45 protein-coding genes (1 of these 45 running past the window's edge) are annotated in these 57671 nt (G+C 51.3%); 26 read left to right on the forward strand and 19 right to left on the reverse strand.

The features are described from left to right. Positions 1 to 136: 136 nt before the first annotated feature. Positions 137 to 514 (reverse strand): VOC family protein, encoded by a 378-nt coding sequence (locus AC0QH1_RS23485; protein WP_324633847.1) that lies wholly within the window; start codon positions 512 to 514, stop codon positions 137 to 139. A 100-nt stretch (positions 515 to 614) separates the two neighbouring features. Here AC0QH1_RS23485 and AC0QH1_RS23490 point away from each other — a divergent pair, with 100 nt between their 5' ends. Both AC0QH1_RS23490 and AC0QH1_RS23495 read left to right on the forward strand, forming a co-directional pair. After that, entirely contained in the window at positions 615 to 1277 is a 663-nt protein-coding gene (locus AC0QH1_RS23490) for a DUF1449 domain-containing protein (RefSeq protein WP_324633802.1), read from the forward strand. A gap of 105 nt (positions 1278 to 1382) precedes the next feature. Then, positions 1383 to 3557: an SPFH domain-containing protein gene (locus AC0QH1_RS23495; RefSeq protein ID WP_324633803.1), complete on the forward strand. Its 2175-nt coding sequence runs from the start codon at positions 1383 to 1385 to the stop codon at positions 3555 to 3557. 183 nt (positions 3558 to 3740) lie between these two features. Here AC0QH1_RS23495 and AC0QH1_RS23500 read toward each other — a convergent pair whose 3' ends face one another. From AC0QH1_RS23500 to AC0QH1_RS23515, 4 genes are all read right to left on the reverse strand, one after another. Beyond that, positions 3741 to 5171: a sodium/glutamate symporter gene (locus tag AC0QH1_RS23500; protein WP_324633804.1), complete on the reverse strand. Its 1431-nt coding sequence runs from the start codon at positions 5169 to 5171 to the stop codon at positions 3741 to 3743. Between the two features lie 200 nt (positions 5172 to 5371). Next, positions 5372 to 8026: a DNA mismatch repair protein MutS gene (mutS, locus tag AC0QH1_RS23505; RefSeq protein WP_324633805.1), complete on the reverse strand. Its 2655-nt coding sequence runs from the start codon at positions 8024 to 8026 to the stop codon at positions 5372 to 5374. Positions 8027 to 8322: 296 nt separating this feature from the next. Then, positions 8323 to 9345, reverse strand: coding sequence for a histone deacetylase family protein (locus AC0QH1_RS23510; RefSeq protein ID WP_324633806.1), 1023 nt, complete (start codon positions 9343 to 9345; stop codon positions 8323 to 8325). Positions 9346 to 9696: 351 nt separating this feature from the next. Beyond that, positions 9697 to 10137 (reverse strand): NUDIX hydrolase, encoded by a 441-nt coding sequence (locus AC0QH1_RS23515; RefSeq protein WP_324633849.1) that lies wholly within the window; start codon positions 10135 to 10137, stop codon positions 9697 to 9699. A gap of 1382 nt (positions 10138 to 11519) precedes the next feature. Between AC0QH1_RS23515 and AC0QH1_RS23520 the strand changes: the two genes are divergently transcribed. The 6 genes from AC0QH1_RS23520 to AC0QH1_RS23545 all read left to right on the forward strand — a co-directional run bounded on the left by AC0QH1_RS23520 (position 11520) and on the right by AC0QH1_RS23545 (position 20673). Further along, positions 11520 to 13340, forward strand: coding sequence for an N-acetylmuramoyl-L-alanine amidase (locus AC0QH1_RS23520; protein WP_324633807.1), 1821 nt, complete (start codon positions 11520 to 11522; stop codon positions 13338 to 13340). Between the two features lie 272 nt (positions 13341 to 13612). Continuing rightward, complete coding sequence (locus tag AC0QH1_RS23525; RefSeq protein ID WP_324633808.1) at positions 13613 to 15463, forward strand: N-acetylmuramoyl-L-alanine amidase; 1851 nt, start codon at positions 13613 to 13615, stop codon at positions 15461 to 15463. Between the two features lie 504 nt (positions 15464 to 15967). Beyond that, positions 15968 to 16660, forward strand: coding sequence for a deoxyribose-phosphate aldolase (deoC, locus tag AC0QH1_RS23530; protein WP_324633809.1), 693 nt, complete (start codon positions 15968 to 15970; stop codon positions 16658 to 16660). Positions 16661 to 16778: 118 nt separating this feature from the next. Continuing rightward, a complete protein-coding gene (gene recO, locus AC0QH1_RS23535) occupies positions 16779 to 17699 on the forward strand; it encodes a DNA repair protein RecO (protein ID WP_324633811.1) in 921 nt (306 codons plus the stop codon). Positions 17700 to 17734: 35 nt separating this feature from the next. Beyond that, entirely contained in the window at positions 17735 to 19318 is a 1584-nt protein-coding gene (locus tag AC0QH1_RS23540) for an MFS transporter (protein WP_324633812.1), read from the forward strand. 146 nt (positions 19319 to 19464) lie between these two features. Further along, the gene (locus AC0QH1_RS23545) at positions 19465 to 20673 is read left to right on the forward strand and encodes a glycosyltransferase family 4 protein (RefSeq protein ID WP_324633813.1); all 1209 of its coding nucleotides are present in this window, start codon (positions 19465 to 19467) and stop codon (positions 20671 to 20673) included. A gap of 185 nt (positions 20674 to 20858) precedes the next feature. Here AC0QH1_RS23545 and AC0QH1_RS23550 read toward each other — a convergent pair whose 3' ends face one another. Together AC0QH1_RS23550 and AC0QH1_RS23555 are read right to left on the reverse strand one after the other, a co-directional pair. Then, on the reverse strand, positions 20859 to 21794 hold the full coding sequence (locus tag AC0QH1_RS23550; RefSeq protein ID WP_324633814.1) for an isoaspartyl peptidase/L-asparaginase: 936 nt from the start codon (positions 21792 to 21794) through the stop codon (positions 20859 to 20861). Positions 21795 to 21872: 78 nt separating this feature from the next. Next, entirely contained in the window at positions 21873 to 22061 is a 189-nt protein-coding gene (locus tag AC0QH1_RS23555; protein ID WP_442957360.1) for a DUF2256 domain-containing protein, read from the reverse strand. Between the two features lie 78 nt (positions 22062 to 22139). Between AC0QH1_RS23555 and AC0QH1_RS23560 the strand changes: the two genes are divergently transcribed. Both AC0QH1_RS23560 and AC0QH1_RS23565 read left to right on the forward strand, forming a co-directional pair. Then, positions 22140 to 22925: an RNA methyltransferase gene (locus AC0QH1_RS23560; protein WP_324633816.1), complete on the forward strand. Its 786-nt coding sequence runs from the start codon at positions 22140 to 22142 to the stop codon at positions 22923 to 22925. 13 nt (positions 22926 to 22938) lie between these two features. Further along, positions 22939 to 23136 carry a hypothetical protein gene (locus tag AC0QH1_RS23565; RefSeq protein WP_324633817.1) on the forward strand — a complete coding sequence of 66 codons (198 nt, stop codon included), beginning with the start codon at positions 22939 to 22941 and terminating at the stop codon, positions 23134 to 23136. A gap of 50 nt (positions 23137 to 23186) precedes the next feature. On the opposite strand, the gene AC0QH1_RS23570 is transcribed toward AC0QH1_RS23565, so the two are convergent. Further along, entirely contained in the window at positions 23187 to 23804 is a 618-nt protein-coding gene (locus tag AC0QH1_RS23570) for a hypothetical protein (protein WP_324633818.1), read from the reverse strand. A gap of 64 nt (positions 23805 to 23868) precedes the next feature. Here AC0QH1_RS23570 and AC0QH1_RS23575 point away from each other — a divergent pair, with 64 nt between their 5' ends. Next, positions 23869 to 24861, forward strand: coding sequence for a serine hydrolase (locus tag AC0QH1_RS23575; RefSeq protein ID WP_324633820.1), 993 nt, complete (start codon positions 23869 to 23871; stop codon positions 24859 to 24861). 41 nt (positions 24862 to 24902) lie between these two features. Here AC0QH1_RS23575 and obgE read toward each other — a convergent pair whose 3' ends face one another. The 3 genes from obgE to AC0QH1_RS23590 all read right to left on the reverse strand — a co-directional run bounded on the left by obgE (position 24903) and on the right by AC0QH1_RS23590 (position 27269). After that, on the reverse strand, positions 24903 to 25931 hold the full coding sequence (gene obgE, locus AC0QH1_RS23580) for a GTPase ObgE (RefSeq protein ID WP_324633821.1): 1029 nt from the start codon (positions 25929 to 25931) through the stop codon (positions 24903 to 24905). A gap of 106 nt (positions 25932 to 26037) precedes the next feature. After that, complete coding sequence (locus AC0QH1_RS23585; protein ID WP_324633822.1) at positions 26038 to 26754, reverse strand: Mo-dependent nitrogenase C-terminal domain-containing protein; 717 nt, start codon at positions 26752 to 26754, stop codon at positions 26038 to 26040. A 215-nt stretch (positions 26755 to 26969) separates the two neighbouring features. Then, positions 26970 to 27269, reverse strand: a complete 300-nt coding sequence (locus AC0QH1_RS23590; RefSeq protein ID WP_324633823.1) for a 30S ribosomal protein PSRP-3 — start codon at positions 27267 to 27269, stop codon at positions 26970 to 26972. Positions 27270 to 27505: 236 nt separating this feature from the next. Between AC0QH1_RS23590 and AC0QH1_RS23595 the strand changes: the two genes are divergently transcribed. After that, positions 27506 to 28303: a TIGR01548 family HAD-type hydrolase gene (locus AC0QH1_RS23595; RefSeq protein WP_324633851.1), complete on the forward strand. Its 798-nt coding sequence runs from the start codon at positions 27506 to 27508 to the stop codon at positions 28301 to 28303. 67 nt (positions 28304 to 28370) lie between these two features. Here the strand turns inward: AC0QH1_RS23595 and AC0QH1_RS23600 are convergent, their stop codons facing one another. Together AC0QH1_RS23600 and ruvB are read right to left on the reverse strand one after the other, a co-directional pair. Next, the gene (locus AC0QH1_RS23600; RefSeq protein ID WP_442957361.1) at positions 28371 to 29225 is read right to left on the reverse strand and encodes a tetratricopeptide repeat protein; all 855 of its coding nucleotides are present in this window, start codon (positions 29223 to 29225) and stop codon (positions 28371 to 28373) included. 106 nt (positions 29226 to 29331) lie between these two features. After that, entirely contained in the window at positions 29332 to 30444 is a 1113-nt protein-coding gene (gene ruvB / locus AC0QH1_RS23605; RefSeq protein ID WP_324633824.1) for a Holliday junction branch migration DNA helicase RuvB, read from the reverse strand. Between ruvB and AC0QH1_RS23610 the strand changes: the two genes are divergently transcribed. From AC0QH1_RS23610 to AC0QH1_RS23670, 13 genes are all read left to right on the forward strand, one after another. After that, positions 30443 to 30586, forward strand: coding sequence for a hypothetical protein (locus AC0QH1_RS23610; RefSeq protein WP_324633825.1), 144 nt, complete (start codon positions 30443 to 30445; stop codon positions 30584 to 30586). The two genes, ruvB and AC0QH1_RS23610, sit on opposite strands and share 2 nt — an antisense overlap. Positions 30587 to 30636: 50 nt before the next feature. Beyond that, a complete protein-coding gene (locus AC0QH1_RS23615) occupies positions 30637 to 31203 on the forward strand; it encodes a hypothetical protein (protein ID WP_324633826.1) in 567 nt (188 codons plus the stop codon). A gap of 284 nt (positions 31204 to 31487) precedes the next feature. Then, positions 31488 to 32288 (forward strand): ABC transporter permease, encoded by an 801-nt coding sequence (locus AC0QH1_RS23620; RefSeq protein WP_324633853.1) that lies wholly within the window; start codon positions 31488 to 31490, stop codon positions 32286 to 32288. Between the two features lie 57 nt (positions 32289 to 32345). Further along, entirely contained in the window at positions 32346 to 33752 is a 1407-nt protein-coding gene (locus AC0QH1_RS23625; protein ID WP_324633827.1) for an ABC transporter ATP-binding protein, read from the forward strand. Between the two features lie 48 nt (positions 33753 to 33800). Continuing rightward, positions 33801 to 34904, forward strand: a complete 1104-nt coding sequence (locus AC0QH1_RS23630) for a sulfotransferase family protein (RefSeq protein ID WP_324633828.1) — start codon at positions 33801 to 33803, stop codon at positions 34902 to 34904. 16 nt (positions 34905 to 34920) lie between these two features. Continuing rightward, complete coding sequence (locus AC0QH1_RS23635) at positions 34921 to 36312, forward strand: glycosyltransferase family 2 protein (RefSeq protein ID WP_324633829.1); 1392 nt, start codon at positions 34921 to 34923, stop codon at positions 36310 to 36312. Between the two features lie 102 nt (positions 36313 to 36414). Beyond that, the gene (locus AC0QH1_RS23640; protein ID WP_324633830.1) at positions 36415 to 38292 is read left to right on the forward strand and encodes a glycosyltransferase family 2 protein; all 1878 of its coding nucleotides are present in this window, start codon (positions 36415 to 36417) and stop codon (positions 38290 to 38292) included. Between the two features lie 10 nt (positions 38293 to 38302). Next, complete coding sequence (locus tag AC0QH1_RS23645) at positions 38303 to 39076, forward strand: methyltransferase domain-containing protein (RefSeq protein WP_324633831.1); 774 nt, start codon at positions 38303 to 38305, stop codon at positions 39074 to 39076. A 273-nt stretch (positions 39077 to 39349) separates the two neighbouring features. Next, positions 39350 to 41233 (forward strand): GtrA family protein, encoded by a 1884-nt coding sequence (locus AC0QH1_RS23650; protein ID WP_324633832.1) that lies wholly within the window; start codon positions 39350 to 39352, stop codon positions 41231 to 41233. A 243-nt stretch (positions 41234 to 41476) separates the two neighbouring features. Then, entirely contained in the window at positions 41477 to 43759 is a 2283-nt protein-coding gene (locus AC0QH1_RS23655) for a hypothetical protein (RefSeq protein WP_324633833.1), read from the forward strand. 244 nt (positions 43760 to 44003) lie between these two features. Continuing rightward, complete coding sequence (locus AC0QH1_RS23660; RefSeq protein WP_324633834.1) at positions 44004 to 44750, forward strand: sulfotransferase domain-containing protein; 747 nt, start codon at positions 44004 to 44006, stop codon at positions 44748 to 44750. 190 nt (positions 44751 to 44940) lie between these two features. Beyond that, positions 44941 to 45660, forward strand: a complete 720-nt coding sequence (locus AC0QH1_RS23665) for a class I SAM-dependent methyltransferase (RefSeq protein WP_324633835.1) — start codon at positions 44941 to 44943, stop codon at positions 45658 to 45660. Positions 45661 to 45731: 71 nt separating this feature from the next. Further along, a complete protein-coding gene (locus AC0QH1_RS23670; RefSeq protein ID WP_324633836.1) occupies positions 45732 to 46973 on the forward strand; it encodes a glycosyltransferase family 4 protein in 1242 nt (413 codons plus the stop codon). 46 nt (positions 46974 to 47019) lie between these two features. Here the strand turns inward: AC0QH1_RS23670 and AC0QH1_RS23675 are convergent, their stop codons facing one another. The 5 genes from AC0QH1_RS23675 to hslO form a co-directional block, all read right to left on the reverse strand. After that, positions 47020 to 48528: an MBOAT family O-acyltransferase gene (locus tag AC0QH1_RS23675; RefSeq protein WP_324633837.1), complete on the reverse strand. Its 1509-nt coding sequence runs from the start codon at positions 48526 to 48528 to the stop codon at positions 47020 to 47022. Between the two features lie 175 nt (positions 48529 to 48703). Next, complete coding sequence (locus AC0QH1_RS23680; RefSeq protein ID WP_324633838.1) at positions 48704 to 51475, reverse strand: zinc-dependent metalloprotease; 2772 nt, start codon at positions 51473 to 51475, stop codon at positions 48704 to 48706. Positions 51476 to 52658: 1183 nt separating this feature from the next. Beyond that, entirely contained in the window at positions 52659 to 54872 is a 2214-nt protein-coding gene (locus AC0QH1_RS23685; protein ID WP_324633839.1) for a hypothetical protein, read from the reverse strand. Positions 54873 to 54875: 3 nt separating this feature from the next. Next, positions 54876 to 55073: a hypothetical protein gene (locus AC0QH1_RS23690; RefSeq protein WP_324633840.1), complete on the reverse strand. Its 198-nt coding sequence runs from the start codon at positions 55071 to 55073 to the stop codon at positions 54876 to 54878. A 522-nt stretch (positions 55074 to 55595) separates the two neighbouring features. Next, positions 55596 to 56489: an Hsp33 family molecular chaperone HslO gene (gene hslO, locus AC0QH1_RS23695; protein WP_324633841.1), complete on the reverse strand. Its 894-nt coding sequence runs from the start codon at positions 56487 to 56489 to the stop codon at positions 55596 to 55598. 167 nt (positions 56490 to 56656) lie between these two features. Between hslO and AC0QH1_RS23700 the strand changes: the two genes are divergently transcribed. Next, entirely contained in the window at positions 56657 to 57055 is a 399-nt protein-coding gene (locus tag AC0QH1_RS23700) for a hypothetical protein (protein ID WP_324633842.1), read from the forward strand. A 63-nt stretch (positions 57056 to 57118) separates the two neighbouring features. Here AC0QH1_RS23700 and AC0QH1_RS23705 read toward each other — a convergent pair whose 3' ends face one another. Further along, a protein-coding gene (locus tag AC0QH1_RS23705) for a DUF928 domain-containing protein (protein ID WP_324633843.1) crosses the window boundary here: on the reverse strand, positions 57119 to 57671 show its 3' portion. Its footprint extends 248 nt past the window's final position; 553 of the gene's 801 nt are visible here — the last part of the coding sequence; the start codon falls outside the window, past its right edge — the gene reads right to left on this strand; the stop codon is at positions 57119 to 57121.

The following is a 57671-nucleotide window of genomic DNA, read 5'->3' on the forward strand; positions in this document are numbered from 1 at the left end:
TTTTACCTGATGTGAATTCCCTTTGTCAAGCACTCCATCGAAAAAATTTGCGGCTGAATATTGACAGAGACTCAGGATAAAGACTGTGGGGTGGGGAATGCCCACCCGACGAATTAAATCGGCGCGAAGTCAGGGTTTATTTCGCGCCGACGACTTCTTGAGGAACCGAAGCGGGTTCGTAGAGGTATTCAAACCAATTGCCATCCGGGTCTTTACCGTAAAAAGAAGCCGTTCCATCGCGATGTTCGTGGATATCGCGCACATCAACCTTTTGGGCTTTTAATTGCTGGTAAGCCGATTCCATTTCGGCGCGATCGCTGAAGACAAAGCCAAAATGAGGACCGGCTTGTTTGTAGCTGGGAGTCAACAGGGCTAAACCATCGCCGCCTGCTTTCAGATAGGCCCAGTCCGGATCCTTCCAGACCACCTCCATGCCCAAGTTTTGGTAAAAATTAACCGCGCGATCGAGGTTTTCAACGCAAATTGCCACGTGACCGATTCGTTTGAGCTTCATCTCGATTAAAATAGCATTATCCTTCTTCTTTATTATGATATTGGCAATCATGTAGAGCGATCGCCGTTCTGCTGGATTGTGGTTTTAGGGGACAACCCATATGTTATTCCATCCCGCCAACTTACCTTACTGGATTTTACTCGGGGTTGGGATCTCCTTATTCCTGCTGGTGATTGTCACTGGGGGCGGAGAGGATGATTTCGATTTCGATTCCGATATGGATCTCGATGTAGATGCCGATGCCAATGGCGCACTGGATAATTTCGGTCCGATGCAAATTTTATCATTGCTCGGTCTCGGGCGGGTACCTCTAATTCTGTTAATTGCCATTGACTTGAGTTTGTGGGGATTAACCGGATGGACCTTGAACGCGATATTCGGCGTTCCGGGGGGGTGGTTAGCCAGTGCAGTATTTATCGGTTCTTTGGCGATCGCCCTAGTGGGAGGGCGAGTGCTCTCACAACCTGTGGGCTATCTGTTTGCCTCATTTAGTGAAGATACCAGTCGCGATCGCTTAATCGGTTGTATTGGTACCGTCACCTCCGCCACCATCGAAAGTAAGAAACTCGGCCAAATTGACGTTTTAGATAACAATCGCAACCTCGTCACCGTGACTGCTGCATTGCCCGAGTGGGCCACGGTCATTCCCCAGCGCGGCGACAAAGCGATCGTCATCGATCGCACCGACGAGTGTTACATTGTCATTGCGGATCGGAGTGTAGATTGCGATCGGTGGTTGGGGGAATTTTCGCGAGACCGATAAACTGTCATTCCTTCCCTGGGGAGGAGTCGAGAGGAAACGCCAGTTTTCTCGCACGTATAGACCACAAGCCTTGGTAAATTATCCGTACAATATGGGGGTAATCTCATGTTATTTTGGCTAACGCTTCTCGAAACCCTACCGCGTCTTGACCTGCAAGACAGCGCCAGATTAGAACCAGCCTGCGAGGTGGCATTTGCAGAAGAGAACTCCGCCAACACATCACCTGCTTATTCTACTGCGATCGCGCAACTTCAGCCCGCCCAAACCAATCTGGTGGAAAGCGTCTCCAACAACTCTGCATTTATCGTTGTTTTTTGGATTGTTTTTGGATTAATTGCGTTCGGTGCCATTCTAGCATTAATTCGCAAATTCTATAAAATCACTCCCACCAACGAAGCCTTTGTAATTACCGGGTTATTTAGCAAAAAGAAAAGCGTCGTTCTCAATGGCGGCTGCATGATTATTCCCGGATTTCAGGAATACACCCGAGTCCCCCTGAAAGAAATCTCAATTGATGTAGAACGCACCGGCAAACTAGCCGTTCGCACCCAAGATTACCTGCGGGCGGATATGAAAGTGACATTTTTCGTCTGCATTAATGCTTCAGAAGACGATATTTTTACCGCCGCCGCGCGCTTGTCCAACGAGGGGCAAATCCAGATAGAAAACATCAAAAAAGCCCTAGAAAATCGCGCCGATGATGCGATTCGGGCGGCGGCGAAGACCAAAGCCCTGGCAGAAATCGATTCCGATAAATTGGGATTCGCGCAAGAAGTGCTAAATTTAATCGGCCCGGACTTGAAAAAAGTGGGATTAACGTTAAATAGCATTGCAATTTCCGAAATTGGCGAAAGCGACACCTATACCAATGACTTTTTCGACGCCCAAGGGGTGCGCCTGCGAACCGAAACCATCCAAAAGTCGATTAAGCAAAAGCGCGAAGTCGAACTGACCACTCAAATTGAAATCGAACAAAAAGAGGTTGAAGCAGAGAAGATATCCCGGCAAATTGCCAATGATAACGAACGGGATAAGTTAGAGCGACAATTGGCGATTGAAGCCGAACGCGCCCAACGAGAGCGGGAAATTCAAGAAGCGAAAGACCGCGAAATGGCAGCTATCGAACGGAGTAAGATTTTACAGGAGAAAGCGGTTGAAGAGGAAAAGATTAAAAACAAATTGGCCGTGCAACAAAGCCAAATTGAAGCGGATATTGCGTTAGAAGAGCGCAATAAGCACTTGAAAGTAGCGCAAGCGGTACAACAACAAGAAGCCGAAATGGCGGAAATCAATCGTCAAAAAGGCGTGCAGCAAAGTCAAATCGAAGCTGATATTGAGTTAGAAGAACAGCGCAAGCGGTTTCGGGTGGCACAAGCGCTGCAACAACAAGACGCAGAAATTGCAGAAGTGCAGCGTCAGCAGCAGGTAGACTCGGCGCGATTGCAGTCTCAGGTAGAGGTTGCGGAATCGGAACGATCGGCGCGGATCGCACAAGAAGACGCGGCGATCGCGATCGCGAACAAAGAACGGGAACGATCGCTAGCCGAAGCGCAACGGGTAAAAGCGGAAGCCGATGTCGCAACAGCAAAAGCGATCGCCGAAGCGCAGCGCCAACAACAATTGGCCGAAATCGACGCCGAACGAGAAGCACAACAGCATAAAATTGGCGAGCAAAATGTGGTAGAAATCGAAGCCTATCGCCGTCGGCGACAAGCAGAAGCCGCACAACAAGCCGCCGAAATGGAAGCCGAATCGATTCGCACTTTAGCCGAGGCAAATCGCGAAAAAGCGCTTGTAGAAGCGGAAGGATTGCGCGAGAAAATTGCCGCCGAAAATGCGATTAGCGATGCGAAATTGAAAGCGGAAGTGATTCAGGCGATCGCCCCCATGTTGGTGGATAAACTCCCCGCCATTCTGCAAGCCCTAGCACCGCAACCGGGGGTTTTAGGCGACCCGAAAGTGTATTTATTCCCCGGAAGTAATGGCAGTAACGACATGGGAGAATTCAATAAAATTCTGCTTTCGACCAGTGGTTTGTCGCTGATTAATGCATTTTTGGAAGAGGGGAAATTAGAAAAAGTTCTCGGTTTAATGGGGAATTTTATTGGCAAGAATGACAGCACTGGCAATAGTGGAGAAAAGTCCGACAGTGAAGCAATGCCAAAACCACCCAAATCACCAGCGACTCCCGCGCGATCGAGCGAACCGATACCCCCTGGAAGCACCTCGGCGATTCAACAGGTTCGCAAACCCGGTTCGGGGGAAAATAATGTGTCGTAATCTCAGCAGTGCGATCGACCCGTTGCGGTTGGATTGAACTGGGTAAATTTGTTTGGGGACAGGATGGTTTTCCTGTCCCTAAAATTATGGCATTTTGCCCAGGAGTGATTGTGCTATGCGTGATTTGATGTTTTCTCCATAGCCGATCGAAGTCGGCGATAGCGATTCCTTCAGACTTATCTCTTATCTCCTTCTGGCGGCGCGCTTGTTAATTTGGCGAAAATTATACAAGCCAAACGCCACCCAAAACACCAGCAAGACGGCGGTGAGGATAAAAACTGGAAGCGGACCGAACTGATAAATCAACGGAGGAGCGGCTGCAGTGAATAAACCGCCGCCGACGATCGGTTCGAAAAACAACTGTTTGTAGGCAAAACTCTCGAAGGCACCGGAATGATTGTCCGGGTCTACCATGCGAATCAGCAAAATGCCGGTTGCCGTTACCCCCATCGATTGTCCCATGTCACCAATGCCCCGTTCGAACCAATATGAGGGAAGAATCCGAGGTGCGAGGAATAGAAACGCGGCGATATTCCAGGTAATGCCAACCACAGATAACAGCAAAAATGGCACGAGGTTCGCGCCGAGAACGGTGAGAGAGATGCTCGCCAGGGCGGTGACAATGGTGACATCCAGAGCCACACCCGCGATGCGATTGGTCAAGGTGCGATCGATGAGCAAGCCGAGACCCAAGCGCACCATCCCCACCTGCACGATCAGCCCGCCAATCAGTGCCATTGGGAATAACGGCACATAGCTCATCACCTCGATGCCGCCTCGACCCCAGGTTATGGATTCGATAAAAATCAGCGCTTGCAGGATCGACCAGCCGATCGCGATCGCCAATCCCACAAAGCCGAGATTGAGAGATAGGGGATCGATCAGTAAGTCGCGCAGCAATATGCTTCTGGCTCTGCGAATATCCGGATGTTCGATGTGAGTCGGTTCGAGATTTTCCTCGATTTCTTCTTGAACGTTGACCTTGACATAACCTTTGCGGCGACCCCAATCGGCGAGCAGAGTGCCGGCGACAACGCCGGATACAATACCCACGGTAGCTAAACCGAGTGCCAGGTCTGCACCCGCCGGAAAGCCTAATTCTGCAAAGGTATCGCCCATGCCGGCGGCGGTACCATGTCCCCCTTCAAAGGCGATTTCGATCAGCGCGCCGGCAATCGGGTCGAGACCGAACAAGGGGGTGAGAACCAGCATGGCAAGTAACAATCCCAGTACATATTGTCCCCAAGCCAGACTTTGCCCGAAGGCGACTTGGGGTGCGGCTTTGCGCCAAATTTCCCGGGGTCTGGGAATGGTTTCGCCGAGGAAAAGTGCGGCAAAGACGACGTTGATAAAAATGCCGGGAGACTGCGCCCAAACTTGGCGGATTTGTTCGGGAAATAAGCCAGAGGCAAAGGGGGAATTCGGGCCGGCAATCGCGGTGGCGATCGCGCCCAATGCACCCGGACCGAGTAACAAAGCTAACAGGCCCGCTACAATCGAACTGGGCAAATACAACGCTTTCAACACCGATATGTTTTGTCGAATTAAACGCCCCAGTAAAATGAAAAGCCCGATGATAATAAAGGCAAAAAACGCATCAAATAGTTGAATCATGGCATAATTTCGATAGGTGGTAAATGAAGTGGCTCAAACTCCTTGGGGTTAAAGAGCGGTTTAAGCCGTTCTATTGTAATCGATAGTTTCGGTTCTGACAAGAACTACAGGTTTTGCGCCCCGAGCCAAAGAAATAGCCCGCTGGTGCGGGCGGGTCAGGGAAATACTTCAATATGTTGTAATTCTGGGGGTGATTTCGGTCAAAAATCAACCCCACCGAAAGGGTCGATCGCGCCTTGATTTGCCGTAGGTTCTGCGGGTGCGCCTTGGCGCAGTCCCACGGCAATTTTGCTGTGTTTTTCTATCTGACGCATCACTTCTCGGGCGCGTTGAATAACCGGGGCGGGCAATCCCGCCAGACGCCCCGCTTCAATTCCATAGGAGCGATCGGCTCCACCGGGATGAACTTGGTGCAAAAATACGATGCGATCGGGGAATTCTTTCACGGTAACTTGATAGTTTGCCACATTGGGAAGCACTGAGGCCAATTCGTTGAGTTCGTGGTAATGGGTGGCGAAAATCGTTCTGGCTTGAATCTCAGTAGCGATATATTCGGCGACGGACCACGCAATGGAAAGGCCATCAAAAGTGGCAGTTCCGCGCCCGATTTCATCTAAGAGAACCAGGGAATGAGAGGTGGCATGGTTGAGGATATTGGCGGTTTCGTTCATTTCTACCATAAAGGTGGATTGACCGGTGGCTAAATCATCCACTGCGCCGACGCGGGTAAAAATGCGATCGCAAATGCCTAAAGTGGCCGAAGTTGCGGGTACGAAACTGCCGATTTGTGCCATTAATTGAATCAATCCGACTTGTCGCAAATAGCAACTCTTGCCACTGGCATTCGGACCGGTTAAAATAATTAAATCAGGAGCGGGGCGATCGCCGGTTTGCGAACTGTAGAATCCTCCCAATCCGGTAGAATTAGGCACGAAGAAACCCACGGGCAAGGATTGTTCTACCACCGGATGACGTCCTTGCAGAATGCCAATCTCTCGTCCTTGCACGATGTGCGGGCGACAGTAGCCGAGATCCGTGGCAATCTCGGCTAAGCCGCACAATACATCGGCGGCGGCTACCGCTTTGGCCACCTGACGAATCGTTCCTGCATGTTCCCCGACTTGCGATCGCAGGTGGGCGAAAATTTCGTATTCCAATTTATTCAGGTCATCTTGTGCGGTGAGAATCCGCGATTCCCGTTCTTTCAGTTCCGGGGTGATATAGCGTTCTTCATTGGTGAGAGTTTGGCGGCGGACGTAATCTTCCGGGGCTTGGTCGCTTTTTGACTTGGAGATACTGATATAATAGCCGAAGGTTTTGTTATAGCCAACCTTCAAATTGGAGATACCGGTGCGATCGCGTTCCTGCAGTTCCAGATTGGCAAGCCACTGGCGATCGCCTTCCACTTGCGATCGCATCTCGTCCAGGCGCGCATCCACCTTGGGGCGAATCAATCCTCCCTCGTTGAGATGCAGGGGCGGCGATTCTACCAAGTAAGCTTTCAGATGGTTGGCCAGTTCCGTGAGTTTCGGTGGCACTTTCTGCAAAGCTTTGATATAGGGAGAAGTGCCTTGGGCGGCTAATTGAGTCATTTCGGATAATTTCAGTAGGGAATCCGCCAAAGCGACTAAATCCCGCGCGCTTGCGGTTCCCGAACCGGCGCGCCCGGTCAATCGTTCCAGATCGTATATTTCGCGCAACAGCTTTTGTAGGTCTTCGCGCAGTTCGCTATTATCTATCAATTCGGCGATCGTATCTTGTCGCGCTTGGATGCCTTTGATTTGCAGCAGGGGTTGCAGCAACCAGCGACGCAGCGCTCTCCCACCCATTGCGGTTCTCGTGCGATCGAGCGCCCACAGCAGAGAACCGCTAAAGGTGTTATCGCGCACGGTTTGGGTGATTTCCAGGTTGCGCCTGGTTTGGCGATCGAGAATCAGATAGTCCGAGGGGATATAGGTGCGAACCGGTTGCAGGGGCAGGGGAGTTTCTTTTTGCGTGTCTTCTAAGTATTCTAGCAATCCCCCTGCAGCGCGCACGGCGAGGGGAAGATGTTCGCACCCCAAGCCTTCCAAACTGTGGAGTTTGAAGTATAGCAAAAGCCGCTCGCGAGCTTCGGATTGGGTGAAGGGTTTTTGCGATCGCAATGAATAGCAAAATGCCGAGGGCAGACATTCCGGTAGGTGTTGCGATTTCTCTCCGGGTCTGAGCAACATGCCAATATCCGGAGCATTGGTGGGAAACAGCACCTCGGAGGGTTGCAGGCGCATGAGTTCTTGGTGCAGTTGTTCGAGATCTTCGGCTTGGGTAGTGAAAAATTCTCCGGTAGAAATATCGGCATAGGCTAATCCCCAATGATTGCGGGCAATCACCACAGCGGCTAAAAAGTTATTGTTGCGCGCCGGCAGCATTCCTTCTTCTAGCACCGTACCGGGGGTGATGACCCGGGTCACTTCTCGGCGCACTAAGCCTTTTGCTTCTGCAGCGGATTCCACTTGATCGCACACCGCGATCGCATAGCCTTTTTCTACTAACTGCATCGCATAGCGTTCTAGGGCGTGATGCGGTACCCCCGTCATCGGTACCCGTCCGATTTCCCCGCCATGCTTGCTCGTTAGCACAAGTTCCAGTTCCCGCGCTACGGCGATCGCATCTTGAAAAAAGGTCTCAAAAAAATCTCCCACTCGATACAGCAGCAAGGCATGAGGATATTTATCTTTTACTTCTGCGTAATGCCGATACATTGCCGAGAGTTGGTTGCGATCGATTTCGCGATAATCGGCATTGCGAATATTGGGTTGGCTCGTTCTAACGCCAGTGGCGTCGGGTGGGGTAGATGCAGGGGAATATGATGTCATGGATTCCAGTGGTAGATATAGGGGTCAAGCAGTTCATCTAAAATAATAAATCCCTACCCTCCCGGATTACCTAAAAAATTGCTGAAATCTTCACTTTTGGCATTTTTCTTGACAAAATACTCCATCTGTGATAATTAAACTCCCCCGCGTCATCTTCATCCCTTCGGGGTAGAGGACCTCGGGCGAAATTCCTCTCAACCGGACCCTACAAACCCCCAGCAAAACCCCACCCTCCCTCGGTCAAAACACCTCCAGAATTCAGCCTTTTTCCTCCGCCTGACATCCGCCGATTACCCTTAAGGGTAGTTGGCTAAAACTCTGATGTGACTGAGCGCTGCCGATATCGTTATCGGGATATTATATCCGCCACCGTGACAAGAAATCACCGGACAATTGACGCGATCGGCCAAATCTAACACATATTCCGTTAATTCTTGAAATTCTCCATTCGACCAATTCGTGACCCCAGCACCGCAGTCGCGAACATGAGAATCATACCCGGAGAAAATCAAAATTAAATTCGGCTTCCAAGGCAATTTCTCTAAAGCAGAATAAAACACATCAATACTCTCTAAACCTTTATAAAAATTGCCGCTTAAGTTCACTTTTTCCAAAAAACTGGTTTCCAAATTTTCCGGGAAAATCGGAATATTACAGTGCCCCAATCGAGCAGCAACAGTTGTGGTGCCGAGGTTTAAATCAGATAATTTCGCCATGTACAAGTCCAGCCCATGATGAATGCTGATGCAATACACCCCCGGATCGTGACTAAATATCGACTGGGTGCCATCGCCGTGATGTAAATCCCAGTCTACAATCAGAATTTTTTCAAATCCTTGGGTTTGAGCATATTTCGCTGCGGCAGCTTGCGGATTGAGCAGACAATAACCATGTCCCCAATTTCGATAGGCGTGATGTCCGACTAAACTGAAACAGTAAGCGCGGTCTATGTGACCTTTTTTCATACAGTCGATCGCTTCCATGATGCCCCCTAAACTGTAGAGGTATCCGGGGATGCAATATTCTAATCCTTCGCATTCAAGGCTTAATTTAGGACTTGATAAATTGAATCGTTCTAGAGGTTTGTCGCGTCCCATCAGCAGCAGTTGCTTGAGATATTTTCGGCTATGAACCCTGAGATATTCACTGTAACGGGCTTTTCGCAAGGGCAAGGAGGGGTAATCCCGCAGGTGGGTTTCAAGTTGCTGGCGCACTTGGCTAAAATGAGGCAATGAATAGCGCCGGAAAAGAATCAAATGGGGGGATTTTGCAGTCAAACAAGTCTGCGGGTGAAGATAGGTGGCGAATCGGCTCATCATTGGGCAATCGGTGAAGAACAGTACAAACAAAATAAGTGAAGCGATCGCTTCGACTCGTCTAAGACTCCGCACCCTCAATCGTGACCCGCGAAGGGTCTGCTAAAGACAGCCCCAGGAGGCACTGCCCACTCTATTATTACCGCGTTTAGGGTAAAATGAGGTGGGAAAACAAAACCGTTACCTGTAATTTGCTTGTGGTGTTTGAATCCACGCCCAGGGGTTAACTCCTTTCACTTCATAAAAATTCTTGATGCTTTTTCTTTCTCGGCGACACAATCCCACTTCGGGAAGAAGACAGCCCCACACTGACCCCTTCCCCCTAACGGATCTCTCTCGGTGGAAAAATTTTCCCTATGATTTCAATAAACCGCGCTCGATAAACTGCAAGAAAATCTGCTGATGAGGACCCCCCAGGGGTCGAACTTCATCCGCTTTTTCCGAGTAGCGATCGCCGCGCCGAATGTCCTCCGGCGTCCATAATCCCATATCCCACCCTTCATTGAGCACTAACTCATCGAGACCCACCGTTAAGGGCGCGTGAAAAACATGACGCACCACTTCTGGGGTCTGATAAGAACCAAACTCCCACACCTGCGGCGGTAAATAACCAATTTCTTCTTGCAATTCCCGCTTGAGGGTCATTTCCGGGGTTTCTCCGGGTTCGAGATGTCCGCCAAACAATCCCCAATACCCCGGATAGACAATTCCGGGGATATTATCGCGCAGTTGGAGGAGAAACTGACCCTCGCGGTACAAGATAGCGAGGGCAACATGAACGACTTTCTCGCTCATCGGCTTTTTAAAATTTTTCATTATAGCAATCAGAAAGGTTCCGTGCAACATCTCTCCTGAGCTTATCATTTTCTCTGCTTCCCGTTGCTGGAGGTCATTTTATTGGAACCCTTCTTCAGAGAATTTTCTGCTTCGATGAAATTCATTTGTAAAAGTTACCTTGGCAGCATGGCGGGTTTTGAAAAATTAGTTATTTCCCAAAAACTTCTACCAGATTTTATATGTTAACGATAAATAAAACTTTTCAATATTCTCTTGTGAAATACAGTCCCGAAACCTAAAAAAAAACGCCGATCGCCCATATTATGCAATAGCCAGAGGTCGGCGATCGCCCGCACCATTCCTTACTTAATTTATCGTTCCGGATCGGCCTTTTTAACAAACGTACTATCCTACAAGCTCTCGAAAAAAGGTAATCAGCCGAGGTTTACCGTTTGGAATCTGAGGTGTTTCCCGATTCCATCCTTGGCTTTACCTTTTATTTAAAGGAACGAAATAAAGGGAAAATCTTCTCTTGTTTTCCAGGTTTTTCCAGTCCCCAGCTATCCGTTGACGTTCGAGTGGGAGGCATTAGAAAGCTTGAGGTGTGTCACAAGTGTTGAGTTATCCATTGGGTCTCAAATTAGCCGGATTCGCTAATTCGGAAATTTGCTTAAATTTTTGACTGACAAACCGCAATCTGTAGGTAAAAAATAGAGCGAATGGGGCAATGGAAATTGAGTGGATTGTAAAGATAGCGGTGGTTCAGGGGAGGCGAGGGAAGCTCGCTCTAACCGACCTGTCGTCTTATGGTTAGCCTCGTTTCTTCGTTCTACCGAAGAGTGAAGACAAACAAGCCCAATTATCGGGTAGATCGATGTCCTCTTTTGCAGGGCATTTTTGTCATACTTTCGAGAAAATTCAGGAAACTGGAGTGCTTTTTTTTGGCTAGTTTTTCTCCCAATTTCCGAATTGTATGATTTTCAATAGAAGGGGAAATGCTTGGAAATCTGCCATACATTTCCAGCTATTTAAAGGAGAAACTCTAACCCGAAACTAGAAAAGGAAGAAAAATGGTTAGAGTTTCAAAGTTCGATACCGCAAAAACAAGGGTTGGGCGAGAGAGGAGGTGATATTAAAAATTCTCCAAAACCCCACCAGTTTTGCCAGAACTCGTCGGTGAGTTTCCCCTAATTCGAGGGGAATTCAGGGCAGTAGAGAGCTGATGAAATGAGCGCTTGGCAAGCTCGATCAATGGTGGGAAATGGAGCGATCGGCGAGGGTAATTTATTGCCCATACTTGAATCAATCCGAGTAGGAGCAATTCACCAATCGATAAGATTAGCCATAACAATCGGGGGCGTCAATACCTTGTGTAGAGTGATTCGAGCGAGAAGAAAAACGTGACCCAAAAATTGAATTTCCCAGCATTAAATGCGCGCCAATTGAGAAAAAATCTCATCGTGAAAGGCTTAGTGCCGGCGCTTGTCGGTGCTTTTGTATTAGCAGCGCCTGCGGCGGAAGCGGCGAGACTAGACTCTTGGCGATTTGAAGCCAATCAAAACCGACTGTCATTTCGGACCATTGGCGGAGTCCAACCCACGGCGAAACTGATTTCCAACCCCACCCGGTTAGTGATCGATTTACCCGGAACCCGGTTAGGGCGGCGGACCGTGCGAGAGCGAATTGGCGGAACCGTGCGAGAAATTCGCCTGGGACAGTTTAATTCCCAAACCAGTCGAATTGTGGTAGAACTGGCCGAAGGATATACCTTGGATCCCGAGGCGATTGAATTTCAGGGCGTGGCACCGAACCAGTGGATCGTGCAATTACCTGCGCCGCAGCGGAAAGTGGAACCTGCGCCCCGGGATCCCGCGATCGCGGTGCCTTCAGTCACCGAAGCGAGTACCTTGCTGCAAGACATCGAGATAACCGATCGCGGATTTGTACTGCGAACTAGCGGGCAGAGTCCTCGCATCGACCTCAAACCCAGTCGCGATCGCACCTGGCTCACCCTAGACTTACCCGGAGTTAGCCTATCGCCGCAACTGAGCCAGGGAAATCTGTTTGCCGATCGCCTGGGCGTAGAACGAGTGCAAGTGATGCAACTCTCGGACGACCCACCATTTACCCGACTCATCTTCAATTTAAGCGATCGCCGACAACAGTGGCAGGCGCAGGTGAGCGATCGCGGCGCTGTGCTGCTGTGGCCCTCCGGAGAAACGCCCCCCGAACTCACCGCCGAGATGACGCAACTCGCCACCATCGAATCCATCGAAGTGGCCAATAACGGGAGTGAAGTGATTGTGAATAGCGATCGGCCCATTGCCTACAAAACCGAATGGGATCCCCAAACCCTCGCCTATCGCCTCACCCTATTTTCCGCGCAGCTCACCGATCGCGTAGAACAATTGCGCCCCGACACCGGATCCTCCATCTTGTGGGTGCGGCCCACCCAGGAAGACCCGCAAACCGTCAGCATCCTGGTGCAACCCGCTGCCGGGATCCAAGTCATAGGGGTAGAACAACCCAATCCCGAACAGGTGGCGATTCAACTGCAACCCCGTACCGTCGCCACAAAAGCCCCGGACAGCGCGCCGCGCACCGAACCGGACAAAATCCCGATTTCCGTACCGCCGCCGACGAATCCAGCGCCCCAACCGGCCCGGGCGAACAATCAGCGAATCGCGATCGTCATCGATCCTGGACATGGGGGACGCGATCCCGGCGCGATCGGGATTGGCGGTTTGCGCGAAAAGGATGTGGTCACTGATATCTCCCGACAAGTCGCCGCAATTCTCGAGCAAAATGGCGTAACGGCGATTATGACTCGCGAAGACGACCGAACCCTCAGTTTGGCAGCGCGAACCTCATTAGCCAATCGCGTGGATGCCGATTTATTCGTCAGCATTCACGCCAATGCAATTAGTATGTCCCGACCGGATGTCAATGGTTTGGAAACATTTTACTATCGCGCTGGGCGTAGCTTAGCCCAGTACATCCAAAACAGCATGTTGCAAACATTTGATGACATGCGAAACCGAGGCGTCCGACGGGCGCGGTTTTACGTGCTGCGCCATACTGACATGCCTGCGGTATTGGTCGAAACCGGGTTTTTGACCGGTCGCCATGACGTTCGCGTACTGGCGAATGCCCAAGATCGCGCCCGCATGGCGGAAGCGATCGCCCGGGGAATTTTACAGTATATTCGACAAAACCCCTAGATGGAACTCAAAAAATTCTGGCGATCGCGCAAAAAATCCCAGCAAACCGATTGAATGGGAAGATTGAGGAAAAAAGTCGCTTTTTCTATCCCCTAAACCCTATGTTATACTTGGCCTCGGTCAAACCTTTTCGGGATGGGTGCTGCTACATTTGTAAAGACATAAAATTCCCTGCTTCAATGACGGCAAAAGTGACGAACGCATTGAACCGTGCAATTGTTGAGAGGGTAAAGAGGGAGCGATAACTCGTCCGTGTAGTCGGTAAGCAAAACATGAAACATCACACCCAAGCATTAGAGTCGCAAATTCGTGACAAAAGTCCAAGCAAAAAAAGTCAGCTCCCGCAGTGGATCTTGCCCGGGGTTCTCGGCGCATTTCTGCTAACGGCTCCTCCGGCGGAAGCTGCCCGACTGCAGTCTTGGCAGTTTGAAGCGAATCAAAATCGACTGTCGTTTAGAACCATTGGGGGAGTTCAACCCAGAGCGCAACTACTGTTCAACCCCACGCGGTTGGTGATTGACTTGCCCGGTACCACCCTGGGGCGTCAAACCGTTAGCGAATCGGTGGGCGGACCGATTCGCGAAATTCGCATCGGGCAGTTTAATTCTCAAACCAGTCGCATTGTGGTGGAACTGGCGGAGGGCTACACCCTGGATCCACAAAAAGTGCAGTTTCGGGGACTCGCGGCTAACCAGTGGACCGTGCAATTACCGAACCCGGAACCGGAAGTGAACAGACGCTCAGGGGTTTCCGCCTCGGCAGGATCCAACACCACCAGCGCTGCGGTAACTGGCGCGCAAACGGTCCTGCAAGACATACAGGTGGAAGATGAAGGGGTCATCTTTCATACCCGAGGGGAACAGCCAAAAGTCGAACTCAGACCGAGCAGCGATCGCTCTTGGGTTGCCCTAGATCTCGAAGGCGTCACCCTCTCGCCCCAAGTGCAACGACGAATCATGCAAATCGATCGCTGGGGAGTAGAAAGGCTCGAAATTTCTCAAGCCTCCGACTCGCCGCCCTTAACCCGGGCGATCCTGATCTTGAACGATCGCGATCGCAATTTGCAAGCCCAAGTCGGTCCTCGCGGTGAGGTAATCGTTTGGCCCGAAGGGGAAAAACCCCCCACAGCCAATGCCGCTCCTGTTAGCGGTTTAGCCACCATCAACTCCATCGAACTGGGTGCCAATGGCTCGGAAGTGGTCGTCAACGGCGATCGCCCCCTCAACTACACCACCGAATGGGACCGCGAAACCCTCGCCTATCGCGTCACTATTTTTTCCGCTCAGCTCGGCGATAGCGTTCGCAGAATTCGCCCCGATCGCGGCTCTTCCGTCTTATGGGTTCGCTCCACCCAAGAAGACCCGGAAACCGTGGTGGTGCTCGTTCAACCTGCCGCTGGCGTCCAAGTTGCCGGTGTGGCTCAATCCAGTGCCGAACGAATCTCGGTGAAATTGCAAGCCGGAGAGATGGCCAGTGTCTCTTCAGATGTCGTGCCGATTTCCGTCCCGGATACGACTCCTTCGACCACTATGCCACCTGCTCCTAATACTCCTACACCGGAAATCCCGGCGATTCCCGATGGCCGCATGGTAATTGTTATCGATCCGGGTCATGGCGGCTCAGACCCCGGCGCTGTGGGGATTGGCGGGTTACAAGAAAAACAGGTGGTCCTGGATATTTCCCATCAGGTGTCCCGGATTTTGGAAGAAAACGGCATCGGGGTAATTATGACCCGCCAAGATGACCGCACCATCGACCTGTCCCCCCGCACCTCCCTCGCCAATCGCGTCGATGCTAATTTATTCGTCAGCATCCACGCCAATGCTGTGGCGGGAAGACGCCCCGAGGTAAATGGGTTGGAAACCTATTACTATCAAAGCGGTCGGACGATGGCTCAGTATATCCAAAACAGCATGTTGCAAAGCTTCGACATGCCCAACCGAGGCGTGAAGCGAGCAAGGTTCTACGTGCTGCGCCATACCCGCATGCCGGCGGTTTTGGTAGAAGTGGGTTTCGTCACCGGCAATCAAGATTCTCGGATTTTGGCCGATGCCGCCCAACGCACTCGCATGGCAGAGGCGATCGCCCGAGGAATCTTGGAGTACGTCCGCGCCACTCGCTAACGCCCACCCAGGCGAATTGATTCCGGAGGGGCCAGAGCCAACATCACCGACTCCACCCGCCCCTCCCATCCCGAAATTCAAAATTCAAACTTGAGAAAAATCCGATTCTAAAACTTTTAAATTGCATAATTTTATTTCGGATGGTATGGATAATTGCCTACCATCATATATTGTTGTAAATTAATAAATTCGTAGGGTTTGTACCGCCGATAATGCCCAAAATACTGTGTGGCTTGCGATTTATCCAGGGTCTAGGAAAGGTAAATTGACGGCCAGGAGGGCAAATAATTGACAGAATAACTTGCAAATTAAATGTGTTGGATGTCAGGGATTCTCGGTTCTGATTTTCAGCCGACTCTAGGGAAGCTGGTTCCATCCTCCGCAAGACATGCGCCCTGTATGGTTCCCAATGCCTGCCCCAGAGCGGTTTAAACTTGTGGTAAAGGCTACAATTTCATAAAATATTGATAAAAGTTTCCACATCAAGAATAGGGAGAACACAGAATGGCTGTTGCCCAGCCAGATATCGATCTTGCATCCTTTATCGACCACGCCTTGCTCGTACCCACCGCCACCCCAGAACAGGTAGCGCTGTGTTGCGAACAAGCCGATCGCTTTCATTTTGCCTCAGTGTGCATCTCGCCGGTGTATGTCCGCCAAGCGGCAAATCTGCTCCAGGGAAAGCAACCGAAAGTTTGCACCGTGATTGGATTTCCCACGGGAGCCACCACCCCGGAGGCGAAGCTTTACGAAGCAGCAGAAGCGGTAGAAAATGGAGCCACGGAACTGGATGTGGTCATTAACCTCGGCGGATTGAAAGCCGGTAATAGCAATCAAGTGCATCGGGAAATCGCCGAAATCTGCGAACAAACCGGCCAACTGGTGAAAGCGATTATCGAGACCAACTTGTTAACCGACGCCGAAAAACAACTCGCGGCAGAGATTTGTATGGATGCGGGGGTCGCCTATCTCAAAACCTGCACCGGCTTTTATGGAGGAGCCAAAGTTGCCGACGTGAAGCTGTTAAAAGAGATTGTGCGCGGCAGAATGGGGATTAAAGCATCCGGAGGGATTCGCAGTGCCGAACAAGCGATCGATTTAATCGTTGCGGGAGCCACCCGGTTGGGCACCTCTCGCGGTCCGGAGTTAGTAGGCTTGTCCCCCATCTGTGCAGGGGGAGAGCGTGAAGAAAGTTAACCGGGTGTAGGGTGGGCCAACGCCCATCCCAGCCGATACTCAGAAGGGTGAGGCCCGGATTGCCTCAGCCCGATCGCGGCTATCAGCACCCGTTTTCATAACCGATCGCCGAGCCACTATGAATCGAACCTATAAAGCCATTGGCATCAATCTGAAAAGCATTCCCTTCGGGGAAGCAGACCGACTGGTAACGATTTTGACCCGGGAATTTGGGTTAATTCAAGCCGTCGCACCGGGAGTTCGCAAGCCCAAATCGAAGCTAGGGGGGCGCAGCGGATTGTTTGTGGTGAACGAACTGCTCCTGAACAAAGGGCGATCGCTCGATCGCATCACCCAAGCCAATACCCTCGAATCTCATGCCGGTCTGAGTCGAGACCTGGGCAAACTAGCGGCTGCTCAGTATCTCGCAGAATTAGTCATTTGTCAAGCCCTCAGGGAGCAACCGCAAGACGAGCTATTTATCTTGCTCGGGGAGCATTTAAAGCGGATCGAGGGATGGAAGGCGATCGGCGATCGGCCCTCGGGATCGGGAATTTTGCCCCTTTTAACCCACGGTATCTATCATTTACTCGCCGTGGGGGGGATTGCGCCACAAGTCCATGCCTGCTGCATTACCAAACAACCCCTGCAACCCGATTTCACCTCCCAAACCTGGCGAGTCGGGTTTAGTGTGAGCGCCGGTGGCACCGTAAGTTTACCCCACAGCGATCGCCTCACCCCAGCAGCCAAGGGCAAAAACTTACCCCAGATAGAAGCGCGTCAGCTCGCGATCGACCGACAATTAAATGCAGTGGAGTTAGAGATCCTCCAACAATTGAGCGCCCCCGAACTGCCCCAACAAGGAACCAGCAGTCATTTTCCCAGCCAACTGAGAGACCAGCGGCCATCTCTTGATAAAGTGTGGATATCCGTGGAACGGTTATTGCGTCACTATGCCCAGTATCACTATGGCCGCTCGATTCGTTCCGCCCAGCTCATCGAGACTTATATGAATGCATCAGCGATGAGTCCCTACGAAACGCGAACGCCCACGTTGTAACCGTTCGCATTCAGCCGATTTTACCAAACAGCATAATGCCATTATCCGAGAGTCATTTAGAAACCCACCTTGACAATGCGAATTCCAGCCGAAAGCGTCGCACCCTATCTGCAAACCCGAGGCCAAATCCCAGCGGAATCCGACGAGCGATTTGCGATGGCGCGCAAGTCCCCCTAGAAACTACAGCAGAAGCGGGGGAAACCGCAACTCCTGCCAGTATCAGGGCAACCCCAGAAGACAAGAACCCCACCGCCGCCCACAACGGCAACGGTGCCCACCCCACCGGGGAAACCCCCCAGCCCCCGGAGGAGCCAAAACCGGAGCGGGGGTTTATACCCGTCTTGAAAAACCGCAACTTCCTCGCCTTATGGAGCGGTCAAGTCTTCTCCCAGTTAGCCGATAAAGTGTACTTGGTGCTGATGATTGCCATCATTGCCAGTCGCTTTCAGGCAGAAGGGCAGACCATCAGCGGCTGGGTCTCCGGGATTATGGTCGCCTTTACCATTCCCGCCGTGTTGTTGGGGTCCTTAGCGGGAGCGCTGACCGATCGCTGGTCGAAAAAGGGCGTCCTGGTGGCCACCAATCTGCTGCGCGGGGCCTTCGTCTTAGTCCTGCCCCTGCTGCTGTTTGCCGCCGAGGGATTGAAGCTCGGACCGTTGCCCTTAGGTTTCGAGCTGATGCTGGTGATTACCCTCTTGGTGTCTACCCTGACCCAGTTTTTCGCCCCAGCAGAACAAGCGGCGATCCCCTTGATTGTAGAGCGACGGCTGTTGCTACCGGCTAACTCCCTTTATACCACCACCATGATGGCCTCGGTGATTATTGGATTTGCTGTAGGAGAGCCACTGCTTGCCTTAGCAGATACCGCCTTCGACCGACTGGGCAGCGGGATCGGCTACGGAAAAGAACTGATTGTCGGCGGCAGCTATTGCCTCGCCGGATTGCTCCTGTTATTGATGAGAACCCACGAAACTCCAGACCCAGACCGGGAATATCCCCATGTGTTTGAAGATATTCGCGAAGGTCTGCGCTACCTGGGCCAACACCGCCGAGTTCGCAGCGCTTTAATTCAGCTAGTGATTTTATTCTCGATTTTTGCCGCTTTGGCAGTATTGGCGGTGCGTCTGGCAGAGGTGATTCCGACCATTACTACGGATCAATTTGGCTTCTTGCTGGCGGCGGCGGGAGTCGGCATGGGCGCAGGGGCGGCAATCCTGGGTCATTTCGGTCACGGCGTTCCCCATCGGCAATTGAGTATTGTGGGATCTATTGGGATGTCCGCCTCTCTGGCGATTCTCTCCGCCTTTACCGAACAACTGTGGGTCGCCTTGGTGGTGATTACCCTATTGGGTCTGTTTGCGGCAATGGTGGGGGTACCGATGCAAACCACCATCCAAGCCGAAACGCCAGAAGAAATGCGCGGTAAGGTGTTTGGGCTGCAAAATAATGCGATTAATATTGCGTTGAGTTTGCCGTTGGCATTGGCTGGGGTGGCGGAAGCATTTTTTGGCTTGCGGGTGGTAATTTTAAGCTTGGCGGCGATCGCGGTAGCAGGCGGGGTCTTAAGCTGGTATATTTCCCGTACAGAACCACCTAAATTAACGAAAGTGCCGAAATAAGGTGGTTCGCGATCGGCACTAAGCGTTTAGTAATTGGCTCAATCGGCTGGGATGAGTGGCGAGTTGGTTTCGCGCTCATCGCGCTTGCGCCTTGATTGCGCGATCGGCTTTCTGTTAATCCCAAACCTATTACCCCCAACACCCGAATGCACATCGCTTGGCTTGGAAAAAAAACTCCCTTTTGCGGAAATGTTACTTACTCTCGCGAGGTTACGAATGCACTGTTAGACCGAGGGCATCAGGTCAGCTTTTTTCATTTTGCTCAAGAAGCGACCCAAGAAACGCAAACGTTGGTTTCTAAGTGGGAGCCACATTCTCCCCTCAATGGTGGGAATGGCTGGTCGATTGGCGGCTGCGAAGTGTCTTTGCCTTGTCTTTATAAGTCTACGATTTACACGATTCCGACGTTGAAATCGCGCAAGGTTTTGACTCAGGCGTTGCGAGAGTTGCAGCCAGATTTGGTTCATGCATCTTTGACCCTCTCGCCGTTGGATTTCGTGCTGCCCGAGATTTGCGAAGAGTTGGATTTGCCCTTGGTGGCGACGTTTCATCCGCCGTTTGCTTACGCAACAGCGCGGCGATCGGGTCGCCAACACCTGCAACATCTTACCTATCAACTGTACGCCCCTTTTCTGCTTCACTATGACAAGACGATCGTGTTTTCTCAGATGCAGCGGGAGGTGTTGGGGAAACTGGGGGTCCCGCCGGGGAAAGTGGCGGTGATTCCTAATGGGGTGGACGTGCAGAAGTATTCGCCGGGGTATTCTCAGGTGAAGTACGAGTTAAAGGCACAGCGGTTGTTTGTCTATCAAGGTCGCATCGCAATGGAAAAAAATGTGGAAGCTTTGCTCAAAGCGTGGAAGCAGTGTGACCTGGGTGCGGATTGCAAGTTGGCAATTGTCGGTGACGGTCCGTTGGCTCCTTCTTTGCAGGTGTATGCGGGTTCGGAAGATAATGTTTTGTGGTTGGGATATGTGGCGAATGAGCAACAGCGGATCGAAATTCTGCGCGGCGCTGATGTGTTTATTTTGCCTTCTTTGGTGGAGGGATTGTCTCTGTCTCTTTTAGAGGCAATGGCCTGTGGGTTGGCTTGCATTGCTACAGATGTAGGTGCGGATGGTGAGGTGCTATCGAATGGGGCGGGGGTGGTGTTGAATTCTCAAGGGGTAACGACGCAGTTGAAGACTCTGTTGCCCCTGTTTCGAGACCAACCGGAGTTGATCCCAGTGCTGGGACAAAAGGCGCGTCAGCGGGTTCTCGATCGCTATACCCTGAGCGGCAATATCACTCAGTTAGAGAACTTGTATGCAGAAATATTAAAAGCGCGATTGGGGCAAGTGAGTCGGTGGAGATAGAGGCGATCGCAATGGGTTAACATATAACTGAGTGGTTTGGAACTCTTGTCAGGCGATTTGCTACCCTAATAAAATGCTACGATTGTTACCCTAGGGGATAACATTGTTTGCCGAGGGCACTTGCGCGGTTGCCCCTCCATACCCCCGCGAGTTGCAGGGGTATGGAAGGGTAGAGTAAAGGAGTGCTATGCCGTCGCCACACCCGGTGCGGTTTGCCACTCCAAGGTATCGCCAATGGTTTCGCCGTTGTGATAGGCGGCGAGAATTACCTCACAGGTTTTGCCCCAAGCGATCGCGCCAGTGGCATCGATGCCGATCGCCCCCAAATCGCGCTGATTGCGCTCCGACTCGGCAAAGGAGCGCTCGAATGCCGTGGCTAACGATAACCCATCGGTGACTCGCACAACGATCCGCGCCGCCAAACATTCATCGATAATATCTTCCCCAATACCAGTACAGCTAATTCCCGCCTTAGCATTGGCGTAATTTCCCGCAGGCATTGCCGAATCGCTCACCCGCCCGATGCGCTCGAACCCCTTGCCCCCGGTAGAGGTCCCCGCCGCAATCGCCCCGGTGGAATCCAGTGCCACCACGCCAATCGTACCACTACCGGCAGGTTCTGCCACCACATCCGCCATCGTGCGCGAAAAATTCTCCTTGCGCTCATCCATCCACTCCTGCAAGCGCTTGTCCGTGAGCGGATTGTAAATTGGTAACTGCAATTCGCGCAACAATTCCGCCGCACCATAGTCCGACAGCACGCGATCGCGACAGCTTTGCAAGAATTTGGCTAGATTAATGGGATTTTTCACCCGAGACACATTGATTGCGCCGCTAAATTTTTGCGCGGTGCCATCCATTAACGAAGCACTCATCCGGATTTGCCCATCGGATTGCAGCACCGAACCGGTGCCGGCATTAAAACGCGGATCGTCCTCGAGGAGCTGGCACCCGCGCACCACCGCCTCACTCGCCGAAGCTCCTTCCTGCAAGAGGGCGTAAACTTCCTCAATAATTTTGTGCAGGGATTGGCGCAGCGCCACCAAACCGCCTTTCCCTTTCAAAGAACTCCCGGCTCCACCGTGGATAATTAGCTTGGGTTGTACCTGCCCGGTTGACATCAATTAAACCTCGCGCCTGCTGTCGTTTGCTTCGCAACCTTTCATCTTAGCACGAAGGAAGCGTTTTACAACCCCTATTTACCCCAGGTTTCTTCGCCGCCGACAGCGTTGCGAGCAATATTTCACCTCATCCCAACAGGTGGCCCATTTTTTGCGCCAAGTAAAGGGACGCTGACAAACCGGGCATACTTTCGTGGGAAGATTAGATTTAGAGCGATCGCGTCCCATGTTAATTTCCGTGCAGGATTTATCTTTAATGTTACGCAAAACGCGATGGAGGGAGAAAAGACAAGCAGAGAATCTTTTCACCGAATACAATTAAATCGCCGATGGGGTCAAGGTAGGATGAACCAGACAGCACTCAAACAAATTCGCATTGTACTCGTCGAACCGGCAGGGCCATTGAACGTGGGCGCGATCGCCCGGGTGATGAAAAACATGGGGTTGTCTCAGTTAGCGATCGTCAATCCCCAGTGCGACATTATGGCAGATGACGCCAAAAAAATGGCAGTTCATGCCCGAGAGATTTTAGAAACGGCGAGCATCGAAGCCGATTTACCCGCCGCCCTACAAGGATGCTTGCGCGCGATCGCCACCACCGGCAGAACCCGATCCTTGCCCACCAACTTTGAAACGCCGCGCCATGCCTTACCCTGGTTGCTCGAAGCCCCCTCCGCCCTCATTTTCGGGCGGGAAGACCGAGGATTGAGTAACGAGGAATTAAAATACGCCCAGAGATTCGTCCGCATTCCCTCCTGCGAGGAATATTCCTCCTTAAACTTAGCCCAAGCGGTAGCCGTTTGCTGTGCCGAACTGTATCAGAGTGCCATTGGCCCCGCCGTGGCGTCCCCAGAAGCGAGCGATCGCGCCGTTTCCGCAGAAACCGCCGTCCATCCCCCCGCCAGCCAAATCAGGGACAGCGCTTCTCTAGACGAGAGCGAGGGATATTACCAACACTTAGAAAAATTGTTATTAGAAATTGGGTATCTTTATCCCCATACCGCCGCCAGTCGGATGGAAAAATTCCGGCGCTTGTATAACCGCGCCCAGTTATCGAGCCAAGAAGTGGCAATGCTGCGCGGAATTTTGCGTCAAATCGAGTGGGCATTATCCCATCAAATTCGGAGTTAGTGATACGCTATTGATGCGTCCGATGATTTGTCCCCCGATGCTGCCGAAAAATTGCTGTGATGGTCAGGCATTTGGATTTTTCACCAGCATCCGGAAGGCATCCCGATGGCGATCGCGCCTGAGAAAGGGCGCAGGAAGTAAAAATTCCCAGGCGCAATATTCTGGCCATTGGCAAGCCGGAAGAATCGTAAATGATGCCTATGGTGGATAACCAGTGGTGTAGCCTACAACGCAATCAGTTAAAGAGGAGTGAGCAGTGGCTCAAAGGTTTCCAATTCGGTCATTTTTGTCGGTGGTGCCCTCAAAGTCCGGCCCGGGGGAACCCCCGAGAAAGCGGCAAAAACCCAAGGGTGCGGACAAGCGCAGAGGCAAAGCACGCCCAAACTTGAGAACTGCCCCCGGATCGGAGGAGCGATCGCCCGCCCGACGCCCGAGTAAGCGTATCGGTTCACCGCCGCGATCGGCACCGAATCGGGGATCGGTGCGGTCCAGACCCAGGGAAAACCGAGAAAACACCGGCAGACAAGGGGATGCCGAGACCAGACCCCAACCCACCTTGCTAGAGTTTAGCCAATCGCCGCCGCGATCGCCGCAATCCCCTCTTCCCAAAAATCCACCCATGTCCGGAATGGGCCGGTCCTCGGCATCTGCGCCCACCCCGCGCACCCCTAATCCGATCGATTTAATGTACCAACGGCACCGAGGAAGGATATCCGGCGATCCCCCGCCACCTCCACCGCCCACCTCCATGCCGATCGCACCGATGGGGGGCGAGAGTGCATCGACCCGCGCAATCCCAGCCGCGCGATCGCGTCGGCGATCGGCCAAACCCGCATCCGCCAAAACCTCGGGCAGTACCGCCGCATCCTCCAAACGCACCCCCAGACCAAGGAAAAGAAGCAAACCGCAATCGAACCGACAGGGCAAAAAAACCGCCCCCTTGGTGTATGGGGCGAGGTTGCTGATCCTGGGTGTGGGGTTAGGGGTACTCGCCGGTACCTTTTTCTCCGTGTGGAATCCCGCCAAAAACTTCACGGCGGATGCGTCGCGAATGGACAGCGAATCGGTAGAACAGCCCGACACTGCCGCGATCGCCCCAACGGGAGGATTGAGACCCGGCTTGCACCTCAGTTCCGAAATGAGCGCCTTAAAATCGCAAATCGAAACCTTAGTCGCAGAACAATCGGACCTGACCCCGGGAGTATTTGTGGTGGACTTGGATAGCAGCGCCTATTTGGATATCAACGGCACCATGCGGTTTTCGGCGGCGAGTACGATTAAGACGCCGATTTTGATTGCATTTTTCCAAGATATCGATGCCGGGAAAATTAGCCTCGACGAAACCCTGACGATGAAAGCGGAACATGTGGCTTCTGGATCTGGGGATATGCAGTACAGCGAACCGGGGACGCAGTACAGCGCCCTGGAAACGGCAATTAAAATGATTGCGATTAGTGACAATACCGCCACGAATATGCTCATCGAACGCCTGGGCGGTGCCGCTGCACTCAATCGGCGGTTTTTGTCCTGGGGGCTAACCGCCACCCAAATTTCCAATCCCCTCCCGGATCTGGAGGGTACCAATACCACCAGTCCGCGAGATTTGGTGCAGTTGATGGCAATGGTGGAGAAAGGAAAATTGGTGTCCCTGCGGAGTCGCGATCGCTTGTTGGGGATTATGGAATCCACGGTGAATGACGCTTTACTGCCCCAAGGACTCGATGCAGAAGCCACGATCGCCCACAAAACCGGCGATATTGGGTCCACGATCGCCGATGCGGGGTTAGTGGATATGCCCAATGGCAAGCGCTATTTAATCGCTATGTTGGTGCAGCGCCCCCACAATGACCCGAATGCAGAAGAGTTAATTCGGCAAGTGTCTGGGAAGGTGTATCAATCGTTAAGCGCAGAAGCGGTTTCCTCTCAGTTGCCTTAAGATCGAAACGCCGGGGACTTAAACTCCCCGGCGGCTGTTGCTCAAACTCCCACCCGATCGCCTTCCGGTTGTGCCATGCGATCGAGGGTTTTCCACACTTCTTGCATTAACCCATCGAGACCTTCTCCGGTGACGGCGGAAATGCGAAACAGGGGGGCGGGATTAAGCTGGTTTAAGTGAGAGGCGAGAGCTTCCACTTCAGCCGGGGAGCGATCGCAGGCATCCATTTTATTAAACGCGAGAATTTGCGGTCGTTGCGCCAAACCGCGTCCATACGCCTCCAACTCCTCCTGAATCATCTGATAATCCGAAATTGGGTCTGGGGCGGTGATGTCGATTAAGTGCAGCAGCACTCTAGTGCGCTCGATATGGCGTAAAAACTCGTGACCGAGACCCGCGCCGTGATGAGCGCCCTCGATCAACCCCGGAATATCTGCAAACACCGTGCCATCCCCGGTGGGGTTTCTCACCACACCTAAGTTAGGAACTAAAGTGGTGAAGGGATAGTCCGCGATTTTGGGTCGGGCGGCGGACAATGCGGCAATTAGGGTAGATTTGCCGGCGTTGGGTTTGCCGAGAATGCCCACCTCAGCCAGCAGTTTGAGTTCCAAGCGCAAAACTCGCCGCTCCCCTTCCAATCCGGGTAAGGCGTACTCTGGAGCGCGGTTGCTGTTGCTGAGGAAGTGTTTGTTCCCCAAACCGCCTTTCCCGCCTTTCGCCACCACTAACGTTTGCTCGGGTGCGATCAGGTCGCCGATAACCTCCGCCGTGGTGGCGTCATAAACCACGGTCCCCACCGGCACCTCCAGGATGCGATCGCTGCCATTCGCGCCCGTGCGATTGTTCGGACCGCCCCGGAAGCCATGTTCCGCCCTTATCTTGCGGTTGTATTTAAAATCCAGTAAGGTTTGCAGGTGTTCCACCGCCTGGAAAATCACGGATCCCCCGCGACCGCCATTACCCCCCGCCGGACCTCCAGCGGGCACGTATTTTTCCCGCCGGAAAGCCACAATTCCGTCACCCCCCTTACCGCCTTCGACTTCAATTTCAGCGCGATCGATAAATTGCATAGTTGTGTTTTACCTGTTGCTAATAGATAATTTTAAGCCGAAAAGGCGGCTGGCTGCCCGGTGCGGATCCCGAACCGGAAACGGAGTGGGGGTAGGGGAATCGAGATTAACAATAGGGGGTGACATCTTCACCGCAATCATCCGCCAAATAAGATAAAGCCCGGAAGCGCAGACCCACCAATTGCTCGTAGAGCGGGTTGAGGTGACAAAGGGGCGGAACATGGACCACCTTATGACCGAACAATTTGATATCGCGCTCGAAGGGGCACTGCGGCGGAATCATTTTGCACAAAAATCGAGCCAGTCTCGGATCGTGGATATCGAGATCGTCGAGCCAATGGCGCACCGGCGAGAGAACATCGATCTGATGCTTGTGGGCTTGGTGAGGGTCGATCGCCGCTCCCTCTCCCGCCACCGCCACCGCCTGGGGATCCACGCCATCCCCCGGTTGACCATCCCAGAGGGTATGGCGCAGGGCGTCTAGCACGTCGATATTGAGTCCTAACGCATCGCAAAAGTCGTGGATCTTGTCCGCTTCCGAGGCCGAATATACCCCATCCGCCACCGCCACCATCACCGCAGTTCGCAAGAAATTCTCGCCGATGAGTTCATCGGTGCCTAAAACCTCAGCCAAGGCTTGCGGTTCGATTTGTTCTAGAGACCCTAGATCTAAGGAGGGCGCTAACTCTTCTTGGGTAAGTTCTGCAATTAAATCTTTTTCTTCTCGATCGAAGTGTCCATCAGCCCAAGCAATCGTCAGCAGACCTCTCAGCCACACAGAAATCTGGTCGCTTGTTAAGGGAGATTTAACAACACCAGTCATAAAAATTAAACCTATTGAGTGGATGTGCTCAACTTTATGGTAACGCTTGCATCCGGTCTCGTGGTTGTCACAGCAGGCACAAAATCGGCATCGAAAGACCGGGGAAAAGGAGGCGTTTCCCCTTTGGCTTGAGGTGACATGAAAAAGGCTAGAAAATTAGAAGAGCGGATATCCCGCGTGGGTATCCGCTAAAAGAAAGGCGAAGCGCAGTGGCGTTAGCTGCTACCGGTAAATGCCACTTCAGGAAATTTATCCTGAGCCTTAGACATGGGAAGCTTTCTGCCTTCTTCTTGCCAATAGTTAATGACTTCAGTGGCTTTGTTGAGCAACTCAATGCGCTCACTCTCGGAAATCCAATGCTTCGCTTCCATTTCATCCTTCAGTTGTTCCCAGGCATCGTTCCGAGGCCAGAAGAAGTATTGAGTCAAAGGGCTGGTGCCTTTGCCTACAACTTGGTCAACCGCGATCGCAACGTTATCCTCTAACCAGAGAACTTTTAAAATGAACTTTGACAATCACACCTCCAGAAATCAGTATGGACCGATTCTCATCTAAGTACAGCACTTTATTGTAACGCAGAACTGGCCCAGATTACCAGAGCAATGCAAAATAATTTCGACTTTGGGGTAAATTGGGAGGGAGCGAGTCAGGAGCGGCGATCGCAGTGCCAGCCGTTCTCGGGATTGCCCCACAGGCTTTACCCCCTCGCGGACGGACAATTGTAGCCGAAGTGGCACGGGATGCAAAGAACATGGTCAAAACAGCCAAGGCGATCGCGGTGTTTGATATTGATGGAGTCGTGCGGGATGTGAGTGGATCCTACCGCAGGGCGATCGCCGATACCGTAGAGCAGTTTAGCGATCGCGCCTATCGACCCTCATCTGCAGACATCGACGCCCTGAAATCCGAAGGCATCTGGAACAACGACTGGGAAGCCTCGCGAGAATTAGTGTATCGCTACTTCGAGACCCAGGGCAAACCGCGATCGCAACTCAACCTCGACTACGATCGCCTCGTCGCCTTTTTTCAATCGCGCTATCGCGGCCCAGACCCCAATACCATGACTGGCTACATTTGTCAAGAGCCATTACTCATGCAACCCGCCTATCTGGAAAATTTAACCCGCGCCGGGATACCCTGGGGCTTTTTCAGTGGTGCCATGCGCGCCGAAGCCGCCTATGTCCTAGAAGGGGGATTGGGCATCCGCGAACCGGTGGTGGTGGCGATGGAAGATGCCCCCGGAAAACCCGACCCCACCGGCTTGCTCGCCACCGTGGCCCTGCTAGAAACCCGCAATGGGTGTCCCCCAGAAATCCCGGTGGTTTACATCGGCGATACCGTGGCGGATTTGTACACCGTGGAGAAAGCCAAACAACAGCAGCCCTCCCGCACCTGGATCGGCGTCGGCGTATTGCCCCCCCACGTGGGAGAAACCCCCGCCCGTCGCGACGCCTACAGCAACACCCTCAAACAAGCCGGCGCGGCTGTGGTTTTGGGCAACGTGCAAGAACTCACCCCTGCTTTAATTCAAGAATTGATAACGCCCTAGGGGGAATAGAGAATAGAGAATAGAGAATAGAGAATAGAGAATAGAGAATAGAGAATGAGAGATGATATCACTCGATGTTGAGAAAGCGATCCAAAGCGGAGACCATTGCGGGGGGCCAGCGGCGGACTTGCGCCACCCACTCGATATCTTTGTAGCGCGGATCCAGGCCAACCGCCGAAACCCAGTTACTTTCCGCTTCGCCGCGTCTTCCTTTCTCCCATAGTGCCGCCGTCAGCGCCGCCCGGACATCGGCAAACTTGGGATATTTTCGCAATAAAGAACGCATGGTGCGAATCGAGGCATCGGTTTCGCCCAGTTGATACAGAGCCAGGGCGTAGTTCGCGCGAGCAAACGAATATTGCGGGGCGAGTTCGGTTGCTTTTTGGTAGTCAGCGAGGGCAGCTTCCCATTGTTGCAAGCCAGCTTTAGCATTGCCTCGGTTGTTATAGGCGGCGGCATCCTCCGGGTCGATTTCCAAAACCTGGTTATAGTCGGCGATCGCCTCCTCCCAGCGTTCCAAGCGTTCCAGAGCCGTACCGCGATTGAGATAGGGATCCGGGGCATAGGGAGCCAATTCGATCGCTTTATTATAGTCGGCGATCGCCTCAGAAATCTTGTTTTGGCTGACTTTCACATTTCCCAGATTGCTCCAAATTGCCGGATTTTCTGGCAGTTTCTCAATCATTTCCGTCAAATACGCTTCTGCCTGGTCATAGGAGCCGGCATTGGTCGCACTGAAGGCACGGCGCGAGAGGTCCTCCAGGTGGGACAACTCCTCCGCCGTCAGCTCCTGGCCCGTTTTGGCAGCCGCCACGGCGTCAGCAGGAGCCACCGGTGCCAGCCACAGGGCGAGGCTGACAAAACAGAGGCACGCTACAGTCAGGAGTCTGCGAAAGGTCAACGGTTCAGAAGTTCTGTGCAATTGAAAATCGTCCTCAATCGGGGGTGAACGGTCATTCCCTGGGATAGGGTGTGGGAAAATCTATTTTAACGTGGATTGCGTAAGCCCCTGAAGGTTAATTCCTTGCTTAAAAGCGTAATGATAACTGTTCCGGCGGGGAAGAGTAACCCAAGTGCTGCCAAGCGGCGGTGGTGGCGACGCGACCGCGCGGGGTGCGATTCAAATAGCCAATTTGCAATAGATAAGGTTCGTAAACTTCTTCGATAGTTTGAGAATCTTCCCCCGTCGCGGCGGCGATCGTCTCCAAGCCCACCGGGCCGCCATTAAAATTTTCAATCATCACGCTGAGCAAACGGCGGTCGGTCCAATCCAAGCCGCAAGGATCCACGTTAAACAATTCTAGAGCATCCCTAGCCACCGCAGCGGTAATTTCGCCACATTCTTTCACTTGGGCATAGTCGCGCACCCGTTTGAGCAGTCGGTTAGCGATTCGGGGGGTTGCGCGAGACCGACGGGCAATTTCCGCCGCGCCATCGTCAGACACCTGAGTTTTCAGGATTTGCGCCGATCGCCGGACAATTTCGCACAGTTCCTCCACCTCGTAAAAGCGCAACCGTTGAATCAAACCAAAGCGATCGCGCAAGGGGGAACTCAGATGTCCGATGCGGGTGGTTGCGCCCACCAAGGTAAATCGCTGCAGGGGAATGCTGCGGGTGCGGGCACTAGATCCTTTGCCGATCGTAATATCAACCCGGTAATCCTCCATCGCCGGATAAAGAATCTCCTCCGTCATCCGACTCAGGCGATGGATTTCGTCAATGAACAAAACATCCCCCGGTTGCAGATTTACCAGCAACCCCACGATATCGCGCGGACGTTCCAACGCCGGGGCGGAAGTAATCTTGCACCCCACCTGCATCTCGGCGGCTAAAATCAGCGCCATCGTGGTTTTGCCCAGTCCCGGCGGCCCATAGAGCAATAAATGATCCAGGGCTTCCTGGCGGGATTGAGCCGCTTTAATCGCGATATCGAGCAGCTCTTTCAGGTCTTTTTGCCCGATGTAGTCCGCCAGTCGCTGCGGTCGGATGGAGTCTTCTTGTTGCGGGTCAAGTTGTTCTGCAGGGGTTTGGGAAGCCGCCAGTACCGAGGGTTCCGAGGTGCGATACGCGGCGCTTTTCTCCGCCGCTTTGCGCGATCGCTTCGGTTCCTCCGGCTGTTGGTGGGAGGAGATAATTGCCATGAGTCCCTATCTCGAAGTTGCGTTTCCTACAATCCTAGCCGCTTTTTCGGCGCAAAACATTGCTACAGTTTTGGGGGGTGGGGGGCGATCGCGGGTGCAGCGGGAATGGTGGGGAACCGGAGGTGGGGGGTCTCGGCGATAAACGGCGCAATATTGTACCATGTTTTAAATGCTGTTTGTGGGGGTTGAGTGATGAAAAACGCGATTGAGGTTCCGGAGGGAGTGAGTTTTCAAGAGGCGATCGCCCTGACCCAATCGTTTCTGTCGCAACTGGCATCCGGTCAGATTTCCCCGAAGGAGACAGAAGCGTTTGTGGCCACATTGGTGGGGAGCAAAGATGGAGTGCGGGGCTTTTTCGTGGCCTATCTCACCGACGATCGCCCGTTCGCCGACAATCCGACCCGCGAGGTAGTGCAGGGGTTGCGCTCAACTCCGGAAACCATCGGCGAGGTGTTGGTGAAAAATGTAGCCATGTCAGCGGCGATGGTGGTGCATCACCGCCGCGAGGACAACGAGGAAATGGCTAAACAATCCGAACGAGTGCGCGATCGCAGCATTGGGTTAATTCGCCATTTGAACTTGCCTCAGTTGCGAGAAATCGCCGTCTCCTTGCGAGACAGTACCCGGGGGGAAGGCGGGGAATACGAGACATTTCTCCAGCGCTGGGGCTACGATGGAGAACAACGTCAAGCAATGGCGATCGCCTTATCCGCCGCGATCGACGCGCCCCACAAATCGCCCTCGCCGGATTATGATTGATAAAACGTAAAGACAACTTTACTTTAAACCGCCGTTCATTCAGGGGATGCAATTCTACCATCGTGACCATCGGAACTTTACGGATAAATTACCCTTCACCGGGTCAAATAAGTGACCGCCTTGAAGGATTTTATTTCATTCAAGACGGAATATTCTAGCCGCAGAATTATTGTCTCTGCGGAATTTTATGTGTGTGTGTGTGTAGGTAGTGGACGAGGACGTGAAAATTGGTCAGATCCATAAAAGGAGCCTTTTGCAAGGCCAATCGAGTTCATGCAGCGGCGATGGACAACGAGCAATGGTTGGTCAAACTCAACCTGCTCAAAATATTAGTTCAAAGAGACTTAGAAGCGCGGTATAAAGGGTCGATTATCGGCAACTTATGGCCATTGCTCAATCAGCTTTCCCAACTGCTGATTTACACCTATGTGTTTTCGATTATTTTAAAAGTGAAGCTGCCCGCCAGCGGATTGCCGGAAAATAACTTTAGCTTTGGGCTGTGGCTGTTTGCCGGATTATTGCCGTGGATTGCCTTTACCAACGGATTTATCCAAGCGGCAAACTCCGTGGTGGGGCAGCCGAATTTAGTGAAAAAAGTGGTATTTCCCCTCACCTTGCTGCCCTTAGTGCCGGTACTTTCCTCCTTCATCGAGAGTACCTTTGGCTTGATGGCAGCGATCGTGTTATTGGCGATTTCTTCCGATACGTTACACCCCACCTTATTGCTGTTGCCATGCGTGTGGGTGACGCAGCTTTTGTTAACTGCCGGATTTGGGTATTTAGTGGCGGGATTTACCGTATTTTTGCGCGACATTCCCCAAACCCAGTCCGTGGTATTGAACTTGTGGTTTTATTTAACGCCGATTTGCTATCCGGCGACGGTGATTCCGGAACAGTGGCGAGAATGGGTGTTTTGGTGCAATCCTTTAGCCGCGATCGCCGAAGTTTACCGCGATTTGCTATTAGTCGGAGAACTGCGGCACCTAGGAGAATGGGCAGTTGCCACGGCCATTTCTGCGGTAATTTTCTCTCTCGGGATTTGGTCGTACCGCAAACTCCGTCCAGCCTTTGCTGACGTCATTTAATCCTGCTGCTCCCACACACCTTTGTCAATTCTTCGCCGTTTTTACAGCAGCAATCTAATGGGTGAAATTGCAATTTCGCTAAACAATGTCTCCAAATGCTTTAAGCGCTATCGTCATCCGGTCGATCGCTTAAAAGAAATTCTCCTCCCCGGAAAAGTCAGAGCCGATGAATTCTGGGCATTGAGCCACATCAACCTCGAGCTTCCCAAAGGCAAAACCCTGGGAATTGTCGGGCGCAACGGGTCTGGAAAAAGTACCCTGTTGCAAATCATTGTCGGCACCCTCGCCCCCACCGAAGGGCAAGTGAATGTCAAAGGCAGAATTTCCGCCTTGTTAGAACTCGGAAGTGGCTTTAATCCGGAATTTACCGGACGCCAAAACGTCTTTTTCAACGGTCAGTTACTCGGGTTAAGCCAAAGCGAAATCGAAGACAAATTCGATGAAATTGTCGCCTTTGCCGATATCGGCGATTTTCTCGACCAACCGGTGAAAACCTATTCTAGCGGGATGTTCGTGCGGTTAGCCTTTGCCGTGGCCACCAGCGTGGATCCCGATATTCTCGTGGTGGATGAAGCGCTTTCCGTGGGGGATGAAGCCTTCCAGCGCAAGTGTTTTGCCCGCATCGAAACCATTCAAGAACGCGGCGGCACCATCTTATTTGTTTCCCACGCCGCCGCAATGGTGGTGGAATTATGCGACTCGGCAATTTTAATGCACGATGGGGAATTACTCCTCTATCATACCCCGAAAACCGTGGTAGATAAATATCAAAAATTGATTTATGCTCCCCCAGGAAAAGTCGAGAAACTCTGCGAAAATATTCGTCAGCTCAATCGGGATAAAGGGCAAGAATCCGTGGCAACAGAACTGGCGAAACTGAGCGCCAATTCCAGCGTCCCCCCAGCAGCAAAATGGCCCGGCGTGGAACAAGCGGCTCGCGCTTTTTTCGATGAAGATTTGCAGCCGAAAAATACCATTCATTACGAATCGCGCGGCGCAGAAATTATCGACCCGCATATTCTTACCTTGGGGGATAAAAAAGTCAATTATTTGGTAGGACGACACGAATATGTCTATACCTACACGGTGGAGTTTTTCGAGTCTGCCACTCAAGTACGCTTTGGCATGTTAATCAAGACCATTAGCGGTTTAGACCTAGGCGGCGCATCCTATCCCTTTTCCGAAAAACCGATGCAGCGGGTTGAAGCGGGGAGGAAAGTGGTGGTTAAATTTAGGTTTAAATGTTTGCTAAATCCGGGCGTGTACTTTTTAAATGCCGGGGTTTCGGGTATTGTAAATGGAGATTTCACCTATATGGCCCGCTGTATCGACGTGGCCATGTTTAAAGTGCAACAGGAAGGCAACTTATCCGCTACTGGAACCGTAGACTTACTGGTAAAACCCAGTGTCGCCCTGGTGGAAAGCGAAGCTGACCCGAAACCGAAACAAATCGAGTTGATTTAAGGCGAAATCCCACCGTTAACCCCCATTCACTCACTGACAACGTCCACTATGTCCCTGCCTCTGATTGTAACCGGAATGCACCGTTCGGGAACTTCCCTAACGGCGTCATTGATTCAAGCGATTGGTGTTGATTTCGGGGAAAACCTCTTGCCCGGAGATTGTTTTAATGCGAAAGGTTACTTCGAGGATGTGGATTTTCTCGAATTTCAGCGATCGCGCTTGCAAGAAAGTTGTCCTCCCGGGGATCCAGGATGGCCCGACTGGGGGTGGACCGAAAGCGAAACCCTCGATCGCGATCGATTTAATTCCCATATCCACACCGCCAAAGCGATTGTTTCTCAACGCGATCGCGCCAGCATTTGGGGATGGAAAGACCCCCGCACCTCCCTGATGCTGGATTTTTGGCATCACTTGCTTCCCGAGGCGCGATATGTCTTCGTCTATCGTCTCCCGTGGGATGTGGTAGACTCTATCATCCGCCTGAATAGCACCATTTTCTCCCAACGCCCGGACTATGCTATCCGAAGTTGGGCGTACTACAATCGTCAGATTTTAGCCTTTTATCGCCAATATCCAGAACGCTGCCTTTTATTGAACGTAAATTCGGTTTTGCAACAGCCTAATCGACTGGTGGAACTGTTAAAAACAAAGCTGGGTTTACCCCTTTCCGAAAACGTTAATCCCGCGCACTTGCAAGAAATCTACGACCCGCATTTGTTTAAGCAGTTAGAGGACAATCATCCCTTAGTGCAGTTTTTGCAAAATCCCGCATTTCCCTATCTTTCTTTGCTCCAACAATTAGATAGCATCGCCGACATTCCGAGTCAATTCTCTGCATCGCCGCAGCCAAATTCCGCGCCACCCCTCGAACTGTTTCCCCTGATGCTGCATCATCGCGCCTTACAAGCTCACAGTCAGCTCGAAAGTCTCTCCCAATTGCAACAAGACAAACGCGCCCTACAAGCCCAAAACCAGCAGTTAACCGCAGAAATTAACAACATCAAAAGCTCGAAACTGGGGAAAGTGCAGCAAACCTGGGTCAAAATAAAAGGATGGCTGATTCGTCAGGGATTATCCCGCTTACTCGGTAAAACGACAGATGCGCGATCGCAGTTCGTACCGCCGACGGGCGATCGGGTGAATCTACGCTAAAACAGGAGAATTATAGATGTCTGAAGTGAAGGATGTGGCGGTATCAGTGGTTATCCCCTGTTACAATCAGGGGCAATTTATTTTAGAGGCGATCGCCAGCGTGGAAAGCTGTCAAGATGACTGCTACGAAATCGTTATCGTCAACGATGGTTCCACCGACCCCGCCACGGTGAAGGTTTTAACCTACTTAAAAGAAAAAGGGTATCGCGTCATCGACCAGAACAACCAAGGACTCGCCGCCGCGCGCAACCGGGGCATTAAAGAGGCAAAAGGTCGCTATATTTTGCCCCTAGATGCCGATAATAAAATTTCCCCCAATTACATCACCAAAGGCAGAGAAATTTTAGAGGAAATGCCAGAAGTGGGAGTGGTGTATGGCGATAGCGAATTGTTTGGCGAAAAAACGGGAGTTTTAGAAATTCCGGAATTTGACATCAATCGCATTCTGGCGGGGAATTATATTGACGCTTGTGCCCTGTTTCGCAAAACCGTTTGGGTGGATTGTGGCGGGTATGATTCCCACATTCCTCAGCAACTTGGCTATGAAGATTGGGATTTTTGGCTGGGGGCTGCCGCAAAAGGGTGGAGATTTTATCACATTCCCGAGGTATTATTTCACTATCGGTTTCGCTGGGACTCGATGGTAAGTGGTTGCAATCAACCGGAAAATCGCCAAGAATTATTTCGCTATATTTGCAGCAAACATATTGGGTTGTATGCCACGAATTTCGCCCATATTTTAGCGCAAAAAGAAAGCGAGCGATTGCAGGAGGAGAAAAACTGTCGAAAGCTGGAAAAGCAGCAGGAAAAACTCGAAATTGAATTAGAGATTGCCCGATCGCACCTGCGCGAAACCGAGGCGCAACTGCAGGCGCGGATAGCGCAAGTGGAAGACTGCGAGGTACAGATTGAGGAGTTAAAACAACCGCAAACGGAAGGGGAAGAGTATGAAGAGCAACTAGAAGAATCGCAACACCAAGTGCAACAGTTGCAAACCGAAATCGAGCAACTGCATTTGCAAATCGCGCAAAATCAAGCGGATTTGCAAGCGCAAGAAGCCAACGTTAAAGCCCGACTCGAAGACCAAGAACGGGAACATTTAGCCCAGCAAGACAATCGCGAACAAAATTTCCAGCAAACCTTACAGGAAACTTTACAAAAAACGCAGAACGAGTGGCAAACAAAACTGGAAGAACAAGCGCGATCGGCACAAAACCAACTGCAGGAAACCGGCGATCGCTTTGAGCGATCGATAGCTCAATTGCAAGCGCAACTCCAGCAGGCGAAAGCGGAACTCGACGCCGCCCACATGACCATCGCCGCCATGCACAGCAGTAAATTTTGGAAATTGCGGACGCAGTGGTTTAAGCTAAAAAAAGCCTTCGGATTGACGAAGGAACAAGTCTAACCCTGTGCCATAGTTTTCCACCGCGCGCGCCGCATTGCACCGCACCAACCCAATTAGTTAGCGTGACCCAAATTCCCAGCGACTTGATAGGTTAAACCGCGAATGCTAAACAATCCTCTGTCTCGCACTCGAGAGCAACTGTCTCGCATCCAACGCTTATCCAAGCGTTCTTACGAAATCGTCACCAACAAAGGCGTGCGGTATGCACTGTCTCGACTGTTCCGGAAACTGTATTTCAAGCTCGATGAAACCCCCTTACCCAGTCAAGGGGCACCGGAAGTGGTTCATCCCTTCCAGGAGTATCATTATTGGTTGAGTCAGAACTCTGCCAGATCGGTTGATTTGCGTCAAAAAAGAGCAACGGTGCCGATTTTTTCCCATAAACCGGTGATTAGCATATTGATGCCGGTTTATAACCCGCCGGAAGCCTATTTGCGAATAGCGATCGAGTCCGTTTTCGATAGCGTTTATCCCTACTGGGAATTATGCATTGCCGATGACGCTTCCACGGCGGAGTATGTCAAACCTTTGTTAAAAGAGTATGCCGAAAAAGATACGCGCGTGAAAGTGGTATTTCGCGAGCAAAACGGTCATATTTCTGCCGCATCGAATTCCGCTTTAGAATTGGCAACCGGAGAATTTGTGGCGTTGCTGGATCACGATGATTGCCTCAACGCCGATGCGTTGTATGAAATGGCGCTGATGCTGAATTTGCATCCCGATGCGGATATGATTTATTCCGATGAAGATAAAATTGACGAGAGCAATACCCTGAGGGATCCGTTTTTTAAGCCCGATTGGTGTCCCGACTCATTTCTCTCGCGGATGTACACCTGCCATTTGGGAATTTATCGGCGATCGCTCGTCAATGACATCGGCGGATTTCGCATCGGATATGAAGGGTCGCAAGACTACGATTTAGTGTTGCGACTCACGGAAAAAACCGATCGCATTTACCACATTCCCAAAGTATTGTATCACTGGCGCATCCACCCGCAATCCACCGCCAGCGAATTAGAAAGCAAAAACTACGCCACCGATGCAGCGTATCGCGCCCTTTGCGATGCCCTAGAACGACGCGGCGAACCGGGAAAAGTCACCCCCACGGAGGGCGGACATTGGATTATTCGCTACCAGATCCGCGACTATCGCCGGGTGACGGTGATTATTCCCACGAAAAATTTAGGTCGCATTCTCAATACCTGCCTGACTTCGATTTTTGAAAAAACCACCTATCCCAACTATGAAGTGTTGCTAATCGATAATGGGAGTACCGAACCGGAAACGTTAGAAATTATTGACAAGTGGAAAACGAAAGAACCCGATCGCTTTCGCTGCGAACGGTACGAGGTGCCGTTTAATTTCTCGAAAATTAATAACTATGCAGCGAGCAAAGCCAGCGGGGATTATCTGCTGTTTTTGAATAACGATACGGAAGTGGTTAATCCCGACTGGATGACCGCAATGGTGGAACAAGTGCAACGACCGGCGATCGGGGCCGTGGGCGGTTTATTGCTTTATCCCGACGATACGGTACAACATGCGGGGGTTGTGATTGGTTTGGGCGGGGTTGCCGGTCACAGTCACAAGCATTTTCCCGCCCATGTTCCGGGGTATTACTATCAGTTGAAAACCACAAACAATTATTCTGCCGTGACCGCCGCTTGTTTGATGTGTCGCCGCGAAGTGTTTGAAGAAGTGGGCGGATTGGAGGAAGAAAATCTGGCGATCGCGTTTAATGATGTGGATTTATGCCTGAAAATGGTGGCGAAAGGCTATCGCAATATTTACTTACCCCATGTGGTGTTATATCACTACGAATCGAAAAGTCGCGGATTTGAAGATACGCCGGAAAAAATTGCCCGATTTGCCAAAGAAATCGAGTACATGCGGGAGAAATGGAAGGAGATTATCGATCGCGACCCTTGTTATAGTCCTAATTTGACCAAAGACAGAGAGGACTATAGCATTAACATATAGGTAAACCGCCATGCTGAAAAACATGCTGAAAAAACTCAATCCCTTCCTTAACGGGAAGGTGATTCAAGCCAAACGGGCGATATGGTGTCAGGGTAGCATAGAATCGCGATCGCCATTGCACCAAACACTGGCCAACTGCTACATCAAGGGGAATGGCATCGAAATTGGGGCGTTGCATTCCCCTTTAGAAGTGCCGCCAGAGGTTACGGTGCGGTACCTGGATCGAATGACGGTGGAAGAATTGCGGCAGCAATATCCAGAATTGGAGCGAATGGATTTCGTTCCTGTGGATATCATTGAGGATGGTGAAACCCTGGTTTCAATTCCCGATGAATCGGTTGATTTTGTGATTGCCAGACACACTATCGAACACTATGAAAATCCCATCGGTAGCTTGAAAAGTTTATTGCGGGTTTTGAGAAAGGATGGAATTTTGTACTTAGCCGTTCCGGATAAACGTTACACCTTTGACCGCGATCGCCCAGTCACTTCGTTAGAACACATCATCCGCGATTACACCGATGGCCCAGAGTGGTCCAGATATTCTCATTTTGAGGAATACGTGCGCTTGGTGGATAAAGTCCCGGAACAAAACCTCTGCGGTCATGTGCAATCTTTAATGGATATGAATTATAGCATTCATTTTCACGTGTGGACGCCCACTGCTTTTTTAGAACTGCTGTTCTATTGTCGCCAACAACTAAACTTCCCTTTAGAAATCGAATTGTTTCAAAGAAATGACACAGAATTTATCGTGATTGTCAAAAAAACGGCCAAGGATTGAGGCCAATTATTTCGGGAACTCTCCGAGGACAAGCGAACTTTTTTCAGGGTTAAAGAATTGCTGTTTGGGTGAAAATACGGAGAAGTCTCAAATGTGAACCCCCCGGTGGCATTGCCTTGGGGGGTTCTGAGATGGGAATTTAATCCTATTTCGGTATGGGAAAATACAGATTCTTGTCACATTTGGGCTACAGGTGCGATCGCCCTTGTTAGAAACCCACGCAATAAGCTAAAGTAAATCAACTTTTGCAACGTCAAAATTCCTGGTGGTGTGATGGATCCAATTTATATTTTAGGCGGGGGTCCTGCAGGACTCGCCGCCGCCTATACCTTAAGCAAACTCGGTCAACCCGTGGTGGTTGTCGAACGAGATTCCCAAGTAGGAGGATTAGCAAAAAGCTTTGAACGAGAAGGGTTTATTCTCGACTTTGGCCCCCACCGCTTCTACACCAAACTCGCCCCGGTGCTCAAACTCTGGGATGAAGTGCTCGGGTCCGAACAAGTCACCGTCAATCGCCTCACCCGAATTTATTACGGCAATAAATATTTTAGCTATCCGCTCAAAGCGCGCGAAGTGCTGCTTACCCTAGGCATTGGAGAAAATCTGCGGATTCTTTTATCTTATCTGTGGGCGCGGATTTATCCCAACAAAAACCCGGAAAACTTTGCCGAATGGGTGACAGCAAAATTCGGACGGCGACTGTTTGAAATGTTCTTTCAAGGATATACGGAAAAACTCTGGGGAATTCCTTGCGAAGAGATTAGTGCCGATTGGGCGGCGCAGCGGATTAAAGGATTATCTCTCTCGAAAGCGATTCGCAATGCCATTTTAGGCAACGATGGCAAAGTCAAAAACATGATCGATCGCTTTCAGTACCCCAAGTATGGTTCCGGGCAGCTTTATGACAAAATCGCCGACCATCTACAGCAAAACAACCAAACCCTGCTGCTGAATACCGAAGTCACTCAAATTCATCACACCCAGGGCAAAGTTACCCAAATTACCTTAAAAAATCGCCAAACCGGAGAAAAAGAAACCGTCAACTGTGGCGGCGTGATTTCCTCTATTCCAATTACCGTTTTTCTCCAGCAACTTCAAAGTCCGCCCAGCGATCGCATCTTAAACCACGCCAAATCCCTGAAATTTCGCAACACCATTCTCGTTTACTTAATCGTCGAAAGCGGCAATTTATTTCCCGATAACTGGCTTTACATTCACGAACCGCGTGTAGACCTCGGACGAGTCACCAACTTTGCCAACTGGTCTTCCCACATGCTGCCAAACAGCCACCAAACCCCCTTATGCTGCGAATATTGGTGCAATTTCGACGAACCGCTTTGGCAACAAGATGAAGCGGAACTCCTGGAAAAAGCCGAACGAGAATTGCGAACCATTGGTCTGCTGCATAACGAGAAAGTCTCCGGCGGATTTGTGGTGCGACTTCCGCGCACCTATCCCATCTATGCGGGCAACTACAAAATCGCCCTCGCCGAAATTCAAGAGTATCTGCAGTCCTTTAAAAACTTGCAGCTAGTGGGTCGCTATGGTGCGTTTAAATACAACAACCAAGACCACAGTTTGTTGATGGGAATTTTAGCGGCAGAAAATGCAGTTACGCCCGGAAAACACGATTTGTGGTCGGTGAATAGCGATAGCGAATATGTAGAAGAAGCGAGTGCCGAGGCGAAAACCACCGCCGCCGAAATCACCGACGTCTCCCGTCGCCGCCAAGTGGTACAAGTGATGCAACAATTTGTCCGCTATCTGTTTACAGGTGGCGCAGCAACGGTGGTAGATGTGATGGTTTTTGCCATTTTAACGCAATCGGGGTTGTGGTACGTTTCGGCGTTGTGTATCAGTTATTTCCTCGGCTTAAGCGCGAATTTCTGGCTCTCCCGTCGCTTTGTATTTGGCATTTATTGGAAAAATTGGTTCGTGCAGTATGCGGTGTTTGCCACCGTGGCGCTCAACAGTCTTTTGGCTAACCTGGGTCTGCTACAATTGCTGATCGATGAGGTGGGTTTGGAAGCAACCACCGCAAGGCTGATTAGTGCCGCTTGCGTTGCCCTTCTCAGTTTTACGGGTCATAAGTTATACTCTTTCTCGGCACTCAAAGAGGCCGAATTTCAGCGCGAAAATGGCATCAACAATGGATAAAGTGAAGTGGGTAATGGGCGACACCGTTCCATTACCCTTTTCTTCAGGGTTCGGAGGGGGATTGTTTTGAGGAACCCATTCTGGTAATCTAGTCAGATAGCATTGTTCATTACCGATCCGGCGAACGGCTATATCTGGTTTGGCAATATCAAACCAGTGAGGCTACGTCATTGCCGCAATTTGACGCTCGCCTGGATTTATTTTTTCCTATAATTTCTCTCTTAATCGTCATTTTATATCCGTATGTCAGACCCAAAGGATAACTCCACACCCAATGTAGCGGCGGTGTTTTGCATTGCCTTAATTTGTTGGCTGGTATTGGTGCCAGTGGTTAATCAAATTTACCTTCCGCTTGGCGAAAATGCCACGGGTGCAATTTCGGTGGCTACACTGGAGAATACCAGTCCTTACACGGATTACCTGAAGTATTTTATCCTGCTATTCGTGCCGCCTTTGGTGGGCGCGATCGCCCTGGTAATTAACCCCAAATGGGTGGATGGGTTTTTCGGAGTTTTACAAAAGGCGATCGCTCACCCATTCTTTTTAATTCCCGTCACCGCACTCCTCATTCTATCCTGGACGATTAACAAACATCTTTTTGGCTTGCAAGCACCATTGCTCGATTCCTTCCACGAAGGCGAGTTTCTGGGGTTTTTGCCCAATTTTACCGCCTTAGAAAATCCCTTTGCGAACACGGTGTTTGTGCATGGGTTTGGGTTGAATGTGTTCCCGAGTTTACTCGCTCATACCCTAGGATATTCCAATACCTTAATTGCTAAAACCCGGTTGTTTGTTATCGGATTGCGGATAGTTTCTACCTTGGGGTGGTTTTGGGTTTTATGGGAAATTACGCAGTGCGTTCGGTTTAAGAAACAATCTAACCTGCTATTTTTCCTGGGAGTTAGTCTGCTGTTTGCTTTTTTGGAAGGCATCTTTTTTTACGTGGATGAAACCCGCTCCTCATTTTTTGTTATTCAGTTTGCACTGATGTTGCGTTTTTTTAGAGTGGGGGATTATAAACCAATACAGGGTAAAGTATTACCGATTATCGTTGGGTTTTCTATTCCGCTAAGCTTTCTTTACGTATATGATAGAGCGATTTATTTTCTGGGGATTTATCTGAGCGCGGTTGTGTTAAGCTTTGGGTTGGAAAAGCGGGTGAGAAAGCGGTGGTTAGCTGGATCGGTTCTGGGAATTGGAACTGCCTTGATTTTACTCGCGATCCTGTTGGGTTTCCAGGGTCTAGGGGCGATAGGGTGGCAAATTCTCTACTGGGGTAAATATGGCCGTTATATCTCTTTTCGTCCCCTCCCTCCGTTGGAAATGACATTCGACTCCCAGTGGTTTTGGATGTCGATGTTGATTCAAACTTCAGTGCTGGTTTATCTGGCGATCGCGTTGAAAAAAACACAATTCCACCTGCGGTCGTTTATTCAGAAACACTTTCTCACCCTTTTGTTATTATCTGCTGCTTGCATCTACATGCGGAGTGCCCTCGATCGCAGCGATATCGGTCATGCAGGACACAGTGCCCTTGTCAGTTTTTTGCTGCTATTTTATCTGAGTTTACGCGGGGTGCGAAAGTATTTAGACGATACGGTGCAAATCCCCAATGAAACCCGGGGATTTATTCGGCTCAGTTTTGGGGTTATCATGCTCGTTTTGCTCGCATCAGAACCGAATTTTGCCCCGGAAAAAGCTTGGGAAAAAGTCGCCGTAACCTCTCAGGCGATCGCCACCGCAGATGAGAAAATCGTGCAACCGGATTACTTGGAAGCAGTGAATGCCCTCCAACCAGAAATTGACAAGCAGTCCTGCTTTTATACCCTAACCTCTGAGGGACTTTGGTACTCCCTGTTCGATAAACCCTCTTGCTCGAAATTTAGCTATACCTATTATTCCAAACCCACCAGCGCTCAAAAAATCGTGGTGCGCGAACTAAAACAGACTCAACCGGATATCATTTTATTGACCAATAACATGTGGTCGAATACCATTGATGGGATTCCTACCTCGGATTCGGTGTCCCAGATTTATCAATACATTCTGCAAGAATATCAGCCCTATCGGTTAGTCCAATCCCATTGGTTTTGGAAGCGGCGCGATCGCGACTATCGTTTGGCAACCAGTAACACCATTCAGGGGGTTTTAGATAATATACCCGAGACGGAAATCTGGAAAGGACAAACCATTGCTATTTCCGGATGGGCCATTTTGCCACAACAAAATAAACCGCCAGATGCCGTTTTTCTCAGCTACGGATCGGATAATAAATTGATTGCTGTAGACCCAGTGAATACCCCCAGACCCGATGTTGCCCTTGCCTTATCCAATCCAAATTACACAAACTCTGGATGGAAACTGCGAATTCCCACCACAGTTTTACCCTCGGGCAAGACGGTTTTGAAAGTTTGGGGTTATGATGCCCAAAGCCAAGAACTCATTCAAATCGGAGACGAGATTTCCTTGAATGTGTTACCCTATCCTTCCGTTCCCCAACGATCCAGAAACAAATGGATACGTTGACCTTCAAACCTAGCAAATCACCTGACCCCTTCATCTTCCCTTTCGACCAAATTTTCTGAATTGTCCCGGAATTGGGTCGCAACTGAAGTGGAGGGTGAGGGTTGGCGATCGCATCCAACAGAATTTCCCGCTGGTGGAAAACCAGCAACTGGCAACATCAAACTTCCCCAGAATATCTTCCCCTAAATTTTCTGCAAATATGGGGCAAAATAAGGTTTGGAATTATTAGCTCTATCTCTCATCCATGCCAGACTTTCTGATTATCGGCACCCAAAAAGGCGGGACGACTTCGCTTTATCACTACCTCACCCAACACCCGCAAATTATTCCCGCCGCGCAAAAAGAAATTCACTTTTTCGACCTCAACTTTCAGCGGGGACTTGACTGGTATAACGCGCAATTTCCCTCCGTGACTCCCGGGGAAACTCTCACCGGAGAAGCGAGTCCGTATTATCTCTTTCATCCCCTAACGCCGAAACGGGTCAAAGCGCTATTTCCCGAGATAAAACTCATCGTATTGTTGAGAAATCCAGTGACGCGAAGTTGGTCTCATTACAATCACGAAGTTCGCTTGGGGTTCGAGTCCCTGTCGTTTGCAGAAGCGATCGCTAGCGAACCGGCGCGACTGGCAGGAGAAGTGCAAAAAATGCTGGCTGACGAGAACTATTATAGCTACAATCATCAGCATTACACCTATTTGTCCCGGGGAATTTATCTCGAACAGCTCAAACGCTGGATGGAACTGTTCCCGCGCGATCGCTTCTTAATCCTTACCAGCGAGGACTTTTATCGTCACCCGGCGCAGACAGTGGCGCAAACCCTGGCATTTTTAGGATTGCCCCCAGCACAACTCGGCGACTATCCCCGATACAATGCAGGGGAGTACCGGGAGAACATCCCCGACGCAATGCGAAGACAGTTACAGGACTATTTTATGCCGCACAATCAGGCATTAACGGAACATTTGAAGATAAAATTTGACTGGTATTAGGGGAGAGAGGACTTCCGCGATCGCCGGAGTTGTAGGATGGGCATTATTGCCCACCGTACCTCTATATCGAGAGTCATTAGGGGTCAATTACGTAACTCTTAAAAGACGATAACCTCGCCTTCGGGTGGCAAGGTTATGCTCTCCACCCGAAAAAGAAGGTTTTGCCGTTCAGTATCTAGAGATCGACCCGATGGAAAATGCAAAAGAGGGAATTGATTATGAAGGCACCTGGGATGCTTATGCCACCGCATGGCATAATATTCATCCGGGACTCGAACACATTGGCGATGAGTGGATCGGTCAACGGGCGGGGGCGGCCCAATCCCTAGAGGAATATGAAGCCCTCATCAAAGAGCGGTTTATTCAGCCCTACCTGCGTCCAGAACATGTGGTGTTAGAAATTGGCGTGGGCGGGGGCAAAACCGGGGCGCTGTTGCTCGATCGCTGTAGGCAGCTTATTTGTGCCGATATTTCGAGTAAAATGCTAGAAGCAACCCAGTCGCGGTTGGGCAGCGATCGCGTCAGCTACGTCAAACTCGATGGTCTATCATTAAACCCCATCGAACCGGGATCCGCTGATGTCTGTTTCTGTTACGATACGATGGTGCATTTGGAACCGAGAGATATTTTTAATTACTTAACCCAAATTCCCGCGCTTTTGCGGGGCGATCGCCTCTGTATCTTTCACCATAGTAACGTCCTGAGTGACTTAGGATGGCAGAAATTTCTCGGGGAATGGCAGGTCAACTTAATGGGGAAAAGACATGGTTCCGCTTTCTCCGTAATGACCGATAATATTATGGAAAAATTCCTCAGTCATCTTAACTATCGGATCATCTTAAAAGATACCACCACCGTACCCCGCGATTGCGTCTGGGTCTGTCAAGCGCCAGAGTCTCTGCAAACCTAACACAGAAAACCTTCTGTTTTTGCCTGAATTTTTCCTGCTGATTTCATTTCTCATTTTGACTGGTTCTCCCCATGCGAATCCTAATCCTGCATCCCAATTTTCCCGCACAGTTTCGCCATGTTGCCACCGCGATCGCCAGCAATCCCAACAACCAAGTGGTATTTGGCACCAAAAACGAACGCCCGGAATGGGTCATTCCCGGCGTAAAAAAAGCCTTATTTAAACCTAGTCGCGACCCCAATCCAAACACCCATCATTATGTCCGACCCCTGGAAAGTGCGGTCCTCTCCGGACAAGCGGTGTTTCGGATGGCAGAACAGCTCAAATCGCAAGGATTCGTGCCGGATATCGTGTACGGGCACTCCGGGTGGGGACCGACGTTATTTGCCAAAGATATTTTTCCCAATGCCCCGTTATTGTGTTATTTTGAATGGTATTACCATGCTTACGGATCCGATGCCAATTTTGACCCGAAAGACCCGTTAACGATTGATGATGTGGCGAGAATTCGGGTGAAAAATTCGCCGATTTTGGTGGATTTAGCCTCCTGCGATTGGGGGATTTCTCCCACCTACTGGCAGCGATCGCAATTTCCCCCGGAATTCCAAAGCAAAATCTCGGTGATTCACGATGGCGTGGATGTAGACTACTTCAAACCCAACCCGGGGGCAAAATTAGTCTTGCCCGAATTAGATTTGTCTCATGTAAACGAACTCGTCACCTATGTGGCGCGTGGAATGGAACCCTATCGCGGATTTCCCGAATTTATCGAATCCCTCGCTTACATTCAGGAAAGACGCCCGAATTGTCACGTGGTTGTCGTCGGTTCCGATCGCGTTTGCTACGGCAAATCTTTACCCAGCGGGGAAACCTACAAAGAACACATGCTCAAAAAAGTCCCCCTAGATTTATCCCGGGTTCACTTTGTCGGCGCTTTACCCTACGGATTGTACTTAAAAGTCATTCAAGCATCCGACGTTCATGTGTATTTAACTCGTCCGTTTGTCTTATCCTGGTCGATGATAGAATCCATGTCCACCGGCTGTTTAGTCGTCGGTTCCGATACGCCACCGGTGCGCGAAGTAATTACCGACGGGGAAAATGGATTGCTTGCAGACTTTTTCTCCCCCAAACAAATCGCCGATCGCGTGGATGAAGTCTTGGATCATCCCACTCGCATGGCCGAAATTCGCAAAAAAGCTCGCGAAACCGTATTAGAGCGCTATGCGGCACAAAACCTCATCCACCGCCACTTACAACTCATTCAAGATGTAGCGACTGGCGTTCTCAACAGCAAGAGTTTCAAGGCATAATTCCAATAATTTTGACGGTGGGCAATGCCCACCTTACCACTACCCTTTAAAAATCAAAATAAATGTAGGGCAACCCTCCTTCCGGGGCAAACATCCACACCGCATATAAGGCGATCGGCACTAACGCAATTTTCAAGGGCCAATTGAGTTGCAATTTTAAGCCGCGATGAACCGCGTAACTCAATCCCATCGATATCCAAATCACCGCAATCAGCACCGCCAATTCCACCCGGGGCAACCCCATACTTTCTAAATACACTTTCTCGGCAAACTGCACGTCGCCGGTATGTTGCCAGAAATGTTCTAACACCCATTGAGCATCTTCCAGGTTGGGAAGGCGAAAGGGAATCCAGGCGAAAAACACCATTGTCTGGGTCAAAACCCATCCCGTTACCATACCGGGAATGGTTTTCCACCAGCGTTTTAAGCCTTCAAATTTCTTTGAAACCACATCGGTGATGCGGTGAATTGCCAAGGCGACACCATGCAAGATTCCCCACAGGATAAATCCCCAAGCTGCACCATGCCAAATTCCCGCCACTAACATCACAATAATTAAGTTGAGACAGGTTCGCGCCAACCCAACGCGCGACCCGCCCAAGGGAAAATACAGATAGTTTCGCAACCAATCTCCCAGAGAAATATGCCACCGCCGCCAAAAGTCGGCAATGCTGGTACTAAAATAGGGAAAATTGAAGTTTTGCGGCAGATTAAATCCCAACAGCATGGCACTCCCGCGCGCCATATCCACATACCCGCTAAAGTCGAGAAACAGTTGCAAGCCATAGGCAAGGGTTGCCAGCCACAAATCGCCGCTACCGGCGCGCTGCATGTTCTCAAAACTCAAGTCTACCAAGATGCCAAGGCGATCGGCGACAATTCCTTTTTTGATGGCACCACAGGCAATCAACCACAGTCCTTCCACCCATTCGTGGGAGGCGGGAAATATCAATCCTCTCAGTTGTTTTTGAAAATAATGATAGCGGGTAATCGGCCCGGAGATTAGTTTGGGAAAGAAGAGTTTGTAAGACGCAAATCTCAGCAATTGTGCCGAAGCCGGTGCGCCGCGATACACATCAACCAGATAGGCAATACATTCAAAACTGAAAAAACTCAGTCCCAATGGGGCGATAATATTGTCGGCAAACCAATCGGCGGTGTCTAAGGCAATGGGAATTTCAAATTGCGTGCCGATTGTGGTGAATAAAAAGGGCACGTATTTGAATCCCAGCAGCAGAAATATGTTAAAGAAAATGCCAATCCATAACCAAAAAAGCCGACGGCGTTCCCAGTTGGCAAAGCGCTCTTGCCAGGGTGGGGAAGCGGTTTGCTGGCGCGGGGTGGGTTCGGATTTTTTGGCGATCGCGCGTCCCAAGCGATAGTTAACATAAATTCCTCCCAGGAGCAAGGGAATGTAAATGGCTTGCAGGGAGGCATAAAAAATCAAACTGGCAATGAAAATCAGCCACAAACGCGATCGCTGTTTGCTGACGCTCCAATACAGTCCTAACAGACTTAATAAAAATACCGCGTAGACAATCGAAATAAAAGTCATCGGATAAATTCAGCGGTGATGGGTGGAAATTCACCAGGGCACAGGGTATCGAAAATCGGAAACGGGAAGTTATTTTGCCTCTTTACTGGAAAGAAGCGGAGCCTCAGATGGGGCGTTCCCAGGCGTAAGCCTGGGAACGAGGGAAATGCCACTTGCTACTCCATTTCCTCTGGCATCAGCGAGATTGTAACTGCGCTTCGAGGGTTTTGTCGATGCGGTGGATGCTTTCCGCCAGATGCGCTTTAGTGGCGGTATCCAAGTTGTCGCCGCGCTTATCCAGGGTTCGATCGAGCTGTTGGCGCAGTTGTTGTAAGTTGTACCATGCCAGAGTCCGCGCTTCATCGGGAACCTGTGCTTTTCGCAATACCATTGCCATCATCATGGCCAGGTGATCGCGCTGCAGGTCGCGACGGACGCTAGAAATCTCGCCCATGTCGTCTTCGGGTTCGATCGCCTCGGTCCAAATTCCGGTTTGCAGGGTATCGAACAACTCCTGGATGGTGAGGGCTTCCCCGGGGGATGCCTTGAGTTCCAGGTCTTGCAAGCGCATCAAGCGCGGATAGGAGAGCAGCGATCGCAGGACAATCCCTTGCAACAGATTGATCCGCTGATGAATGGGATAATCCAAGGGGAACACCACCGGTAGAGACCCCCAGTGATACCAGCGATCGGGGGCTAATTTATTCAACAGTTGCGCGGAGAAGTGCAACGCATCTTTATCAAATACGTATTGTTGCAGCAGTGCCAAACTCTGACGCTGTTTTTCCACCGAGATGGGTTGAAAAGGCAAGCGCCCATTTCCGTCGGCGTGGTTGCGGTTAAACCACTGACCCCCCACATAAAGGGTGGCATTCATGGCGTTGCGGAAATAATAGAAAAACACCATGTCAAACATGCGGCGCACTTCGCTAAAGCTTTCGCCCGTGACCGGATAGCGCTTATCTAGGCGTTCCCACATTTCCCGAGCATTTTCCAATTGCCACTCGGAATATTTCACCATATCGCCGCTGAGATCGAAGGCATTGGCGGCGGGGTTGAGGATATCCATCGTATCCTCATCCGGGGCATAGGCCAAATGGGGATCCTCTCCGGCGCGGGCGGCAATTTCTTCTAATTCGCGCCGTTCCATTGCCGGAATCATTGCATTGAGAGGTTTGTAGCCATATTCGATCGCCCATTCATCGTAGGGGCCGACCACTACGGGGTAAAAATCCCCTTGTTCGCGGTCTGGACCGGCCAAGTTCACGGGCACGTAGTCCATGACTGAAGCCACCAGTCCTTGGCTGCGGGTAATGGTGGTATCGTGCAGTTCTTCCGGTTGGAGCATGGTGCTCCCGTGGAAGTTGTGGCGCAAACCCAAGGTATGCCCGACTTCGTGGGCGGTGAGGAAGGTCAAATACTGATTGATGTACTGTTCCATTTCCTCGCCACTGGGTAGGGCGTTGTGGAAGACGGATAAGCCAAATGCCCCGATGGCTAACTGTTGCGGGGCTTCGATGCCGTAGCACAGGTCGTATTTTTCTACCATGTCGGAGACGAAGGCTCGCACCTGGGCGGGGGGTTCTCCCATGCTGCGATCGCCCATCTGCATGGTTCCCAGGGAGGCATCGGTGGAGACCCCCATCGCCGGCATGCAAGGGTGGCGATCGCCCATCATTTTGCCCAAAAATGCCATTTCGCTTCCGCTGGGTTCTCGTTCCACTAAGCTGCGATACTCGCGCTTGATGCTTCGCACGATATTGCCGTCGATGAGAATATCCGCATCCAGAATTTCACCGGTCAGGGGATTGACCCGCGAGGGTCCGACGCCGGCAAACCAGGACTCGAAGGCGGTGGACCAGCGAATGGTATTGTACCGAATATCTGAGGGATCCCAGGTGGCATCGTCGGGCATTTCTCGCGCTTCTATGGCATTGATAAATCCGGCTTTTTCAAATGCTTTGTTCCACTGTTCGATGCCTTCGGCGATCGCGTCTCGATATTCTAACGGAACCGTGTTTTCGATCCAAAAAACGATCGGTTTTTTCGGGGGAGACAGGCGGGCATTGGGATTTTGTTTTTCTAAATGCCAGCGGTTGATATAGCGAACAAAGGTTTCTTTGCTGCGGCGATCGGATAAATCCTGGTAGGCGGTGATGAAATAACCGACGCGATTATCGGCGAGTCGCGGACGATATCCGTTGTTGACCGGCACTTCGGAAATGCTGTAGTTCACGTGCAGGTTAAATGCTCGGTTGTCGGGCAGGGTTTCCAGGGCGCTCACTTGTTCGTCGCCGCCACTGAATCCATACACGCATTCGATTTCTACGTTTAAGGGGAAGGCTTGGATGCGATCGAAATAGGAGGACTCGCTATCTCGGCTGTAGGAGGCTCCTAAAAACCACGGCATAATCCCGCTTAAACCGGTTAAGTCTCGCTGGTTAATTAGCAGGTTACTTAGGTCTACGAGCAGGCTTTCCCTCTCGGGATGTTTGCTTTCAATGGGTAGGGTGGACAGTACGGAGTCGCTAAAGGAGCGATCGAGCGATCGCTCTACCGGATCTCCCGGACGGGCGCGGAAATACACGTTTCTGACCACAAACTGTAGGTTCTCGTTCACCCGTTTGAAGTAAAATAACATATCCTGTAATGGCATTCCCCGGAACAATCCGCGCTCGCCAATTCCGGATGCTAAGGTCATTACTGCCAGGAAGTTTTTGTCCAGTTGTTCCGGCATGATTTCCATATAAACTTTGCCGGTTTTTTCCTGGTGGTATAGGGTAAATAGTCCTTCTAGTTTTTCGCTGTCTTCCACTACCTCGTCAAACTTTTCTATTGAATCGAGGTCGCTGTGGAAACTCTCCTCCTCTTCGGATGGCGGCGGAGGCGGGTTTTTTTGCGCGGTGTTTCCCACAATTGGCATTTGGCTGATTGCCGGCACTGGAACCATGCTCCAGGTCACTGGCATCAGGAAAAATGCTAGAAATAAAATTAAGAAGGTTTTCAGTCTTGAGCGATTGCTTCTTCGCGGCTTCGGTCTTGGCAAGGGAACAGTTCTCGCCAAAAATTGCCTCAGTTTCCCGAGGATGCGCTTTCGGAAACTCCCTAGGGATGTCAGTTTTTTCATCTGGCGATGCATTAATCTTCTCTGTGTTTTGAGTGGCTACTACATCTCGGTGGCAATCTGTCGGCAATGGAGGGGCTTAGTCTGGAATTGCGCGGCCCGAAGGCAAGATTGACACAGGAAATTTAAGAATTTACAATTTATGGATTGTCAAGTCTTAGTTTCGGTCCGCTGTCGCGGCTTTTTCGCCTGAGTGAGTGCGACACTGTGCCGCTTTTTCGGCAGTGCTGAAGGCTCCTGACAAGGTGTCACTCCGGCAAGTTACCGACGCGATCGCCTCGGTGGTTATGGGATCTAATTTACAAAAAATTTCGGTTGAATGCCTCAAACCATCGGCGAACCTCCTGTTATATCGAGCAGCTATCCCTCCCGGAGGCACCCCGACTCGCACTTCAGTTGCCCCTCCAACCGCATTGGGTTGGGCGCTTCGCCTCTGAATGGTGGCGATCGCCTTTGGGGGTTGTGTAGATCTGCACCCGCGCTTCTGGCATCGCCTCCTCCAGTGGCGACAGGGCAGATTGCCCGGTTTGTCTCTTGGTGGGGGATAAGCGCCTCGTTCGTTAACCGGATCTCGCGATCGCTTGCCACTCCAGAAGCTTCGCTTTTCCAGCCAAAACCCCTGCCTTCCCCTTGGGCATTCCCTCTGGGAGAGCAGCAATCCTCACCGCCAATTTGCTTGCTTTTGCGTTTTCTGGCTTTGGCTGTTAGGCGATCGTCTGTATTCTCTTATCTTAACCTGTAGCCACCCTTGTCGGTTTGATTTTATTGTAAAGAATTTTTAAAGATTGTTTTTCAATCCCGCCTTGGATTGGTTGAATAAACTCGCTATAAAAAATATATTTATCCTGCCAAAAATCCAGCGATCGCAATTCCAAATCCGTCTCATTTATTCCCCTTCAACCCGGGCTTGTTTTTCAATAAATCGATGACCGGGTATCCCAATTTTACCGATGAAATTGTCGGTTTTTTATCTCAGCCTCGTCCCCCTGAAGGTGCGGAAAACTTCAGGGGAATCAGACCCGATCGTTCACCCCCGATCTGTATTCACGCCTTCTTCTGGCCCATTGGGGGAATCCGATGCCGGCGAGGCGTCGTCTATCGCCTCGGTTTGGGGTTGTGAAGATGCATCGGCAGGAATTCGGGTCTGGGAATCCGAGGCAAATGAGGGAGAAGTATTCCGATTGGTGCGCGCCGTATCCGGTTCGGCTAAGGGAGGCGGTGGCGGGTTGAGCAAAATTTCCCAAGCTTCCACTTCTCGTCTGGCGCGGGGATAAACGCTGGAGTAATAGGGAATGATTTTGGCGATGTTGACAGCAGCTTCGAGATTGTAGGTGGATTGGTCTTGGGCGAGGGACAATATTCGTTGACTCCAATCATCGATCGCCGCATCGGCGCTAAAGCGTAAGGAAGAACCGGAGGAAACCCGATTGGCAATTTCGATCGCCCGCAGCAATTCTTGCGGCGTCTGGGCTAAATCGCCGATCCGATAGGCTTCGTCGAGGGTTTCGCGATCGCGGATTTCTTGTTGCCAACCTTGAATCGCCGATTGGGCTTCATCGTAAAGCGCCCGGTTGGGGGGAATGGTTTGCGCCATCGAAATCGCGGCTTTCACATTTCCTAACTGAGACAAACTCCAGGCGCGATCGAGAATCGGTCGATCTTCGAGCCGTTGAATTTCCAGTTGCCAATCTTGGATTTTGGCTTGGGCTTCCTGATAAAGGGCGCGCCCTGGAGCGATGTTGCGCGCTGCATTAATTGCCGCTTCCAAAGAGGGGCGATCGCCATAGCGCGCCAATTGTTCGGCTTGTCTGAGGTAGGGGCGGTCCTCGGTGCTTTCAATTCGACTGCGCCAGCCATCGATTTCCGACTGGGCTTTTTCCCATACGGGGTTATTTCGCTCCACCTGTTGCGCCTGAGCGATCGCCGCTTTTAAATCGCGCATGGTGCCGCCCTGAGCCAGTTGTTGCGCTTCTTCTAAATAGGCCACATCTTTGATGCTATCTTGCCACTGGGCAATTAACTGTTGCGCTTCCCCATACAGGGGACGAGTCGGACCGATAAGACGGGCTTTGGCGATCGCATCGGATAGAGAACGCACCGTAGCCCGCGCGGCGATCGACCGTGCCCGCACCAAATCGATTAAATCGTCCGCCTCTTTTTTCACCGAGCTATTGTAGGGAACTTGGCGGGCAATATAAATAGCATCTTGCCAATCTTTTTCTTCCACCCGCTCCCGTGCTAAGTCCAAAATTTGCTTGGCAAACTCGGCAACTAGAGAGCGAGATTTCTTATATAATTTGCTGCTTGGCTCGATTTCCTCGACAACTTTTATCGCTTCTAAGATATCTTTGAGTTCTCCTTTTTCTGCCAGATTGCGGGCTTCATCGAGGGTTTGACCTTCTTTTCGCGTCGCTTCGATAGACTGATTGAGCGCATCGTACTTGGTGGTTTCCCAGTAAGTATTGCCCACCACGGTCAATTGTCTCATCAAGCGAATAGCCTGACCCCAGTTTTCCTTTTCCAACTCGGACTCGGCTTTTTTATAAATTTCTTGCGCTTCATTCCAAATCGATTGCCAGCGTTCGATGCGTTCTTCGACTAATTGAGCGGCTTCAGTATTGCTCGGAACCTGTCGGGCGGTGGCGATCGCTTCGGTGAGCTTGCCCTCCTGGAAGGTATGTTCTGCCAAATCCAACAACTGTTCTGCCCATTTTTGGATTTGACGATTTAATTCCGGACGCAGGGGGTGATCTTGGGGCAGTTGATTCACTTGGGAGATCGCTTCGAGCAACCCCTCAACCGTTTGCTCGGATGCTGCTTTTTGGGCGCAATACATATGCTCCGAAGCCGAGATCATGCCCCATTGATTATTGTTACAATTCGGCACAGCGGGAAGTTTTAACAGCATCATCAGCGCGCCGCCCCCGAGGGAGCCACAGAGTACCAATGTAAACAGTCCCCAGAGTTGCCAGCTTGTCAGCCATTTCAACACCCGGGTGCCCATCTGTTCTCCTTGGGATGTCCGAGGACTGCTGGCGGCGCGGTGGGGAGTTTCCGAGTCGCGATCGCGGCGGTTTTTGGGGGAGCGATCGCGGCGGGAATCTCGATCGCGACCCGCACCACCAGCCCCACCTGCGGACCGTGATGACGAGGAGAAAGGATTCGCAGCTCGGGGATGATTTCCCGCCTCCGAAGACCTTTCGATCGGCCAGTGCTTTGGAATTTCGCGATCTTTTGTCATAGCTCACCCGAACCGCATGTGGTGTACCTTTGGGACGTTCAAACCCCCGATCGCGCCAGTTGCGATCGCGGCCACAGTTTTCCGATCCCGCGTGCCGAGACTGACGTTGAGCCGATACCATTCGGCCTGAGTCAAGTCACACCCATTGTACATGGGATTTAAGCTAGGGGTCTCGACCGAACCGAGCATTTGAGAATTCACTGTAGCCTCTAGGAGAATCTACATTGCTGCCAGCCACTTTTCCGGTGGTTGACTAAGGCGCTGTTGATTTAACTACGAGTAGATGAGCCACCCTGGGAAGCCGATCCCTACCCGCAATTCGCGGGCGATCGCTCCTACCATATCCATTACAATTTTCCAATTTTTCTCCCCCTAGATTGTTAACCGGGGGGGGTGGAAATGTGCAAGGAGGAAAGCAGATTTAAACTTATTCTAGAGGATTCGCTTTTGATAACTATCCGAGCAAGACAGAAAACCTCACCGTGGTAAAGTTGTGGGCAAGTTCGGCTTTGTGAAGCGAGGGGGAATTCACTTGGGTTTCCCCCAGGGCGGGAAAGCCGGTGTGGGTGGGCGCAAGGGCGGGTAGGAGGGGTCTGACCTGTGGCGATCGCCCGCCAACACAGACCAGATCCGCTTATGAATGCTCCTCCACCTGCTATGGGAGAAAAAGAGAGTGCGGCGAATCTCGTTCAATGGCGGATATGCCCCCCTCCAGACCCCAGATTAGGACTCTGCCTGCAGTGCCACAATCAAGTCGGCGAGTTGATCGCTGCTGGCGGTATAAATTTCCCCGCAAAAATGACAAGTCGCCTCAGCGCCATCATCTTTTTCAATCATGTCTTGCAGTTCGTCTTCGCCCAACAATTTCAACGCTCTTAACATCCGCTCTTCCGAGCAACCACAGTGAAAGCGCACCATCTGGCGTTCCGGTAAAATAACCAGCCCCATGTCGCCAAGCAGTTCTGTCAAAATTTCGCTCAAGGATTTACCAGCTTGCAACAACGGTGTAAATCCCGACAGACTCGCCACGCGCGATTCCAAGGTTTCCACCAGTTCTAAATCCTCGGCGGCTTTTGGCATCACCTGTAGCAAAATGCCACCGGAAGCTTGTACCCCTTTGGCTTCCACAAACACGCCCACCACCAATGCGGAGGGGGTTTGTTCCGATGTCACCAGATAATGGGCCACATCATCGCCAATTTCTCCAGAGACCAATTCCACGGTACTGGAATAGGGGTAGCCATATCCCACATCTCGGACCACATAGAGATATCCCGGACCGACGGCACCGCCCACATCCAGTTTTCCTTTCGCATTGGGGGGCAGTTCCACATGCGGGCGATCGACATAACCGCGTACTGTGCCATCTAAACCGGCATCTACGAGAATGCCTCCGAGGGGTCCTTCTCCCTTGACGCGCAGGTTGACCCGCGAACCCGGGCGCTTCATACTGGAGGCGAGTAGCAATCCGGAGGACATGGTGCGTCCTAAAGCCGCTGTGGCTACATAGGAGAGCTGGTGCCGTTGGCGCGCTTCTTCGGTTAGGCGCGTGGTAATGACTCCCACCGCTCGAATCCCGCCCTCAGCCGCCGTGGCTCTAATCAGTTGATCTGCCATGCAAAAACCTTACAATTCTTAACAAGTCACCTTTTTATATTGTAAGAGTCCCGCTGGGTAGGAGGGGGCGATCGGGGGTGGGATGAGGAGTTTTTCTCCCCGTTCGGTATGGGGGAATGGCATACTGAAAAAAATGACTTCCACTGGCGGATAAGCTGAGCCGATCTATGTTAGGGACTTTTCAACAAACCAGCCTGAGAATTGAAGTGGACGCACCTGCAACGGCGATCCGGGATAGTATCCTGCGTCCGGAACAGTTGCAGGAGTGGTTATGGCCGCAACGCACCCGCGAAAAGCTGCCAGAGCAGCTTTATGAAGGATTGAGTTACACCAGCGCGATCGGGCCTGTTTTAATTCACCACCGCATCGATCGCGCCGAACCCCACTGTTTGCGAGTGTTGTTGAGTCAGGGAATTGATGGGTTTCACGAGTGGTACTGGGGCGAGGGTTGGGTGCAGTCTCGTTTGGAAGGGGTTTCCTTGCTGCCACTCAGTTTGAGCCATACGGTGAATCTGTTGCGTCTGCGCGAGTTTCTCAGCCATAAAAATCGGCAGCATGCCGAATAATCGGTGATGCTGCCTGGGTCTGGCGCGATCGCGAACCTAAGCTGTTTCCATCCGAGAAGGGGGTTAGTTGGTGCTGGCGATCCGTTCTCGCTCTTGGGCGACGACTTCGTTTAATCCCACTTGTTCGAGTAAGGAAAGGCGCTCTAAGGCGATCGCCCTATCGTTGGCCGAATCTTCATAGGCGCTGGAAATCGCTTTGAGAGCGTCATACCATAGGCCCTCTTGTGCGTACACTGAGGCCAACTGGCGATCGCTCCCGGTTGCTGTGGGTTCGCTAGGGGATTCCCCCGCCGCTTCTAACTCTAAGGGCGCAACTCGCTTAATCCACGCCTGGGCAAACACATCGCTCGATCGCCGTTCTTCATTGCACAGCACGCTCACGGACCAGCGATAGGTTTTCCCCTCTTCCAACTCGGGCAAGTCTTTCGGCATCGCAACTTCCACGATTCCCGTCGGTGCCCCAGCAATTTTTTGCGTGAAAATTGGGGTGGGGACCCCGGCTTCTACCAGTGCAAACTCCATATCCGCCGAACTTTGCTCCGACAAATGCCAATAAAAGCTCGGATGTCCCGAAGCGGTTACGCCCACGTGATTGTCCGGAACCAGCAAGGTCAGC

The organism is Phormidium sp. CCY1219 (assembly GCF_055795085.1).

Coding starts and splice junctions, on each gene's coding strand:
- AC0QH1_RS23490 (WP_324633802.1), top strand. CDS start 615: ATGTTATTCCATCCCGCCAACTTACCTTACTGGATTTTACTCGGGGTT.
- AC0QH1_RS23615 (WP_324633826.1), top strand. CDS start 30,637: ATGAAAAACGCGATTGAGGTTCCGGAGGGAGTGAGTTTTCAAGAGGCG.
- AC0QH1_RS23675 (WP_324633837.1), bottom strand. CDS start 48,528: ATGACTTTTATTTCGATTGTCTACGCGGTATTTTTATTAAGTCTGTTA.
- AC0QH1_RS23680 (WP_324633838.1), bottom strand. CDS start 51,475: ATGCCAGTGACCTGGAGCATGGTTCCAGTGCCGGCAATCAGCCAAATG.
- AC0QH1_RS23660 (WP_324633834.1), top strand. CDS start 44,004: ATGCCAGACTTTCTGATTATCGGCACCCAAAAAGGCGGGACGACTTCG.
- AC0QH1_RS23655 (WP_324633833.1), top strand. CDS start 41,477: ATGTCAGACCCAAAGGATAACTCCACACCCAATGTAGCGGCGGTGTTT.
- AC0QH1_RS23685 (WP_324633839.1), bottom strand. CDS start 54,872: ATGACAAAAGATCGCGAAATTCCAAAGCACTGGCCGATCGAAAGGTCT.
- AC0QH1_RS23585 (WP_324633822.1), bottom strand. CDS start 26,754: ATGACTGGTGTTGTTAAATCTCCCTTAACAAGCGACCAGATTTCTGTG.
- AC0QH1_RS23545 (WP_324633813.1), top strand. CDS start 19,465: ATGCACATCGCTTGGCTTGGAAAAAAAACTCCCTTTTGCGGAAATGTT.
- AC0QH1_RS23645 (WP_324633831.1), top strand. CDS start 38,303: ATGCTGAAAAACATGCTGAAAAAACTCAATCCCTTCCTTAACGGGAAG.
- AC0QH1_RS23640 (WP_324633830.1), top strand. CDS start 36,415: ATGCTAAACAATCCTCTGTCTCGCACTCGAGAGCAACTGTCTCGCATC.
- AC0QH1_RS23500 (WP_324633804.1), bottom strand. CDS start 5,171: ATGATTCAACTATTTGATGCGTTTTTTGCCTTTATTATCATCGGGCTT.
- recO (WP_324633811.1), top strand. CDS start 16,779: ATGAATCGAACCTATAAAGCCATTGGCATCAATCTGAAAAGCATTCCC.
- AC0QH1_RS23540 (WP_324633812.1), top strand. CDS start 17,735: ATGCCATTATCCGAGAGTCATTTAGAAACCCACCTTGACAATGCGAAT.
- AC0QH1_RS23550 (WP_324633814.1), bottom strand. CDS start 21,794: ATGTCAACCGGGCAGGTACAACCCAAGCTAATTATCCACGGTGGAGCC.
- AC0QH1_RS23650 (WP_324633832.1), top strand. CDS start 39,350: ATGGATCCAATTTATATTTTAGGCGGGGGTCCTGCAGGACTCGCCGCC.
- obgE (WP_324633821.1), bottom strand. CDS start 25,931: ATGCAATTTATCGATCGCGCTGAAATTGAAGTCGAAGGCGGTAAGGGG.
- deoC (WP_324633809.1), top strand. CDS start 15,968: ATGGCTGTTGCCCAGCCAGATATCGATCTTGCATCCTTTATCGACCAC.
- AC0QH1_RS23525 (WP_324633808.1), top strand. CDS start 13,613: ATGAAACATCACACCCAAGCATTAGAGTCGCAAATTCGTGACAAAAGT.
- AC0QH1_RS23560 (WP_324633816.1), top strand. CDS start 22,140: ATGAACCAGACAGCACTCAAACAAATTCGCATTGTACTCGTCGAACCG.
- AC0QH1_RS23485 (WP_324633847.1), bottom strand. CDS start 514: ATGAAGCTCAAACGAATCGGTCACGTGGCAATTTGCGTTGAAAACCTC.
- AC0QH1_RS23625 (WP_324633827.1), top strand. CDS start 32,346: ATGGGTGAAATTGCAATTTCGCTAAACAATGTCTCCAAATGCTTTAAG.
- AC0QH1_RS23665 (WP_324633835.1), top strand. CDS start 44,941: ATGGAAAATGCAAAAGAGGGAATTGATTATGAAGGCACCTGGGATGCT.
- AC0QH1_RS23670 (WP_324633836.1), top strand. CDS start 45,732: ATGCGAATCCTAATCCTGCATCCCAATTTTCCCGCACAGTTTCGCCAT.
- ruvB (WP_324633824.1), bottom strand. CDS start 30,444: ATGGCAATTATCTCCTCCCACCAACAGCCGGAGGAACCGAAGCGATCG.
- hslO (WP_324633841.1), bottom strand. CDS start 56,489: ATGGCAGATCAACTGATTAGAGCCACGGCGGCTGAGGGCGGGATTCGA.
- AC0QH1_RS23635 (WP_324633829.1), top strand. CDS start 34,921: ATGTCTGAAGTGAAGGATGTGGCGGTATCAGTGGTTATCCCCTGTTAC.
- AC0QH1_RS23595 (WP_324633851.1), top strand. CDS start 27,506: ATGGTCAAAACAGCCAAGGCGATCGCGGTGTTTGATATTGATGGAGTC.
- AC0QH1_RS23620 (WP_324633853.1), top strand. CDS start 31,488: ATGGACAACGAGCAATGGTTGGTCAAACTCAACCTGCTCAAAATATTA.
- AC0QH1_RS23510 (WP_324633806.1), bottom strand. CDS start 9,345: ATGATGAGCCGATTCGCCACCTATCTTCACCCGCAGACTTGTTTGACT.
- mutS (WP_324633805.1), bottom strand. CDS start 8,026: ATGACATCATATTCCCCTGCATCTACCCCACCCGACGCCACTGGCGTT.
- AC0QH1_RS23700 (WP_324633842.1), top strand. CDS start 56,657: ATGTTAGGGACTTTTCAACAAACCAGCCTGAGAATTGAAGTGGACGCA.
- AC0QH1_RS23565 (WP_324633817.1), top strand. CDS start 22,939: ATGCGTCCGATGATTTGTCCCCCGATGCTGCCGAAAAATTGCTGTGAT.
- AC0QH1_RS23495 (WP_324633803.1), top strand. CDS start 1,383: ATGTTATTTTGGCTAACGCTTCTCGAAACCCTACCGCGTCTTGACCTG.
- AC0QH1_RS23630 (WP_324633828.1), top strand. CDS start 33,801: ATGTCCCTGCCTCTGATTGTAACCGGAATGCACCGTTCGGGAACTTCC.
- AC0QH1_RS23610 (WP_324633825.1), top strand. CDS start 30,443: ATGAGTCCCTATCTCGAAGTTGCGTTTCCTACAATCCTAGCCGCTTTT.
- AC0QH1_RS23515 (WP_324633849.1), bottom strand. CDS start 10,137: ATGAGCGAGAAAGTCGTTCATGTTGCCCTCGCTATCTTGTACCGCGAG.